This is a genomic window from Deltaproteobacteria bacterium (genome assembly GCA_019310525.1).
Lineage (GTDB): Bacteria > Desulfobacterota > DSM-4660 > Desulfatiglandales > HGW-15 > JAFDEE01.
The window spans coordinates 1-41045 of the sequence record JAFDEE010000018.1 but is presented as its reverse complement, the minus strand read 5'-3'; the positions used below and the strand labels follow the sequence as shown (position 1 = coordinate 41045).

At 55.4% G+C, this 41045-nt stretch carries 40 protein-coding genes and 2 tRNA genes; 6 read left to right on the top strand and 36 right to left on the bottom strand.

Annotated elements, in window-relative coordinates; all coding sequences use genetic code 11:
* On the top strand, positions 1-523 hold a 523-nt coding region (locus tag JRF57_04895; GenBank protein ID MBW2303031.1), incomplete at its 5' end, for a peptide ABC transporter substrate-binding protein.
* 127 nt (positions 524-650) lie between these two features.
* Here JRF57_04895 and JRF57_04890 read toward each other — a convergent pair.
* The 7 genes from JRF57_04890 to def form a co-directional block, all read right to left on the bottom strand.
* Positions 651-743, bottom strand: a tRNA-Ser gene (locus JRF57_04890).
* 102 nt (positions 744-845) lie between these two features.
* A tRNA-Ser gene (locus tag JRF57_04885) sits at positions 846-933 on the bottom strand.
* Between the two features lie 74 nt (positions 934-1007).
* Positions 1008-1664, bottom strand: coding sequence for a ribulose-phosphate 3-epimerase (locus tag JRF57_04880; GenBank protein MBW2303030.1), 657 nt, complete (start codon positions 1662-1664; stop codon positions 1008-1010).
* A gap of 54 nt (positions 1665-1718) precedes the next feature.
* Positions 1719-3080 carry a 16S rRNA (cytosine(967)-C(5))-methyltransferase RsmB gene (gene rsmB, locus JRF57_04875; protein ID MBW2303029.1) on the bottom strand — a complete coding sequence of 454 codons (1362 nt, stop codon included), beginning with the start codon at positions 3078-3080 and terminating at the stop codon, positions 1719-1721.
* Entirely contained in the window at positions 3022-3873 is an 852-nt protein-coding gene (locus JRF57_04870) for a DUF116 domain-containing protein (GenBank protein MBW2303028.1), read from the bottom strand. Before JRF57_04870 ends, rsmB begins: the two co-directional genes overlap by 59 nt.
* Positions 3874-3958: 85 nt before the next feature.
* Positions 3959-4936 carry a methionyl-tRNA formyltransferase gene (locus tag JRF57_04865; GenBank protein ID MBW2303027.1) on the bottom strand — a complete coding sequence of 326 codons (978 nt, stop codon included), beginning with the start codon at positions 4934-4936 and terminating at the stop codon, positions 3959-3961.
* The gene (gene def / locus JRF57_04860) at positions 4929-5477 is read right to left on the bottom strand and encodes a peptide deformylase (protein MBW2303026.1); all 549 of its coding nucleotides are present in this window, start codon (positions 5475-5477) and stop codon (positions 4929-4931) included. Before def ends, JRF57_04865 begins: the two co-directional genes overlap by 8 nt.
* Positions 5478-5649: 172 nt before the next feature.
* Between def and JRF57_04855 the strand changes: the two genes are divergently transcribed.
* The gene (locus tag JRF57_04855) at positions 5650-6243 is read left to right on the top strand and encodes an HD domain-containing protein (protein ID MBW2303025.1); all 594 of its coding nucleotides are present in this window, start codon (positions 5650-5652) and stop codon (positions 6241-6243) included.
* A gap of 28 nt (positions 6244-6271) precedes the next feature.
* Positions 6272-6814: an energy transducer TonB gene (locus JRF57_04850; protein ID MBW2303024.1), complete on the top strand. Its 543-nt coding sequence runs from the start codon at positions 6272-6274 to the stop codon at positions 6812-6814.
* A 66-nt stretch (positions 6815-6880) separates the two neighbouring features.
* On the opposite strand, the gene JRF57_04845 is transcribed toward JRF57_04850, so the two are convergent.
* From JRF57_04845 to JRF57_04800, 10 genes are all read right to left on the bottom strand, one after another.
* The gene (locus tag JRF57_04845) at positions 6881-7402 is read right to left on the bottom strand and encodes a response regulator (GenBank protein ID MBW2303023.1); all 522 of its coding nucleotides are present in this window, start codon (positions 7400-7402) and stop codon (positions 6881-6883) included.
* Between the two features lie 47 nt (positions 7403-7449).
* Positions 7450-9111, bottom strand: a complete 1662-nt coding sequence (locus tag JRF57_04840) for an AMP-binding protein (protein ID MBW2303022.1) — start codon at positions 9109-9111, stop codon at positions 7450-7452.
* A gap of 91 nt (positions 9112-9202) precedes the next feature.
* The gene (locus JRF57_04835) at positions 9203-9949 is read right to left on the bottom strand and encodes an ABC transporter ATP-binding protein (GenBank protein ID MBW2303021.1); all 747 of its coding nucleotides are present in this window, start codon (positions 9947-9949) and stop codon (positions 9203-9205) included.
* Complete coding sequence (locus tag JRF57_04830) at positions 9942-10730, bottom strand: ABC transporter ATP-binding protein (protein MBW2303020.1); 789 nt, start codon at positions 10728-10730, stop codon at positions 9942-9944. The genes JRF57_04835 and JRF57_04830 overlap by 8 nt, the downstream gene beginning before the upstream one ends.
* Positions 10727-11665 carry a branched-chain amino acid ABC transporter permease gene (locus JRF57_04825; protein ID MBW2303019.1) on the bottom strand — a complete coding sequence of 313 codons (939 nt, stop codon included), beginning with the start codon at positions 11663-11665 and terminating at the stop codon, positions 10727-10729. Before JRF57_04825 ends, JRF57_04830 begins: the two co-directional genes overlap by 4 nt.
* 81 nt (positions 11666-11746) lie before the next feature.
* Entirely contained in the window at positions 11747-12613 is an 867-nt protein-coding gene (locus tag JRF57_04820; GenBank protein MBW2303018.1) for a branched-chain amino acid ABC transporter permease, read from the bottom strand.
* Between the two features lie 178 nt (positions 12614-12791).
* The gene (locus JRF57_04815; protein MBW2303017.1) at positions 12792-14060 is read right to left on the bottom strand and encodes an ABC transporter substrate-binding protein; all 1269 of its coding nucleotides are present in this window, start codon (positions 14058-14060) and stop codon (positions 12792-12794) included.
* Between the two features lie 34 nt (positions 14061-14094).
* Complete coding sequence (locus tag JRF57_04810) at positions 14095-14271, bottom strand: hypothetical protein (GenBank protein MBW2303016.1); 177 nt, start codon at positions 14269-14271, stop codon at positions 14095-14097.
* A gap of 382 nt (positions 14272-14653) precedes the next feature.
* Positions 14654-16033: a sigma-54-dependent Fis family transcriptional regulator gene (locus tag JRF57_04805; GenBank protein MBW2303015.1), complete on the bottom strand. Its 1380-nt coding sequence runs from the start codon at positions 16031-16033 to the stop codon at positions 14654-14656.
* A complete protein-coding gene (locus tag JRF57_04800; GenBank protein MBW2303014.1) occupies positions 16011-17561 on the bottom strand; it encodes a PAS domain S-box protein in 1551 nt (516 codons plus the stop codon). Before JRF57_04800 ends, JRF57_04805 begins: the two co-directional genes overlap by 23 nt.
* Positions 17562-17882: 321 nt before the next feature.
* Between JRF57_04800 and JRF57_04795 the strand changes: the two genes are divergently transcribed.
* The gene (locus tag JRF57_04795) at positions 17883-18824 is read left to right on the top strand and encodes a DnaJ domain-containing protein (protein ID MBW2303013.1); all 942 of its coding nucleotides are present in this window, start codon (positions 17883-17885) and stop codon (positions 18822-18824) included.
* The gene (locus JRF57_04790) at positions 18825-19796 is read left to right on the top strand and encodes a tRNA 4-thiouridine(8) synthase ThiI (GenBank protein MBW2303012.1); all 972 of its coding nucleotides are present in this window, start codon (positions 18825-18827) and stop codon (positions 19794-19796) included.
* 37 nt (positions 19797-19833) lie between these two features.
* On the opposite strand, the gene JRF57_04785 is transcribed toward JRF57_04790, so the two are convergent.
* Positions 19834-20670 (bottom strand): hypothetical protein, encoded by an 837-nt coding sequence (locus JRF57_04785; GenBank protein MBW2303011.1) that lies wholly within the window; start codon positions 20668-20670, stop codon positions 19834-19836.
* Between the two features lie 254 nt (positions 20671-20924).
* Between JRF57_04785 and JRF57_04780 the strand changes: the two genes are divergently transcribed.
* Positions 20925-21386 (top strand): SoxR reducing system RseC family protein, encoded by a 462-nt coding sequence (locus JRF57_04780; GenBank protein MBW2303010.1) that lies wholly within the window; start codon positions 20925-20927, stop codon positions 21384-21386.
* Here JRF57_04780 and JRF57_04775 read toward each other — a convergent pair.
* The 18 genes from JRF57_04775 to fdhF all read right to left on the bottom strand — a co-directional run bounded on the left by JRF57_04775 (position 21349) and on the right by fdhF (position 40087).
* The gene (locus JRF57_04775; GenBank protein MBW2303009.1) at positions 21349-23427 is read right to left on the bottom strand and encodes an FAD-dependent oxidoreductase; all 2079 of its coding nucleotides are present in this window, start codon (positions 23425-23427) and stop codon (positions 21349-21351) included. The genes JRF57_04780 and JRF57_04775 overlap by 38 nt on opposite strands.
* A 102-nt stretch (positions 23428-23529) precedes the next feature.
* Positions 23530-24105, bottom strand: coding sequence for an electron transport complex subunit RsxA (rsxA, locus tag JRF57_04770; protein MBW2303008.1), 576 nt, complete (start codon positions 24103-24105; stop codon positions 23530-23532).
* 42 nt (positions 24106-24147) lie between these two features.
* A complete protein-coding gene (locus JRF57_04765; protein ID MBW2303007.1) occupies positions 24148-24762 on the bottom strand; it encodes an electron transport complex subunit E in 615 nt (204 codons plus the stop codon).
* Between the two features lie 22 nt (positions 24763-24784).
* Positions 24785-25369, bottom strand: coding sequence for an RnfABCDGE type electron transport complex subunit G (locus JRF57_04760; GenBank protein MBW2303006.1), 585 nt, complete (start codon positions 25367-25369; stop codon positions 24785-24787).
* The gene (locus JRF57_04755; protein MBW2303005.1) at positions 25362-26330 is read right to left on the bottom strand and encodes an RnfABCDGE type electron transport complex subunit D; all 969 of its coding nucleotides are present in this window, start codon (positions 26328-26330) and stop codon (positions 25362-25364) included. Before JRF57_04755 ends, JRF57_04760 begins: the two co-directional genes overlap by 8 nt.
* Positions 26323-27606, bottom strand: a complete 1284-nt coding sequence (locus JRF57_04750) for a 4Fe-4S dicluster domain-containing protein (protein MBW2303004.1) — start codon at positions 27604-27606, stop codon at positions 26323-26325. The genes JRF57_04755 and JRF57_04750 overlap by 8 nt, the downstream gene beginning before the upstream one ends.
* Positions 27607-27675: 69 nt before the next feature.
* Positions 27676-28050, bottom strand: coding sequence for a cytochrome c3 family protein (locus JRF57_04745; protein MBW2303003.1), 375 nt, complete (start codon positions 28048-28050; stop codon positions 27676-27678).
* 334 nt (positions 28051-28384) lie between these two features.
* Positions 28385-30340 carry a FecR domain-containing protein gene (locus JRF57_04740; protein ID MBW2303002.1) on the bottom strand — a complete coding sequence of 652 codons (1956 nt, stop codon included), beginning with the start codon at positions 30338-30340 and terminating at the stop codon, positions 28385-28387.
* Positions 30341-30452: 112 nt separating this feature from the next.
* Entirely contained in the window at positions 30453-32279 is a 1827-nt protein-coding gene (gene nuoF, locus JRF57_04735; GenBank protein ID MBW2303001.1) for an NADH-quinone oxidoreductase subunit NuoF, read from the bottom strand.
* Between the two features lie 234 nt (positions 32280-32513).
* Positions 32514-32924: a (2Fe-2S) ferredoxin domain-containing protein gene (locus tag JRF57_04730; protein ID MBW2303000.1), complete on the bottom strand. Its 411-nt coding sequence runs from the start codon at positions 32922-32924 to the stop codon at positions 32514-32516.
* 106 nt (positions 32925-33030) lie between these two features.
* Entirely contained in the window at positions 33031-33606 is a 576-nt protein-coding gene (locus JRF57_04725; GenBank protein ID MBW2302999.1) for an ATP-binding protein, read from the bottom strand.
* Positions 33594-34343: a PHP domain-containing protein gene (locus JRF57_04720; GenBank protein ID MBW2302998.1), complete on the bottom strand. Its 750-nt coding sequence runs from the start codon at positions 34341-34343 to the stop codon at positions 33594-33596. The genes JRF57_04725 and JRF57_04720 overlap by 13 nt, the downstream gene beginning before the upstream one ends.
* On the bottom strand, positions 34340-34687 hold the full coding sequence (locus JRF57_04715; GenBank protein ID MBW2302997.1) for a serine kinase: 348 nt from the start codon (positions 34685-34687) through the stop codon (positions 34340-34342). Before JRF57_04715 ends, JRF57_04720 begins: the two co-directional genes overlap by 4 nt.
* Complete coding sequence (locus JRF57_04710; GenBank protein ID MBW2302996.1) at positions 34677-35978, bottom strand: 4Fe-4S dicluster domain-containing protein; 1302 nt, start codon at positions 35976-35978, stop codon at positions 34677-34679. The genes JRF57_04715 and JRF57_04710 overlap by 11 nt, the downstream gene beginning before the upstream one ends.
* Complete coding sequence (locus JRF57_04705) at positions 35956-36405, bottom strand: ATP-binding protein (GenBank protein ID MBW2302995.1); 450 nt, start codon at positions 36403-36405, stop codon at positions 35956-35958. The genes JRF57_04710 and JRF57_04705 overlap by 23 nt, the downstream gene beginning before the upstream one ends.
* 19 nt (positions 36406-36424) lie before the next feature.
* Complete coding sequence (locus tag JRF57_04700) at positions 36425-36784, bottom strand: hypothetical protein (protein MBW2302994.1); 360 nt, start codon at positions 36782-36784, stop codon at positions 36425-36427.
* Between the two features lie 16 nt (positions 36785-36800).
* Positions 36801-37304, bottom strand: coding sequence for an NADH-quinone oxidoreductase subunit NuoE (gene nuoE, locus JRF57_04695; protein ID MBW2302993.1), 504 nt, complete (start codon positions 37302-37304; stop codon positions 36801-36803).
* Positions 37305-37318: 14 nt separating this feature from the next.
* On the bottom strand, positions 37319-40087 hold the full coding sequence (gene fdhF / locus JRF57_04690) for a formate dehydrogenase subunit alpha (protein MBW2302992.1): 2769 nt from the start codon (positions 40085-40087) through the stop codon (positions 37319-37321).
* Positions 40088-41045: the final 958 nt, after the last annotated feature.

Genomic DNA, 41045 nt, shown 5'->3' with positions numbered 1-41045 from the left:
ACTGCTCGCTTCCAAGGGCTACAACGAGAAGAACAAGTTCACCTTCGACCTGTGGTACACCCCGAGTCATTATGGGGATACCGAGGTGGACCTGGCTGCGGTCCTTCAGAAGCAATTTGAGGCCACCGGCGTGATGAAGGTTAACGTGAAGTCCGCGGAATGGGCAACTTACAGGGATCAGTGGCACAACAAGCAGATGCAGTCCTATCTGCTGGGATGGTATCCGGACTATATCGACCCGGATAACTACACGGCAGCATTCGCCGGAACCGCCGGTTCCGCCGGGATGGGGATCTATTTTTCCGATCCCAAGTGGGACAAGATCCTTACCGAAGGCCAGACCGTGCCAGACAAGAAGAAAAGGACCGAGATCTACAAGAAAATTCAAGAAATGTGGACCGTGGATGTCCCAACATGCCCAATCATCCAGGGGAACCTTTATGTGTTCACCCAAAAGAATGTGCATGGAGTCAAGCTTTCACCTACACTAAGGTTCAATTACGATCCCTGGTACAAAGATTAGAGGGGAAAATACTTGAGCCGGGGCCGTTACGCCCCGGCTCAATGTGTCTTTTCCCTGCAAGGCAAGACCTTGAAACCACGTTGGGTGCGGTGAAAAGGCTATCGGCAAGTATGCTGAGATTATTAAATGGCGGAGAGAGAGGGATTCGAACCCTCGGTGCACCTTTCGGCACACACTCGCTTAGCAGGCGAGCGCCTTCAGCCAGCTCGGCCATCTCTCCGCAGGTACCTGGAACCTTTCCAAAGGTCTCAATGGGTCCCCATAATACATCCGAATGGAATTTGCAACAGGTTTTCCCCTTTCCGGTATCTCCATGAATTTTTGGCGGAGGGAGTAGGATTCGAACCCACGGACCCTTTCGGGTCAACGGTTTTCAAGACCGCCGCCTTAAACCACTCGGCCATCCCTCCACAACCTACAAACGGGGAAACCTGCGTATTCCGTTCCAAGAGGAAAATATTCATAACACCAAGAGAGGAAAGAGTCAACCAGCCATCCGCGCCCTCATCTTCCCGATCGTCTCTCCGTAATTCTCGCTCCCGAAAATGGCCGAACCCGCCACGAAAACGTCTGCTCCAGCCTCGGACACAAGATGAATGGTGTCAGGGCCGATTCCACCGTCCACCTCCAACTCTACGTCAAGGCCGCGGCTGTTGATCATCTCTCTCACCCGCTCGATCTTCGGCACAACTGCGGGAATGAAATCCTGTCCCCCGAAACCAGGGTTAACTGTCATCAGGAGGATCATGGCGAGGTCCTCCAGGACGTATTCGATCACTCCGGGAGGGGTGGCCGGATTCAAAGAAACGGCCGGTTCCGCCCCCAGATTCCGAATCAGTTGCAGGGAACGGTGAAGATGATCGACGGCCTCAGCATGCACCGTGATCTTGTCCGCTCCCGCCTCTACGAAATCCTGCACATATCGGTCCGGATCGCTGATCATCAAATGGACGTCTAAAGGTAGGCGGGTGATGCTGCGGGCCGCCCGGACGATCATAGGACCGATGGTGATGTTGGGAACGAAATGACCGTCCATGACATCGATATGTATGTAATCAGCGCCGGCTTCCTCCACCGCTCTTATCTCTTCACCGAGCCTCGTAAAATCCGCCGAAAGAATAGAGGGTGCAATCTTACCCATAGCTTTCTCCTTGAAAAATCACGGCCCCCCGGATTCAGGGGCAAGGGTCTGGTCTCATCTTCTCCTCAGGAAAAGGGCTGCAAAGAATCCGTCCATACCGTGGATATTCGGAAAGGTCCGGAAAAAACCCTGCTCGTCAATGAGCTCTCTGGTCCATTCGGGTCCCTGGTCCCTTAAATTTTCGAGGGTGAAACCTTCCTTTCTCTTTAGAAAATTCCCAACTACCCCTTCGTTTTCTTCCTTGGAAAGGGTACAGGTGACATAGAGCATTCGGCCTCCCGGTCTAAGGAGACCGGCCGCTTCCGAAAGAATCCGTGTCTGTAATGTGGAGAGCCGTAAGATATCGGCCTCTCCCTTGTTCCACTTTCCGTCCGGATGCCTGGAGAGAACACCCAGGCCGGAACAGGGGGCGTCCACCAGGATCCTATCGAACCGATATTGGAACAAATTCGCGATCGCCTGACCCGCATCCGCCTGGACAGTGAAGATGCGACTGAGGCCCAACCTGCGTTTTGCCCCCTGTAGATCGAGAAGCCGTCCGTGGTGGATATCCAGGGCGATCACCCCACCCTGATTCTCCATAAGCTGGGCGAGATGGGTCGCCTTTCCCCCGAGTCCCGCGCATACATCCAGGACCCATTCACCCGGTTTGACCCTGAGAAGATGAGAAGCGATCTGAGCGGCCTGATCCTGGACCTGAAAAAGACCTTTCTTGAAGGCCCTCAACTCCGTCACCCTTCCTCGGAATTCGGGCAACAAGACTCCTTCCGGCGCGTAAGGCGCAGGAACCCCCGAGACCCCTTCCTCGGCCAGGAGCTTGATAAGGGAAGGGCGGTCCGCCTTCAGGGTGTTGGTCCGGAGGGTAAGCGAGGGGATCTGGTTTCCTGCTGAGAGCAATTCTTCCGTAAACCCCTCCCCCCAGGTATCCATCCACCGTTCCACGAGCCAGCGGGGGTAACTGTAATAGACCGAGAGGAAGCCAGCGGGGTCCTCTTGCCGGTCCGGATAGGGCAGGGTCCGCCACGTGCGGCAGACCTGCCGGAGTACACCGTTAACAAAGGGAGCCAGGCGACCAAGGCCCACGGCCTTGGCCTGTTCAACCGCCTCGTTCACGGTGGCGGAATCCGGAACCCTGTCCATGAAAAGGATCTGATATATACCGATCCTTAGTATATTCAGGATTCGGGGATGGATCTTCTTGATGGGATGGTCCGAGACCTGCCCGATGATCCAGTCGAGCCTCATCCGCCATCTCAGCACGCCCTGGACAAGGTGCATCAGGAAGGCTCTATCCCTGGCAGGAAGAGAAGCCTGGCCGAGAAGCCTGTTCTCCACAAGGGATATCGATGTGCTCCGTCTAGGAGGCAGCGCGTCTAAGATCTCCAGAGCCAGGTTCCTCGGTGCTTTCTTCTTCATCTCCCAAAAAGACCTTGAGTCCTTTCTCGACCCTTTCGATATCCACGTCCGTATCGTAACAGGGCCCGTTCGGCCTGTGATTCAAGATTCCATAGACCGGGACGGGATGGGTATCCTGGATGCCGCTGGTGAGATCCCGCTCACAGGCCACAGCGATGATGATGTCCGGCCTCTTTTCGACCACGATCTTCCGAGCCAGGGTTCCGCCTGTGGCCACTGAGATCTCCACATGATACTTATGAGAAAGGCCGAGTAAATCCTTGATCTTACATCTGCCGCATTCCTTGCAATTTTCCACATTCCCCGTGATACGAACGGGACATTCGTGGTACTGCAAGCACTGGGGAAGAAGAAGCAGCAACTTTTCGGGAGATACGCGTTTCGCCTCTGCAAGCACCAACTCGTTGTTAACGGCTATGAAGGCCCTTCGCACTCTGTCCTTTCCTATGCCGACGAGTTTTCCCATCACGAGCAGTAGAGGGAACAGGAAGCGAATCACCACACCCCGGATCCGCCGGTTGAAAAAAAGGTTCCTCCCCCGGATGACCGTGAAGACCAGGGTCAATGCTCCTCCGATCATGTAGAGCACGATGGCTCCAAAAACAATGGCCATGATCAGGGGAAGCTTATCATAGATATTGCTGAAACCGATATAGGGGACCAACCAAAGAGTCACCGCAACGGTCACCAGAGCCACACAGGTGAGGACAAGAAGAAATATAAAAGTCCTCTTTTCCTGCCGCGTGTTATCGCTCCCTCTATCCAACGGATTCACCCCATAGGCGCTACGGATATCGAGTCACGCGGGATTTCGGGTTCTCCGAAAAGCCATAGAGCCATACCCGCCTTTCCCGGGCTTTTCTTTTCAAGCCCTCAATCTACTCCACCCGTCCCAGGACCGTGCCCTCGGGCACGGGAAATCCCCTGAGAAAATCAGCTACAGGCATTCTTCTCTTCCCCGGGGCCTGAACTTCCCGAATCCAGACGGCCCCCCGGCCCGAGTCCACCACCAACCCACCCCGATCCGCCCTTCTCACCCGACCCGGTATCGGATCTCTTACAGATTCAGGAAATACCCGTGATGCAAAAAGCTTGAGAGGTTTCCCCTTCAGGGAAGTCCGGGCACCAGGTCCTGGATCAAGTGCCCGGATACAAGCCGACAGCCTTTCTGCGGGCTCGGTCCAATCCAGCACGCAGATCTCACTGCCGATCTTCGGCGCATAGGAGGCCTTCCCCTCGTCCTGGGGTGTTTCCACCACGGAGTTTTCCGCCATTCGTCTCAGGGAATCCACCAAGAACTCACCGGAAAGGGCGGCCAACCTATCATGAAGATGGCCGGCCGTTTCATCGGGCAGGATAGGCACCTCTCTCTGGAAAAGGATCGGTCCGGTGTCCAGGCCTTCATCCATGCGCATGAGGGTGAGGCCCGTCCTAGGTTCATTGTTCAGGATAACCCATTGTATGGGGGCCGGACCTCGATAAGCAGGAAGGAGGGATCCATGAATGTTGACGACACCGCAGCGCGGAATCTCCAGGAGGTTCCTTTTGAGTATCTGCCCGAAGGCCACTACTACGATCAAATCCGGAGCCAACCCCCGGATTAAGCTACAGAAAGACTCCTCGGAGACCTTCTCCGGCTGGTAGACATTCAGACCATGCCTGAGGGCGAATTCTTTGACCGGCGTAGCGGTAGGTTTCCTTCCCCGCCCCTTGGGGCGGTCAGGCTGCGTGACCACAGCCAGAATATCATGCCCCGCCTTGACCAAGGCCTCAAGGGAGGGTACAGCGAAATCGGGCGTTCCCATGAAAACCAGCCTTGGGCGCAATGGAATTTTTCCGGCCGATTCCTCATCCATGGTCCGCTTTCGCCCTCTTTTTACCCATCTTTTTAAGGCGTTTCTTGTAAAGGGCCCTCTTCAGGCTGCTGATGTGATCGATGAAGAGAATGCCGTCCAAATGATCGATCTCGTGCTGGAGGCACACGGCCTTAAGTCCTTCCGCTTCAATCTCCACGAGGTTTCCCTCCCGGTCCAACCCCCGGACCTTGACCCGTTCACTTCGGGTTACATCGGCTGAATAGTCAAGAATGCTCAGACAGGCTTCTTCAAGGGTAATGGAGCCCTCGGCCTCAATAATTTCGGGGTTTATCAGGATTGATAAATCTCTGGCCTTCTCTTTGGGAGAAACGTCGAAAACGATGACCCGTTTCAGAACTCCGACCTGGTTGGCCGCCAGTCCGATGCCCGGTGCCGCGTACATGGTTTCGGCCATGTCGTCGACGAGCTGCTGGATCTCACCGTCGATTTCATCCACAGGTTCGGCCTTCGCCCGGAGAACCGGGTCAGGATAGGTATGAATCCTCAAGACTTTTGGCACGGTTTTGGCATCTCTCAACATGCGTGGCGCCTCACTATCCCCATCAAGCGGCCGTACAGGCCCGTTCAGTTCTTTGAGGGCCGTGTACACCGGAACACTGCGTTATTTTATATCCGGAGTCACCAGAAATCAAGGATGGGAAAGAGAAAACATCCTTGACTTTTTGCCGCCTTACCCATATTCAAGGGGACCTATGGACGCACTGGTCAATTTCCTTTTCGAAGTGGGCATGCTGAAAAGAACCCCTCGTACGGGCTATCAGTTCCTGGGTTCGGGAGGGGAATCCGTTGCCGAGCATTCCTTCAGGACCGCTGTTATTGGTTATCTCCTCTCCTCCGGTGAAAATGGTGCGGATCCATTGAAAACGGTCCTAATGTGCCTGTTTCATGATCTCCATGAAGCCAGGACGGGAGACCACAATTACGTCAACAAGAGATACGTGGCCGTTGATGAAGAACGGGCGGTGAAGGACCTTGCCCGAGACCTCCCCTTCGGAGAGGAGATAATCACGCTAACCGAGGAATTCAACCATTCCCAAAGCCTTGAGGCCATGATCGCCAGGGACGCGGACCAGCTCGATCTGATCCTGGAACTCAAGCAACAATTGGACCTCGGCAACAAGTATGCCAACGAGTGGCTCTCCTATGCGGTTAAGCGGCTTCAGACGGAGAGCGCAAGGGGTTTGGCCCGAAGCATCCTGAATACGGACAGCGCTGATTGGTGGTTCGACAAGGACACGGACTGGGTGAATGGCCCCTCCAATCATCATGGTGCCCCGGAAGAATAGATTGGATTCCCTATCCGCCCGGAGAGTCATGCACCTCTGCTTGATGGTTTCCTCCGCGGTCCACCTTTTTCTGGTGATAGTCTTCAAAAACGCCTTTCCCTTGTACTGGCCGGACACCGAACTTCGCACTTACAGGGTAGAACTTATCAGGCCCCCTGTGGAAGGCTTGGAAAAGGCCGACCTTTCAGACGGCGAGCTGAAAAAACTTCTCAACCCTCCCCCTGACTCTGATGAAGACACCATATCCCTCAATACCGAGGACGAACGCTACGTCACCTATGCCCGGGTCATCAAAAAGCGTATCCTGCGCCGGTGGCACTATCCTATAGAAGCAAAAGAGAACTTGATCGAAGGCCGCCTACAGCTCCTCTTCAGGCTCAACCGTAACGGCCACCTGATCGGGCTCAGGGTCCTCGAAAGCTCAGGGCATCAAATCCTTGACCGGGAGGCCCAGAGGGCGGTAAAGGCCGCATCCCCCTTCCCCCCCTTTCCTTCCCATGTAAGGGTAAGTCGCCTGAACATCAAAGCGAACTTCGATTACCGCATCGCCTCCCACAGGCCACAAAAATAGGCCCCGTGTTCAGGGACCTTTATATGGGTTCCCTTCCCCCCGAGGCCTGGAAATCAGAGGCGGAATCTACTTTTTCAGGATGACGGGTTTTGATTCATAAGTGCCCGACATCACCTTTTTCCAGAATTCCTTCTCGTCCCTCTGCCATTCCTTCCCGAATTTCAAGTTGAAGAAATCGCCCAACCTCTCGAAGAGGCGCTTCCAAACGGCACCATGGGAAAGGGTGAGAACTTCTTCCAGGAAAGGGACGATTTCCGCCAGTTTTTCCTTTGGAATATAAGCCCTCGCTCCCATTTCCACTGATTTCTTCAGGGTCTCCGCAGCAAGGGCGTGAGAGGTGAGCATGACGGTGGGAATTCCCAAATGAACAGATGCATTGAGGAGATCAAAACCCCGGACTCCCATGATATCCAGGATCACGAGATCGTAGGACCAGGATCTCAGGAGATGGTATGCGGTCTCGTAGTCCGTCGCCCGGTCAAAGACGAGTCCCTCAAAATCCTCCAACTGCTCCTGTAAGGTGTCCAAGACATCGGGTTCGTCATCAACCGCCAGGAGACGTTTATTGTCCAGCGGACTCTGTCTCATTTCCGAAACCTCCCATCCATTTCAAGGATCTTCTCGCCTCCACTCCTTCAGCGGGATCCTGAAGTCTTGACTTTCTCCTTTTCAAGGCGCCTTCGTTCTTCGTCCCGGATCTCACGGCGCAGGAGCTTGCCCACCTTGGACTTGGGCAGCATGTCTCTGAACTCGATATAACTGGGCACCTTATATGAAGCAAGGTGTTCCCGGCACCACCGGATCAACTCCGCCCCCCCCACGCCACGGGCATCCTCCTTGAGTACCACGATCGCCTTGATGCGTTCCCCCACCTTTTGATCAGGCACGCCAACAACGCAGGCCCCGATGACGGTGGGATGATCCTGGAGCACGGCTTCCACTTCCGAGGCAGAAACCCGATAGGCCTTATGCTTGATGATGTCCGCCGAGCGTTCCACATAGATCAGTTCACCTTCCTCGTCCTGTTTGACGAAATCCCCCATCCGGTAATAGGTCTTCCCTTCGATCTCCACATAAGAGCGCCGGGTCTCCTCCGGCTTTTTCCAGTAAGTCTTCAGGGTATAGGGAGAAGTCACCAGGAGTTCACCGCTGCTGCCCCTGGGGACCCTTTCCAGGGTATCGGGGTCCACCACGATACATTCCCGGCTCCTCAGGGGCAGGCCGATGGCCGCCGGCTTGGGTTCCCGGTCGATGCGGCTGTAGCTCACATGCCCCGCCTCAGTGGAACCGTAAACCTGGCAGATGGGGACACCGGTATGCTCCTTCCATCTTCTGAAGACCTCCACCGGAAGCATGTCCCCGCCGCAATAGCAATAAGTCAGGGAATCCAGGTTGTATTGAGCCAGACGGTCGTTTTCCAGGATCATGCGGTAGAGGGCCGGAACCCCGAGCATCCATCGGACACTATAGCGCTGAATGCTCTCGAGAATGGCATCCACCTGTGGCACTGGCATCAAGAGGGTCCGGTTTCCCTTGTTGAGCCCCAAGGCCATGAAAAGCCCCAAGGCCATGATGTGAAAAAGGGGATTTACCGCGATATAGACATCCTCCCCTTCCTTGAGATGATCTCCCGCTACTTCTTCGATCACGTCCTTTACGTAGGAAGTCATGCCGATGTGATTGCCGGGCACTCCCTTGGGAAATCCCGTCGTTCCCCCTGTGTAAAGGATATATGAAAGGTCGTTCCATGGATCAATCTCCACCTTTTCCCGCAAAGGAGGATGCTTCAAAAGGGACATAAAGGAGTAAACTCCATCGGCCTTGTCCACCTTGCCGTGGGGAACCTTGTCAAAGCATTTCCCCAAGGCCCGCTTATAAAAAGGAAGGGGGTCGGCCAGGTTGGTCACGATGGCCCGCTTGAGCCCCGTCGTGGGAAAGACTTCCTTGACATAGCAAAAGTTGGTATCCAGACAGACGACGGTCTCTACTTCGGCATCCTTGACCATGTACTCGATCTCAAAGGAGGTATAGATGGGGGAGACTGGAACGAGGACGGCCCCGAGCTTCTGGATCCCCAGGTAGGCGATCACCCATTGGACGCAGTTGGCAAGGTAAAGCATGACACGATCGCCCTTTCGCACGCCCATTTCCGCCAGTCCCCCCGCGAACCGCTCGCTCAGGTTCCGGAGGCGGGCGAAGGAGAAATCCTCACCAAGATATGTGACCGCGGGTCTTGCCGGATATTGTTCGCTCATCCGGTCAAAACGTGAAAAGGTGGATTCCTTTTCGAGTTCCATTAAAGTCTCCTGCATGGTTCCCTCTTCAACCGTTTTCTCCGTTTTCCGGTCCAAGGCGGAAGCCGATTGCTCCCATGTTGAACTCACCATACTAAACCCCAAAATAGGCGGACCGCACATCCGGGTTGTTCATCAAATCCTCCCGGGACCCTTCCATCACCGCAGATCCGTTTTCCAGAATAAAGGCATAGTCTACTATAGGCAGGACCGGTCTTGCATACTGCTCGGTCACGATAATCGATATTCCCTTTTCGTTCCGGATCTCCCGAGTGGCCTTCACGAGGATCGACTGGATCAGGGGACTGAGTCCCATGAGGGGTTCATCCAGGAGGAGAAGTCTGGGTTGGGCCATGAGGGCCCTGCCGATGGCCAGCATCTGCTGCTCTCCGCCGCTCAGAAAACCACCGAGCCTCTTCTTGAGCTTCACCAGGGCCGGGAACAAGTGGAACACATAGTCCAGCGTATCCCCGGCCTGGGATGGACTGGCAAGGTATCCCCCGATTCTCAGGTTCTCCAGGACACTGCTCTCAGTGAAGATTCTTCGTCGCTCCGGGCAGAGGATCAATCCACGCCTGGCCCTCTGACTTGGTTTCAGGTCGGTGATATCCTCGCCCCTGAAGGTAAGGCGGCCCATCACCGTGATCCGTTCCCCCCCCGCCATCTCCTCCTTTTTACGGATATCCTCGATGATACCGGACAGAGTATACATGAGTGTGGACTTCCCGGCGCTGTTGGCCCCGAAGATTCCCACGATCTGGTTCTCCCCGCAGCCCACAGACACATTGTTCAGGGCCAGCATATTCTCATAAAAGACCATCAGCTCCCTTGCTTCAAGCATAGGTCATGACCTCCTCCACTTCCTCGGATCCAAAATAGGCCTCCTTCACCCGCTCATCTCCCATGACCTCTTCCGGGGTCCCCTCCATGAGTTTCTCGCCGAAATTAAGGACCAGGATCCGGTTGGCCACCCGGAATAGCTCCCTGAGCCGGTGTTCGATCATGATCAGGGTGATGCCGTCCATCTGGAGGCGTTCGATCAAGGGAACCATGCTGGCGATTTCGCTCATACTCAAGCCGGAAAAAACCTCATCGCAAAGAATGATCTCCGGCTTCAAAGCCAGGCACCTGGCCAACTCCAGCCGCTTGAGATATCCCGTCGGAAGGGTTGCCGCCATCTTGTAAGGCACGTGGGAATCCCGTTCAAAACCGATCTCTTCCAGGATGTCGATCCCAACGGTATCCCGGTCACCTAGTTTCCCTCCGCCTCTCCATCCTCCCGTTCTCCTGGCGCGCGGCGAGTATAGGGGAATAACCAGATTTTTATAGGCCGGAAGGCTGTAATAGGGCCGCATGATCTGAAAAGTCCGGGTGATGCCCATATCCGCGATCTTGTGGGCCGGTTTACCGGTGATGTTCCTGCCCTTGAACCGCACCCGGCCTGAAGTCATCTTGACAAACCCCGTGATGCAGTTGACGAGGGTGGTCTTCCCGGACCCGTTCGGTCCGATGATTCCCAGGATGTCACCGGGGAAGAGGTCGAAACTGACATTGTTCAAGGCCAGGATTCCCCCAAAGGTCTTGGTGACACCCCGCACCTCCAGCATCGGTTCACGATTCATACCTTGACCCACCTTTCAAACTGATGGTACTTGCGCTGCCCGAAGACCATGAGCCCCTCACTCCTGAAGACAATGAAGCCCATGAGAATCAGGGCATAGAAAACGATCCGCAAGGTCCCGAAGGCCCGGAGCAGTTCCGAGATGGGTACCAGAATAAAACATCCCAAAACAGGACCTACCAGGGTTCCTCCCCCGCCGATCACTGTGGCCGCGATGGGAAGTATGGAAAAATCCAGGGCGAACAACGAGATGCCCGACCACATGTAGATATGCACTAGGCAGGCCCCAGCCATGCATCCCATGGCCGAGGCGATGAAAACGCCCATGGCCTTGTAACGGGTCAGGCTCATCCCGGAGGCCCGGACCGCCTGATCGTTATCCTTGACGGCCCGAAAGACCAATCCCAGGTCCAGATTGACCAAACGCCTCAGGCCGAAAAGGCATCCCAAAACGATGAGAATCACGGCATATTGCTCGAACCAGCGGTTGGCGAAGCTCTCTATTCCCATGATCCCGTCCGTTCCGCCGAAGATGTCCAGGGCCTCGATGATACGGGCCATGGCAAGGGGGAACATAAGGCTTATGATGGCGAAGTAGACTCCCCGAAGAGGAAGACAGGGAAGCAGGAGAATTGTACAGACGACACCTCCTGCAAGGGTTGCAAGGGGAATGGCCCAAAGGGGGGAAAGTCCATATTGCGTATTGAGGATGGCGGAAAGGTACCCTCCAACGCCGATAAAGAAGGCCCCGCCCAGGGAAACCAGGCCCAGGAAGTGGGCCAGGAAATCGAAACTGAGAGCCAGGAGCGCATAGATGCAAACAATGGAAACAACCCTTTGCCAGTACATGCCCGGCATGACCAAGGGGAGCATCAGCATCCCCAAAATCAGCACCGCCCTGGGCAGAATGAGGTAGGACAATTCTTTCCAGGACATCAGGGCATAGATTCCATCTGTTCGGACCTTGATGCCCCGATCCAGCCTTTCCTTTCGCTTCCCGGTTTGAGTCGCCACGTTTTATACCCTTTCTTCCAGTTCCTTCTGCTTCCCGAAAAGGCCCGAAGGCCGGAGAACAAGAGTCAATATGATGGCAAGGAGCGCCACCACCATCTGGTAGTGAGAACCAAGATAGACCACGGTCAGGATCTGGGCGAACCCGATCAGGAACGCGGCCAAAACAGCCCCCATCCAGCTCCCCAGGCCGCCCACGATACAGACGGCAATGGCGAGAACCAACACGTTGTAACCCGCTTCCACCACTATATTACCTAAGGGGAGAAGAAGCACGGCCGACAGCCCGGCCAGCATGGACCCGAAGGTCATGGCCACAATAGCCATAAGATCCGAATCGATCCCGAGCATGAGGGCGGCCCTTTCATCCTGGGCCATTCCCCGAAGGGCCAGGCCGACCCGGGTGAAGTGTGTGAACATCCAGAGGAAGCCCACTACGGCCGCACCTATCACCACCACAAGGATCCGATGGAGGTCCACGGGCACATCTCCGATGGTGATGCTTCCCTCCAGGAAAACGGGCAGGGTGTATGTCAGGCCCTTGAATCCCCACCAGCGAAAGCCCTCAAGGATGGCGAGGCCGATGGCGTAGGATGCTATGATCTCGGAAATGGCCATTCCCCGGACCCGGATCAGGATGAAGCGATAGATGAGCCCCCCGATGACCCCGGTGATCACCATGGCGAGCAGGATACTCAGCGGGTAGTTCAGGCCCAATTTATTGAGGAAGCTCCATGTGATGAATCCGCAGATGACGTAAAGGGCGCCGTGGGCGAAATTGGGCACCCGGCTGATCCCGTACACCAGGGCGAATCCCAGGGCCATCAAGGCCAGGGCTGTACTGTTGATGATGCCGTAGATGATGATCTCCATGATAGGATCTGTTCCTCATTCAGATGCAGGAAGGATGCAAGTTGATGGACAGGCGGCAGGGAGGAAGGCATTGCTCCCGAAGCAGATAACCCTTCCCACAGGGTTGATGGCGCCCTGAACTCCTCTCCTCGCCGCCTTATTCTCTTCTCACATTCCGATGGTCGATTTCCGAAAGGACTTACTGCTTCATCCAAGGCGGCAGCTTGATCTCACCCATGGCGATGCTCTTTGGGAAGACGACTACACGCTCTCCGGCCTGCCACTGGAGAATGGAACCCACCGCCCCCTCCTTGGGATCCATGCTCGGGATGACCTGATGGCTCTTGGGGTCGAAGCGGATTCTGCCGTAAGCCCCCATCATATCCGTCTGCTCCAGGGCCTTTACGACCTTTTCGGGATCAAGAGATCCGGCCTTCTCAATGGCTTCCTTCAAGACGTACACCGCCATGTAACTGCTTGAGCTTCCCAGTCCCTCGGGCTGGATGCCCCATCTCTTGGTATAGGCGTTGTAAAATTTCATGGTCCAGGGGGTAGCGTTGCTGGGAGCGTTTCCTGCGTTGACCACGTTACAAAGAGTATACTCCCCTTTCCCTTCCGTGGCCTTCCAGAAGCCCGGCTGCTCCGCTGCCGCCAGGGTAGAGCCGAAGGGAAGGGCCGGGATGCGCATCTCATACCATTGCTTCAGCAGGATGGAACTCTCCGGCATGTCCATCCAGATGTTCAGGATTTGGGCACCGGCCTTTTTGGCCTTCAGCAGCCCCATGGAGAAATCGGATGTTCCGGTCGGGTAGACTGCTGTTCCCAGGACCTTCCATCCCTGCTTTTCGGCGACCTTGCCCAGGACCTTTCCCCCGCCCCGGGCATGGGCCACGTCCTGAACCATGATGAATACTTTGTCGAGGCCGAATTTTTTCCGAATCTCATTAAAGCAGGTCATGATTTCCTTGACCAACTGCTTGGCCTCGCCGTGAATCCTGAAGCAATATTTGTATTTATCGTAGTTCTTTGCAACCATGGCATGGTACTTCGGGGTCAACACACCCGTCGTCACTATGGAGATCTTTTTGTATTTGGAAAGCAGTCCCATGGCTGCAAGAGCCGCCTCTGAGCGGACAGGGCCTCCGAGAAGGAAATCGGCCTTCTTCTCCAGGATCAGCTTTTCCACGGCCATCAGGGCCTCGCTGACCGGAACACCCGGTTCAAGGTCGCGGGTGTCGATGACCTCCACCTTGAACGGCCGCTTCTGGCCTCCGACATTCACGCCTCCCCGGGAATTGATCTCCTCCACGGCGAGTGTTATCCCGCGCTCCGCGTCCCAGCCGTACACAAAGGCCGTGGAAAGCGGGCACCCGATGGTGATGGGTTCCGCCGCCGAGGCCTGGCCGAACAGAAAACACAGAGTCAGCGCAGACAGTAAAACCGACAAAACAACACCTCTTCTCGTCATGTCCCTCCCTCCTTGTCTTCTCAAAAGGTTTTCTCTAACTGGAAGACCGTCTCCTTTTCGGGTCCTCGAGTCCGTATTGACGGATCTTCCGCTTCACCTGCGGAAGGGGTATCTGGAGGAGCCGCGCCGCCATCTCAAGGTTCCAGGAGGTCTTGTCGAGAACCTCCAGGAGGTGTTCTTTTTCCCGCTCTCTCAGGGTCTTGATCTCCATTCCGGATCCCCCGAAGCTGCCTCTACTCTAGTACAGCAAGGGGCATGCCATCCCGGCCGGGTATTCCCCATCCTCTTTCATCCCTAATATCCCTCGAAAATTCGACCAGATAGGGAGGGCAGTCTGATGAGAACATGGGAGGTCCCCTTTTCAATCAGAAAAATATTTTTAGGGCCAGAAAGAATCTTTCACCTTTACCTGAAACCTACCCGGGGAAGAGGGGATGATTTCGTGACTCGGCAAAAAACCCTCTGAGACGCCGTGTGATAGATAACGAAGTTAAACAACAAATGATGGAAGTCCTTTCGGTGGCGGCGTAGACCATGGACTTCATTTGACCGATGGGATAAGGAAAATAAGTGGCGATCTGGTGAGGTACCGCTTAGGAGGTCATGTTCCCCTTCAGGGGAGACGAGGAAACCAGGGGTGGTTCAATCCCGTATTTTCGAATCTTACTCCTTAGGGTGGGGAGAGAGATGCCCAAGGCACGAGCCGCCCGGGTCCGGTTCCATCCCATGCGGCGGAGGGTGTTCTCGATGTGCTCCTTCTCCACGTTGAGCAAAGAGAAGGAAGCAAGCCCACTGGCCGGAAGATTGTGATTCAACTGCAAAATCCGTTCAATTTCCTCCACCAGGATGACTTTGCCATGGGCCTTCACCACGGCCTCAACAAGAACGTTCTCGAGTTCCCGCACGTTACCGTTCCAGGGGTGTCTCATAAGCCTTTCAACCGTACCCTTCTGAAGCTTACAGACTCCCGTTCCCAGCTCCTTGCCGATCTTCTGGAGAAAGTGGTCGGCGAGTGCCGGGATATCCTCGAGTCGATCCCTCAAGGGCGGGACTTGAATGGTTACAACGCGCAAGCGGAAAAACAGGTCTTCTCGAAAGTCCCCCCGCCGGACCCGTTCGGCCAGGTCTTTGTTGGTTGCGGCGATGATACGGCACTTCGAGCGCAGGGCCTGTTGACCTCCGATACGCATGTACTCTTTTCGCTGAAGAAACCCGAGGAACTTCCCCTGGAGGTAAGGAGGGAGTTCCCCGACTTCGTCCAGAAACAGGGTGCCGGATCCAGCCAGTTCAATTTTGCCCTTCTTCAAGCGATTCGCACCCGTAAAGGCCCCTGACTCATGGCCGAAGAGTTCGCTTTCAAGCAAGGTCTCGACAGCGGCCGCGCAATCAAGGGTGACGAAGGGTTGGTCGGCGAAGGAACTGTTCTTATGGATAGCCCGGGCGATCAGTTCCTTGCCTGTTCCCGTTTCCCCCTGGATGAGAACTGTGGCCCTGTTTCGGCAAAGGAGACCGATCATTTTGAAGATCTCCCGCATCTTCTCGCTCTTGCCGATGATCACTTCGTCGTCCGCTGCTCTTTCACCTCCAGGTGACGGGGTCTTGCGATCAACCTCCAGGAGATGAAGGGCCCGATTGACGGACTTCTCGATCTCGTCCACGTCCAGGGGCTTGTGGATATAATCGTAGGCCCCGCCCTTCATGGCCTGTACCGTCGTCTCCATGTCATGAAACGCCGTCATCATGATTACCTTTGCGGGAGCGCCTTTTCCCTGGAGCCTGTTTAGTACTTCAATCCCGTCCATGTCCGGAAGCCGGATATCCAGGATGACCACATCAGGCACGACCCTGGAGAAAATTTCAATTCCATCCCCTCCGCATGAGGCCTTGTAGACCTCATGGCCTTTCTCCGAAAGGAACATTTCGAGGGATTCCAGGATGGAATCCTCATCATCAACAAGAAGTACTTTTGCCATACCCTGATCCTTCGGGGAGAAAAACCCTGAATGAGGCACCATGGGGATTACGGTTCACGACCGTCACCTCCCCTCCATGACTTTCCATGATCCGCTTCACGTTACTGAGGCCCAGACCGGTTCCCCGGCTCTTGGTGGTAAAAAAGGGCTTGAATATCTCCGGCAGGCAACTGCTCGATATCCCGGGTCCCTCGTCCTCGATGAACAACTCGACACCCGAAGGTTTTCTCTCCGGGCGGTACCGGGTTGTAACAAATATTCTCCCTCCTTCGGGAGAGGCTTCAATCGCATTGAGGAGCAGGTTGATGAGGGCCTGTCCCAGCTTTTCCCCGTCACACGAGATCTCGGGCAAGTCCGGATCATGCCTGACGATGGGGATGAGTCCATTTTCACCGAATTTCGTTTCGAGCAGTTCCACGCATGAGTTCAAGACGTCATTGACCTTGCAAGGGACTAAGTGTAGCTCCAGGGGCTTGGCGAAATCCAGCAACTCCGTGAGGGTGCGTTCCAGGCGCATCACTTCTCTCGCCGAGATATCGATGCGCCGCTGATCGTTGCCCTTGAGTTTGGCGTTCCTCTTGATTATTTGAAGGTTCATCTTGACGGCGGAAAGGGGATTGCGGATTTCGTGGGAAAGGGAGGTCGTGATCTCTCCGATATAGGCCATTTTCTCCGCCTCCCGCATTCTCATCTCCATCTCCACCCTTCGGCTGATATCCCTGCAGAGCCCCAGGTTTGAGATCTTACCTTCGTAATGGGTTAATTTCGCTGTAATTTCCGTTGGGAAACTCTTTCCATCCTTGTTCCTGCGAAGGTACTCGAAAACACTTGGGGCCGATCCCTCATGAAAACTCTTCCGGTAGATGGAAACCACTTTTTCCACATCCCTGGGATCCACAAACTCATGGTATTTTCTCCCCAGCACCTCTTCCAGGGAATACCCGTGCATTCTGCAATAAGCCTTGTTGGCAAAAACGATCACCTCGTCCTGGATGACGAAGTATCCATCGTTGATCTCTTCCACCAGGGTCTTGTATCTCAGCTCGGACTCCCGGAGCTGGGCCGTCCTGGCCCTGACCTCTTCTTCCAGGCGCCGATTGTGTTCCAGGATCTTTTTCTCATGCATTTCCTGGAAAAAATCACTGAACCGGTGAATGGTATGGGCCAGGCATTTATTAATGCGGACGACCAGGTCGCAGTATTCCTCCATCATGAAGCTTTCCCGGGCAAGCATGGGGATCACTATATCTCGATAACACTCGAAGGCCTTCTGGACGTCGGATAAAAGAAACCCCGCCCCCAGACGCATTCGGGTGATTTTTTCGATGAATCGGTCGATGGGGCCGTAATCCCCGTGGTTGATAACCCGATCATTGGCCTCCAGGGCCTCTGAGACCGTTCCTATGAGTTCTTCCCTCGGCCGAAGGGCGTACTGATCCCCCATCTCCGTTTGGAGTCTGTTGACCCATTCAAGGATGATCTTCTCACGATTGCGTTGATGAAAATCAGAGAGGCTGAAACCCACCATCCGAGCCTCCCGGCCACACGTTAAACGGTTCAGGATGGTTACCCGGGACAAGGTTTCCTGCCCTCAAGGCGCGAACCTGGACAAGATTTCGAAGACTTGGACTTTTCCCTCCCTTTCCCTGGACAGAGAGGACCCAAAAGGAATGGAACGAGGTTACTATACGGGGATTGGAATAACCCGTCAAGTTTCCGCACCTTACCCTTTCTTTGATGCCCCATGATCAAGGAAGCCCTCACTGGTTTCCGCCTTGACTTCCTTTCAGAAGTGCTTAGAATTAATGTCGATTTCAGAAAACCAATCCAAAGAGGGGAAATTCGGCCTATGGGGGGAAAGGACTATTACAAGATATTGGGCGTATCAAGGTCGGCCTCTCAAGATGAAATCAAGAAGGCCTATCGAAAGCTCGCCCTGAAATACCACCCTGACCGAAACAAGGACAAAAAGGATGCCGAAGAAAGGTTCAAGGAAATCAGCGAGGCCTATGCCGTCTTGAGTGACCCTGAGAAAAAGAAACAATATGACATGTTCGGGGCCGATGGTTTCCAGCAGCGCTTCACGCAAGAGGATATTTTCAGTGATTTCGATTTTTCCAGCATCTTCAGGGAATTCGGTTTCGGAGGCGGTGGAAGGGCCCAAAGCATCTTCAGCCATATTTTCGGTGGAGGAGGACAGAACGCCTTCAGGGAAAGCGGCCGTTTCGGAACCGGCTTCGGTGGTTTCGAAAGTCACCACCGTCCCATAAAGGGACAGGATGTCAATTACGAGTTGACCATTACGCTGGAAGAAGCGGCCACCACAACCCAAAAGACAATCCCCTCCCAGCCGGGCTCCCCCATTGACAGGCTCTCGGTAAAGATCCCGGCAGGAATCTCGACGGGGAAAAAACTCAGGTTGAGAGGGCAAGGGCAACCCGGGTTGTATGGTGGGCCCAGGGGCGACGTTTATATACACATCAAGGTCCTGGATCACCCCCTCTTTAAACGGGAGGGTGATGATCTCATCATAACCAGGGAGATCAAGTTTTCAGAGGCCGTCCTTGGAACCGAGATCGAGGTACCTACGATAGACGGGAAAACTTTGAGACTCAAAATTCCCCCGGGCACCCAGAGCAGGGCAAGGTTCAGGCTCAAGGGGTACGGAATGCCACATATGAAAGGGACCGGAAGGGGTGACGCCTATGTTGAGATTTCAATCGCCGTTCCAAGAAAACTCGACAGAAAGCAACGGGCCCTGATCCGGGAACTGGCGGAGGCTGGATTATAAATGAAAGCCCTGTGTGTGTTTTCAGGCGGCCTGGACAGCATGCTTGCTTCCTCGATAGTACGAGCCCAAGGGATCATGGTCCAGGCCCTTTTTTTTGAAACACCTTTCTTCTCTCCGGAACGTGCGAAAAAATCTGCCGCGGAAATCCGACTCCCCCTCAAAGTAGTCGACATTACGGAACGCCATCTGGAGATCGTGCGAAACCCCAAGCACGGGTATGGTGAAAACATGAACCCTTGCATCGACTGCCATGCCCTGATGATTCGTTGCGCGGGCGAACTCCTGGAAGGGGAAGGGGCTAATTTCATTATTACGGGTGAAGTCCTCGGCCAAAGGCCTATGTCCCAAAATCGCAAGGCCCTTGACATCGTGGAGGCCGAAAGTGAATGCGGCGGTATTCTGCTTCGCCCGCTTTCGGCCAAACGCTTGCCCATGACAACTCCGGAAAGGGAAGGATGGGTGGACCGGGAGCGACTTCTGAACCTCTCGGGTCGATCCAGGAAACCACAGATGGCCCTGGCCGAGAAATTCGGCATCAAGGACTACCCTTCACCAGCCGGGGGGTGTCTTCTGACGGACAAGGGGTTTTCGAATCGTCTCAAAGATCTTTTCACCGACTCGGATGAAGTCGATGTCCGGGAAATCGAACTCCTTAAAGTCGGACGACACTTTAGAGTTTCCCCAGGAATAAAATTCATCGTTGGCAGGAACCAACGGGAGAACCAGGCCATCCAGAACCTGGCCACCCCTGGGGACCTGATTCTGAAATCAACATCCTGCCCAGGCCCCACGGTCCTGGCCCCGGGTGATCTCCCCGGGGAAGCCGTAACCCTTGCGGCATCTCTTGCGGCCTCATACAGTGATGTCGATGAAGGAGGAGAAGCAGAAATCAGGATTGAGGGAAGGGGAAAAAACAGTGTGGTTTCAGCAAGGGCACGGAAGAAAGAGGAGTTCAAAAACTACCTGATTTAACCCACCTTGTGGGACCTGTTCCCTTGAAAACGGATAATCACAGCCTTAACAGGCGACGGATGAAAGGTTTTTTGCGTAGGATTTCGAGCCGTTCACGGTTTTCCCTTATGCGGGACTCAAGTGAAATGATTTCAGCTTCCACGTCCCGGATCCTTTTTTCCAACTCAAGTATTCTGACCTCCAGCTCCATTGCCTTGACCTTGGCTTCCCGGGTCATCTCACCGGAGCTGAGGGTATCGATCCGTTGATCAAGGGATTCTTTTTCCCGGGCCGTCTCATCAATAACTCCGCGAAGGACCTGGATCCTTTTCTCGTCCTTTGAGATCCGATCCTTAAGGCTGCCGGGCCTTTCCATGGTCAGGTATAGCGCCATGAACACGCAAACAACCAGGAGGGCGGTGACGGCCGCGAGTTTTAGAAACAGGGAGAGCCATGATCCGGCGGCTCGAAGCGAACTAAAGACATTTTTCAGCGATTCTCCCCGTGAATAGGTCGGGGCCACACCTTCCACCCGGTCCTGAATGGTTTGAACCGCTTCTTTCAGGGATCTGAGATCCGCTTCCAACTCTCGACCTACATCACCAACGGTACACCGGGCCAGGATCTCCCGGTCAGGGTCCTGCATCCTCCTTGCGGTATCTTGAATTCTCTGAAGAAAATCTTCGGTGGGAACCTTATCGGTGAATTTCCCGGGAAACCGCTTTTCCAATGAAGCAATCGCCCTGCGAAGATCTTCGGCCCGGGCCTCGAGTTTCCGGCCCAATTCGGGCAGGAAACGCTCCTCACAAAGGTAAGCGTTTCCCACGCTCAGCAGGAGCACTTGATCCCACATCTCCTTGAGGATCGTCATGGCATCGGGGATATGGTTATCCATCTCGCAATCAACCTGTCAGTTCCAGGTTCAGACCTTTTTCAATGGTCTTCCATGGATTGGAATATATCATACCGGTTTCCCCCTCTCCACCACTTTCGATTTTATAAATGGCTGAGAAGCGCTTTAACTGGCCTGGTTTCCCCACATGTGATATGCTTTTTTACAATCAATGGTGAATCCGGTTCGGAATGGCTTTTGAGTTAAAGGATTCTCTCCCATTTCAACAGAGGGACGATAAATGGAAGGGGGTTGGCATGGAAAAGGAACGCGGCCGGGTCGAACAGGCTGATGAGCGAAACATTTTCGTCAGGATTCAACAGAGCTCTCACTGTGCGACTTGTCAATCCCGGGATCAATGCCACACGTTAGAAAACAGGGAGATGCAGGTCAAAGTTCCAAACACCCTTCAGGCAAAAGAGGGAGACCTGGTGGAAATTGCCGTGCCCACCAGGGCCCTGCTCAAACTTTCCCTCATCGTCTATCTCGGCCCCATCTTGATGCTGCTTGCCGGTGCCTTTCTGGGAAATTACTGGGCACAGACCGCTTCCAGGGACGTCACCCTGCCTTCTGTTATCGGGGGCCTTTCGGCCATGGGGATCAGTTTCCTCGGATTGAAATGGATGGATCGAAGGATTCGGGGAAAGATGGAATACTCTCCCCGGCTTTTGAGGATCGTGACTAGTGCGGATTCCCGCCCACCCGACGGTAACAGATGAGTCCACATTGGAGGCAGCGTTCAGCCTCCCGCCTGGCTTGTTCTTCAGAGTAACCGAGAGCGATCTCCGCTGATGGATCCGCGATCTGCTCTTCCTTGGGCAGTTCAGGCATGGGCTCCCTGGGGGTCTCCTTCACCGGTTCCAGGCTCTCTATGTTGAGGACAGGAGTGAATCTCCGGAGCATATTGTCCGGCGCTTCCACGGCCTCCCCATTCAAGTACTTATGTAGGGAGCCTGCGGATCTTCTACCCATTCCGATGGCCTCCACCACCGCCTTGTAATCCACGGAGGCCTCACCGGGCCGAAAGATTCCGATATCTTCCATGGCGAAGGGGCTCGCATAAGGGACCACGGTTTCCCAGGAAACGGGCCCTTCGGGCCGGGAAGCACTTTCTTCTTCGGTCCGCCGGGGAACGTAGATCAACTCAGGAAAACGGCCGGCCCCGGTGAGTAAGGTATCCACCGGGATCAATTCATTCATGTCTTCTTTCTCTTCACCCTGTGCGTGGGTGCTGGTGATTTCCACCTGCTTCAAGGCTGGGCCTTCCCCCATCATCCGAGTGAGTGCGGCCTCAAAAAAGAACCGAATCCCTTCCTCCCTCTCCAATTTTTCCAGCTCCACCCGGTCCAGAGGCCACTCATCCCTTCCCTTCCGGGATACGATGTTGACCACCTTTGCGCCCGCCTGGAGAGAATGCCTGGCAGCCTCCAGCGCCGCCTTTCCTCCCCCCACGATCATCACGTTTTCCCCCACACCGGGATCCCTTCCAGCCCTTACGTCCAGCAGGAAATCCAATAGGAACCGCACACCGGGCAGGGCCTTGGTGGACGGGGCCGCCTCCCTTTCCTTGACACTCATCTGGGTATCCCATCCGCCGATGGCCACGAGGACGGCTTCATAACCTTCTTTGAAAAGCGAATCGATTGTGAAATCCCGACCCAGTTTCCTGTTGGTGTACGCCTGTACGCCCGCATCCAGAATTCCGTTGATCTCGTATTCCAGGATATCCCGCGGTAAGCGGTTCTCCGGAATCCCTGAGTGTAGCAAGCCCCCGAGCCTCGAGGTGGCCTCATACACCGAGGCATCGTGACCAAGTCGGTTCAAGAAGTAGGCCGCGGTAAGTCCCTCTGCACCACCACCCACGACGGCGATCTTTCGCCCTGTTTCCGGGGCCCTGGGAATCTGGACCCGTTCGCCGGACTTCATCTCATAATCCGCGGCGAAGCGTTTGAGATGATTGATGGCCACAGGCTCATCCACCAGGTTCCGCCTGCATTCATATTCGCAGGGGTGCACGCAGATCCGGCCGCAAACCGCGGGGAAGGGATTGGTCTCCTTGATGACTCGAATCGCTTCCAGGTAACGCCCCTCCCTGATCTCCCGGATGTAGGAAGGAATATCGATTCCCGCGGGGCACGCCCTCTGGCAGGGCGCCGTGCAATCGTCGGTGGTGTATTCTTTCTGCATCCTCCGCGTATAGGAGGAAAGGGTGATGATATGCTTCGGGCAGACCCTCTCACAGGTCCCGCATCCGGTGCATTTCTCCGGATCCACAACGGGCAGATGATCCGGCCCCATGGAAAGGGCACCAAAGGGGCAGGCGCGTACACAGGTCCCCATTCCCAGGCATCCGATGGGACATACCTTTGACCCGCCCTTCAGCAACGCCATGGCGCGGCAGTCCGGGATTCCGTCGTACAGGTACTTCAGATCCGCATCCTCATAACCGTATCGGCACCCCGGCCTCGCGATATCGGGCTCCCGGGCTTCCAATTTCACACCCATGATTTCAGCGATTTCGGCGGCGATCTCGGGTCCTCCTGCCACACAAGAGGATGCGGAGGCCCTTCCTTCAACAATAGCCACAGCATTGGCGCTGCAACCCGGGTAACCGCAACCACCGCAATTGGCGCCCGGCAGGGCCTCCTCTACGGCTTCGATCTTGGGATCCACGTAAACATAGAATATCTTTGACGCCAGGGCCAAACCCACGCCCACCACGGCGCCGACCGCTCCCATGATGAGAATCCCGCCAAGTATCATCGAGTGCCTCCTGTTTCGAGTCTGATAAAAGGGCCTTTCAGCTTCCGGCCTCCCGCCGTAAAGGACGGGCGGCAACAATCCCTTTTAAACATGGATGGACTAGACCATCCCCTTGAAGGCGAAAAACGCGAGGGACATCAAGCCGGCGCCAACCAGGCCGATGGAAGTATCCTGGAGGGGTTTGGGAACCCTGGCCAATAGGATGCGTTCCCTGACACCGGCGAACAGGACCAGGGCAAGCCCGAACCCGACGGCGTAACTGAATGAGGCGACAAGGGCCTGGAGGAAGCTGTACTCCTCCTTGATGTTGATGAGGCACACGCCCATCACCGCGCAATTGGTAGTAATCAGAGGAAGGAAGATTCCCAGGCCGGCATAAAGGGCCGGTATGCTCTTCTTCAGGAACATCTCTACGAATTGAACCAGGGAGGCGATGACCAGGATAAAAGCCAGGGTCCGGAGGAATTCGAACCCAAAGGGTCGAAGAAGGAGATGCTCCGTGACCCAGGTGATGGTCCCCGCCATCACCAGCACGAAGATGACGGCCATAGCCATTCCTACGGCCGTTTCCATCTTTTTCGATACACCCAGGAAGGGGCAGTTCCCAAGGTACTGCATCAAAAGGATGTTGTTGACAAAAATACAACTAATGCCCAATAACAGGTAATCGCCCATCGAATGTCTCCTTACCTTGTATGAGAAAGAGTAATAACTCCCTTACTTCTTGCCCAGCATATTCATGATGCACAGCATCAATCCCAGACAGACAAAAGCCCCGGGGGCCTCAACCAGGAAAGAGAAAGGCTGATAGGAAGCCCCGAATATATCGGTGAAGGACGCAATCCCGAAAGGCAGGGTCAGGCTCCCTTTCCCGAGCACCTCCCGGAACAGGGAAAGGGCGGTAAGGGAAAGGGTGAAACCGATCCCGATCCCCAGGCCGTCCGCCAGTGAGGCCACAACGCCGTTCTTGGAGGCGAAGGCCTCGGCCCGTCCCAGGAGGATGCAGTTCACGACTATGAGGGGAATGAAGATACCCAGTTGCAGAAACAGTGGATAGGCGAAGGCCTGCATGAGGAGTTCCACCACGGTCACGAAGGTTGCTATGACGACGATGTAGCAGGCGATCCTCACCCTCTTGGGCACGACACTCCTTAAAAGAGAAATCAATATATTGGAGCAGACGAGTACGAAGGTAGTGGCCACTCCCATACCAAAACCGTTTTCCACGCTCTTGGTGACGGCCAGGGTTGGGCAAAGCCCGAGAACCAGTCGAAACGGGGGAATCTCAGCCCACAACCCCTTTGTAAATTCCTGTACGACGCTCTTTGCCATAGTCCCTTGTCTCCCTCGATCTCTATGCTTTTAATTTCTCGACGATCTGGTCCTTCAAACGTGTATAAATCTCGCCCAGCTTGACCATGGCGCCGCAAACCCCCCTCGAGGACACCGTGGCGCCGCTGATGGCATCCACCTGTCCGCCGTCCGCCTTGACCTTGAAAGGTTCCTTGATGGACATACCCTTGAACTGTGCTGTAAAGGCTTCTTCGGTCTTTATCCTGGCCCCGAGGCCCGGGGTTTCGCTGTGGGTGGTGATCCCCACCCCGACGATTTTATCGGTCTCCACATTGACGGCGACGATCACTCCGATGTCTCCTCCGAACCCCTTTCCAAAGGCCTCAAAGGCTACGACATTACGCTTTCCATTAAACTTACCCACGAAAAAGTCCCTCTGAACTTCTCCGTCGGCGATCTTGAATCGATCTGCGAGATAGTCGTTCTCACACCCTTTCAGGATTTTAGCAAGAGTCGGGCCCTTTACGAACTTCAACTGCTGCATCTCGATGCGGTCCTTGGTCGCTCCCCTCAGGGCCGCCAGACCGCCCCCGGAAACAATGCTGAATAGGACGATCACAACGAAGAGTTTTATCATTTCACGCATGTTCGATCTCCCTTCCCATGGCTTTGGGTCTGATCCTGTCGAGCAACGGGTTGGCCAGATTCACGAGTAACACCGCGAAGACCACACCATCCACGAAGAAGCCGATATTGCGTATAAGCACGGTCAGGACCCCGGCCATCGCCCCGTAAAGCAGCATGGGTACGAAGTTGACCGGGGAGGAAGATTCCTCCGGCAACAGGAAGAAGGTCGCAATCAGGGTATACCCCGTCAGGACATGAAACAGGGGACCTGCATACTTCTCGGGATTTGCACCGTGGAAAATCGAAGCGGTGATAACAAGTCCCAGGAGAAAGGACAAGGATATTTCCCAACGGACAAAGCCTCTCAAGATCAAGTAGACGCCCCCCAGGATAAGTCCGAGGGCGAAGGCGGTGCCGATTCCTCCCACCTGCTGACCGAGGAAGAGATCCGAGAAATTGTAGTTATCCACCACGGAGGGTCCAAGGTATTTCAAAGCAGTCAGGGGATGCTCCACAGTGAATCCAAAATCATAGTTCACCAGAGCTGCATTGAAATCCAGGCGGTCGTGCCAGGAAAGCATCAAGATGGCGACGGCCACCAGGACCGGGTTACAGGGATTGCACCCCATTCCGCCCCAGATCTGCTTTCCGATCACAATCGCCACAAAGGTTCCCACGACGACCATCCACCAGGGAGTCGTGGCGGGAAGGAGCATGGCGAACACCATTCCTATCAAGGCGGCGTTTCCATCACCGATGGTTACGGGTCGGCTCATGGCCTTGTTCATGAGGAGTTCCCACAGCATGGCGCAGGAAACGGAAAAAAGGACGACCCTGAAGGCCGGGATTCCGTATTGAGCGATGCCGAGGATCACCGCGGGCAGACAGGCCAGCATTATATGAAGATGTCTTTCCCGCAGGCTGCTTCCATCATGCCAATGGGGTGCGTATGAACCGACGAACAGCTTCTGGCTAGCCATTGGATTCCTCCGCTCCTTTCATCCTGTCGTATTCGTATTTCCCGAGCATGATATACTGAAAGATAGGGATTCGCGCGATACAGACGAAACTGCACAATCCGCATTCTATGCAGGAAAAGAGGTCATAGCGATCAGCGGCTTCCTCGAAGAGACCGCTCTGAAGCAACCGAATAAGCATGTTGACCGGAATCTTGGCCGGGCAGATTCTCACACACTCTCCGCAATTAACGCAATGGTTGTCCACATAAGGGAGGAGTTCCGCCTTGTCCTGGACCATTACGGCATCCGTGTCCGCCGAGACCGGGAGGTCTTCTGAGAAGACCGTCGGACCTCTCATGGGGCCCCCGAAGACGATCCGATCCCCGTGGTTCGCCTCGATACCCATAGGTCCGAGGATTTCTCCCACCGGCGTGCCCATACGCACCTTGATCATCTGGGTCGTCTTGTCCTTCCGGATCACCGTGATCACCTTGTCAAGTTGTGGAGTCCGGTCCCTGAAGACCCTCCCCAGGGCGGCGACCGCCTCAACGTTGAGGTATCCGACGCCCGCCTCTTCGAAACGCTTCCCTGCAGGGACCGCTTTTCCCATGACCTTCCTGACTATCATCCCCGGCAGGTTATTGGGGTAAACCGGATCAACTGTCTGGCCTTCCGCTCCTGAGCGAGCCGTCAAGGAAAGGAGGTCAGGGGGGGCGACCAAGACATACCGGCCGGCAGGCCGAATCTCCTTCAGGACTTCGATTCCCTCCTTGACGTCCTTGGCCTGATGTTTCAGGACATAGCGGCTGGTCTCCACCATCAGATCCTGTTCCATGGCGCTGATGATGACCGTATCGTAAGAATGCCCGGGATTCAGAAAGTTCCTGAAATCAGCGGCCCCGGGAAGGATGCCCAGGAAAGGCAGGATACTCTCCCGGCCTGATTCTCCTGCTGCAGCGCTGAATTCCTCATCCCACTGATCCTCCTCGGCCACCTCCACCGTGATCGACTGGTATACCTGGCCGAGGTGTCCGGCCTGTCGGCCAAGGGCCGTGACCGTCCCGGTCACCGGAGAAACGAGATAAAACCCGTCCTTGTCAACCCCGATCTTCTGCCCCGTTCGCACGGTGTCACCGGATTTCACGGTGAGTTCCACCTCACCGGTCTTTTCCGGGTCCAACAACAGTACCGCCTTTTTCGGCAGGGGAAGAGATTCGATCAATGTCCTCTTTTCTCCTGCTGTTACCGGCAAGGTCATTTTGGGTTTGATCAGACCGAAAAATGATCTTTTGATCATCTCAACAACCTCCTCATGAAGAAAGGGAACGTATGCGCTCCTTCTTGGACAGGATACCGGAAATTTCTTTTAGAGCATGTGGCACTCATTGCAATCCACCGGTCCGCCCCCTTCCTCCTTGTGGCAACCGATGCACTGGGTATGTAAGGCATCCGACCTCTTCATCGGGTCCTCGCTGTCGGGCTCATGACACTCTCCACAGGCGGCCGGAAGGTCCCCCTCCTCTTCAAGGTCGTGATGGCAATCCATACATTCGATCCCATATCCTTCGTCAGAGGTATGGACCTTGTGGCTGAAGAGAACCTTTCCGCCCGTGCTCTTGAACATGATCCGTACGGGCTGTTCGGGAGCCTTTTCAGGAAAGGCGGCATAACATACCACTCCGATCACGAAAAAGATGCCTGCAATCCAATAAGCAACAATCTGTTCTTTTCTGACTCCCATCTCCTGTTTCCTCATCATTCATGTACTAAATGGATTTTAGCCTCCGCAGCCTTTCACCTAGACCTCAAAAAACATGCCCTCTTTCGCCCAAGCTCCGCGTTCCCTTCGAATGAATCGGGGGCCCCTTCAGCCGGGGTCCCGAAGAATCCCTTTCCCGGAAAAGCCACAGGAGCAAGCGCTCCAACCTTTTGATATAATCGGCTTTCGGGCGTTTCAGGGCCAAAATCACCCTTGACTTCTGCTCGCTCCGGAATTTCGGTCCGATTCTTTAACACACTCTCCGGGTTTTGACAAGGGATTAAGCGGTTCGGCCTGTCAGTTCCCCTGAACCCATTCACCTCTTGCCATGGAACTCACCCACGGCCCAGTAATCGGACCCATCATGGGCGTGCCACATACCCCCTATTCCCTCGGCCTTTTTCCCGAAAAAGGTCCCGCCCCCACCGGTCTGAGTCGAAGAAACAGAATGGCCGCTGCCGGGACCGATGGTTCCTGAAAAGTTCTCAAGGTCAAAGGTTCCGTCGCTTTCAATGGTCCCGCTCCCGTCGCTCAGGTTCACATTGACCACCGGTGCAGTGCCGCCGCTCGCATCGAGTTCGAAGTTGGATACGGCCCGGAACTGAAAATTGACATCACAACTAAAGGTCCCTGTTACCACCGTCGGAGGCGAGAAACTCGCCGAACTGTCCCCGAAAACCCCTTTGACTTCGCCCGTATACTTGTAGCTCGCCCCTTGTCCCTGCAAGTAATCGATATAATCCGGATGGGTCTGTTTTCCCTCGATGTGCCAGATCTTGGCCCCGGCTGCAAAGTACTGTAATCCTGATCCCTCTCCCAATAAACCCTTGTCTGTTGCGGATGAATCCTCCCACCATCCCCACTCCAGGTATTCGTTCCCCTCCGCGTCATAGTAACGCCCACCCAGGTGGTAATCGAAATCATGAGGGGAGGTCAAAGCCAGATTGCCCCCTGTGCCCCAGTCAAAGGTGTTCACGTGGATCCTGGAACCGGAGGCATCCGTCTCATCGGCTACCAGCTTATAAGCGGAATTGTTTTCGTGCCTGTCTTCGTATGCCGTAAAGGAATCCGCTCCCCCGGAAGACCGAAAATAGTTGGGCTCACTGGAATGGTATAAGGGGCCCTTGTCCGTCCCGGTCCATAACTGGCCTGCGGCATTTGCCAGGAGCAGGGCGATACCGCCCACCTCCCTGATGATTTTTCCATTGGAAATATCCTGTTCGGCCTCTGTCTCGGTTGCTACCTCCTGTTGGGTGGTTTCGGCCTGTTTACCGGCAAATTCAGAGAAATCCTCAGGTGTCGTGGCCCCACCGCTATCCATGGCTGCTACGCCCCCCTCGGAAGATTCATCCTTCCCTTCACCCTCACCTTCCTGCTGGCCGCCCTTACCGGCCTCGGCTTCGCCCTCCTTCTTACCTTCACCCTCACCGCCCGAAACGCCTTCCCCTTCCGGGGCCACCTCGGTCTCGGCCTCAAAGGCCCTGATATACTCCGGCGGCGTGGGAACTACGAGTCCTGTGTCCCCCTTGAACATCTCGCCGGGATGAACGATCCTTCCGTTTACATCCAGGATGCCGTCCTCCGAAAAACAGTCTGTATAACTCTTTATCCCGCCCTCCTCGGAACCGGCCTGGGCCAAATAGAGGTCCGCATTGTCCCTGCGGTCTGCTATCCTGATCCCTGCCCCATCGGCCCGCCGCTCTTCAACCCAGTAAACATGAATCCCGAACTTGGTCCCCCTGACCCCCACGATGGCCGTAGGAGTCTTCACCCTGAACCGGGTGTCCCTGTACCTGAAAAGGCGAAGGGCATAAAACATGGCCTTACCCTTCAACATACTGAAAAAAGACCGTTTTCCCTCCATCTCCTGCTCCCGGTAAAGCTCTACGCTGAAACGGGTGTCGGGGGCCATGGCCACCACGTCATCACCGGAAAAAGAGATCCGGCACCGGGAATCAGGTAGGGTTATGATGGTGTCCTTTTCATGTATCAGGTCTCCAGCCGCACCAAAGTAAGCCTTCTTCGATGGTTCATGGACCACCACTACGGTCCCGCTCATGCGTTGAATACGCCCCACCGCTTTCAGGTCCCCGGGCACGTAGAAGTCTTTGATCTCAAGCGTCCTCAATGATTCCGGGAGTCGATGGGCAGGGACGGCCTTTCCCCGCCGGACCTGTCCATTGGCCTCAGAGGGCATCCACGCCGAGGCAACCGCCGATAAAGCCAGACATGCGATGAAAAGGCAGCAGAACCGCTCTATGCGAATCAACACACCCTTCCTCCGGGTTCAATGAAGACCTGTCCCGGGATCAGGGGCGCTTTGCCCCCGGGGGACAGGGAAAAGGCTTCAGCCGTCCCGCAAAGACTTCCGGGAATCATCCCCCCTAAGCCGCCCGGGCCACCTTGCTCCCCGAGCTCTTTTTTATGGCGTCGAAGGGGCATCCACTGAAGCACACCCCGCAATGGATACACTTTTCCTCATGGATCACAAAGGGCTCGGGTGGTTTCTTGGAGCCCGTTATAGCCTCTGCCGGGCAATTCTTCTTGCAAAGACCGCAGGACTTACATGCCTCCGTGTCAATGGAATAGGTGATCAAAGCCTGGCACACAAGGGCGGGACAACGCCCCTCGAGGATATGGGCCTCGTATTCCTCCCTGAAATATCGGATCGTGGAGAGCACCGGGTTGGGAGCCGTCTGTCCAAGTCCGCAGAGTGCGGAATCCTTGACGAACCGGCTCAACTCCTCCAACCGTTCGATATCCTCGATTTCCCCCTTCCCTTCGGTGATCCTCTCCAGGATTTCCAGCATCCTCTTGGTGCCCTCCCTGCAGGGAGTGCACTTCCCGCAAGATTCTTCCTTGCAGAAATCGATGAAGAAACGGGCCATATCGACCATGCAGGTCTCCTCATCCATGACGATCATGCCGCCCGAACCCATGATGGCCCCTACCTTGGAAATCGCCTCGTAGTCAGTGGGCGTATCCAGGAGATGTTCGGGCACGCATCCGCCCGAGGGGCCACCCAGCTGTACCGCCTTAAACTTTTTGCCGTCGGGGATCCCCCCCCCGATCTCGAAAATGATGTCCCTGAGGGTGATCCCCATGGGCACTTCTACCAGGCCGATATTAATCACGTCCCCGCTGAGGGCGAACACCTTGGTCCCCTTGCTCCCCTCCGTTCCGACACTTGCATACCAGTCTCCACCCTTCAGGATGATCTGGGGCACGTTGGCAAGGGTCTCCACGTTGTTCAGCACACTCGGTCTTTTCCACAGCCCCTGCTGGGCCGGGAAAGGCGGCCTGGGTCTCGGCATGCCCCTCTTTCCCTCGATGGAATGCATGAGGGCCGTCTCCTCGCCGCAGACAAAGGCCCCGGCCCCCTGGTAAACCTCCAGGTCGAAATCAAAACCGCTTCCCAGGATATCTTTTCCCAGGAGGCCGTACTCCCTTGCCTGCGAGATGGCGATGTCAAGACGCCGAAGGGCGAGAGGGTATTCCGCACGACAGTAAATGTATCCATAGTGGGCACCGATGGTCTTGGCCCCGATGATCATGCCCTCCAGCACGGCATGGGGATCCGCCTCCAGTACGCTTCGATCCATAAAGGCACCGGGGTCTCCTTCGTCGGCGTTGCAAAGCATGTATTTGACTTCTCCGGGAGAGGCCTTGGCGAACTTCCACTTGAGATAGGTGGGGAATCCGGCCCCGCCGCGCCCCCTCAACCCGGATTTTTCCAGCTCGGCGATGATCTCATCGGGCGTCATCTCCAGGAGGGCCTTTGCGGTGCCGAGATACCCGTCCCGGGCGATGTATTCATCTATCTTTTCAGGATCAATGGCCCCCTTGTTTCTCAAGACCCTCAAGACCTGGCGTGAAAAGAAGGGGATTTCGTTCATGCCCGGTATGGTCTCGGAAGAGGCCGGCTCCACGTAGAAAAGTCTCTCCACGGGACGGCCCTTTAGGAAGTGTTCCTCCACGAGGTAAGGGATATCCTTGGGAGTGAGCTTCTGGTAAAAGATGCCTTCCGGTTGGACTACCATAACGGGTCCCTGGGCGCAGAAGCCGTTACAGCCGGTTTCAATCACCCGTACTTCCTTTTCCAGGCCCTGCTTTGCGATTTCTTTCAGCAGAGCTTCCTTGACTGCCTGGCTCCCGGTGGCGTGACACGCCGTTCCCCCGCAAAGGAGGAGGTGGGTTCGGTAAGTGCTCATAGGATTCTCCTTAGTCCGTGCCTTGAATTGCCATGATACCTAAAACCACGTCCGGCCCATCGGTCCTTTTTGCTCTCGCCGATCACCGTTTTTCCCTTTTGAATTCTCCAACCCTTCGAGATAAGTGAGTTTTTTACAACAATACGCCCTCCCGGCCGCTGAGTTTTCGAGTCAATGCCCGAGAGAGTCGCCGGTTAACCCTTACCTGAAAAACCCCGTTTCCCGATTTCCTTCCTACGTCTCCTGTTCAGCAGACCCCTCCTCAGGGGATTCTTCTTTCATCCTGGCCAACGCGAAGTCGGTCTGAACTTCCCCCAGCAATACATGTCGTTTGAAGACCTGCCGCATCTTATTAGCGTCCATCCCTTGATAAACCACAGGGTCGTGTCCTTGCACCTCCACCGTCACGTTGGGCTCGCTGCTGCACATCCCCATGCACCCCGAGGTGACCACCCGGATATCCTGCCGGTCCGTCTCCGCCATTTCCTGCAATAGGGCGTCCATCACCTCCCTTGCTCCGGCGGCGATCCCGCAAGTCCCCATGTGAACCGTGATCTTCACCGTGGCGCCGCCCTCCCGCAGGGCCGTATCCTTTTTAACCTGCTCTTTGATTCTCTTGAGGTCCTCGATGGTCAGTTTGGCCATGACGTCTCCTCCCCACTATCAACCGTTCTTGCCGTATTTTCCCTGCATCCTGAACCCGGGTCCTCTCCCACGACCGCTGAAAGGCGGCAGGGATGCTGCCCCGGGCTCAGTCCTCGATCCCTTCTCCCCCTTTTTCTTGCAGCCCTCTTATCTCCTCGACTCCCCCTTCGATCATATCGGAAATAAACTTCAGGATCCGGGCATTATTCAGGGGGACCCCATCCAGAGTTTCCCTGATCTCCCTCGTATCCAGGACGAACCGCCTTCCATCGATTTCATGGGTGTAAAGGAAATCCACCTCCGGGCTTCCCATCATCAGGGTGGTCAGGGCCCCGGTGAGATCCCCCATGGGGGCCAGATCAATATGGTCCATTTGAAACGTGGCCTCCACGGTCGTACCCTCACCGGGCCTGGAATCGATCTTGAACTCTCCCCCGCACCGTTTGCTGGCCTCCCGGAATAACGAGAGCCCGAGTCCCACCCTGCGGGCGGTCCGGGTGGTGAAAAAGGGATCGGTCACTTTGTCCAGGATCTCCCTGGGAATACCGCGTCCGTTGTCCTGTATGGTAATCCGAAGTCGATTCTTCCTTCGATCTTCCTGAATATTCAACCGGATCAGGCCCGCCCCGGCATTGATGCCGTTCTCAATAATATCCATGATATGAAGGGCTAGTTCCCGCAAGGCCCCTCCACAATGCCCCTCCCTTGCTCCTGTTTCAAGGCCATCCGAATCTCCTCGATCCCGGGGTGATCAAGGAGGAATTCCGTGCAGACCCCGCCGATATCCTTAAGGAAGTGGGCGTCCGAGAATGTCACCAAGGGGTAATCCGCAGCCCCTGGAATATCCTTTCGTGCCTTTTCCAGGTCCGTCCTGGGCGAAACCTCGAGTGCGTCAAATTCCAGCCCAGGTGATATGAAGCCCAGTTGGCTTACGACACTATAGCTGGGCCGGTCCACATGGGAGGCGATGCAAAGTCCTCCCAGGCGATGGACTTTATTAATGATGTCAACCAACCGGATTCCCGTTGCCCCGATCAACAGCCGGTCATTAAATCCTTCAACCTCGTCGAACTCGTTGGCCACCACCTGCTCGCCGAAAAGTTCGGGGCGATTGGTTCCCTGCAGGTGGTTATAAACGAACGTCTGCATTTCCAGAACCTGTGCTTCCCGGTCAAATAAGGCCAAAGAATGAACCTCCTCGTAAGAGTTGACCTCCATCCCGGGAAGGACCCACAGGCCCCGTTCCTTCCCCGCCCGGATGACGGCCCCCACATTTTCGGCCGTATTATGATCACAAAGGGCGATCAGGTCCAGTCCCTTCTGAAGACTCGCCTCCACTATCCCCCTGGGGCTCATGTCCAGATCCCCACAGGGGGAGAGGCAGGAATGGATATGGAGGTCCGCCTTGAAACGTCTCACCCGATATTTCCGCTGATCCCGGCCTTGTAAAGGAGCCCGGCCATCTCGTAAGCCCCCCGGGAAGTCACGAAAATGGGGATCCCTTCTTCCTCGGCCTTCGCCTTGGTCTCTTCATCCGGAGGGCGCCCGTTGACCAGGATGACGGCCGCCATCTCCCTGAGGACAGCCACCGCAACGATGTTCTGGTGGGATTGAACCGTGAGCCACACCGCCCCGCGTGGGGCATTGGCCATTACATCGCTGAGCAGGTCCCCGCAGTACCCGGCCTCGATCTCCCGATCCAACCCCTTTTCCCCTGCCGCTGTTTCCAATTCAAAAAGCCTGATGAGTTCTCTAGCCTTCATGTACGATCTTCACCTTTCTGTCCCTGCTTTTGTGGATGGGGCAGTCGTCCAAATCGGCTTCCCCGTCCACCACATCCTCCGCAAAGGTACGACAATCGGGACTTCCACAGATCCCGCATTCCTTCTTGGGAAGCAGACGGTAAACTTCTTCCACCCGCTCCTGTCTCTGAATGGCCTCGGAGATTGAGAGAGTCCCGGATCGATGCGGGGGGATATCGGTTTTGCGGTCCGCCAAAAACCAGCCTTCCCGGTAGGCCTTCCGGGCCTGGGAATAGTCCACTTTTTTCCGGACCCCGTAAGTTCGGACCAGTTTTTGCAGAACGTGCTTGGCCTCGTACTTGTCCACCGCCGTCATTGGTCCCCCGATGCACCCCTCTGAACATGCCCGAAACTCCACGTACTCGATATTTCCGAGGAGGCCCATTTCGATCATTTCCAGGTACTTGATGGTTTCCGGCATACCAGAGACCGCGAGGTACTTCCCGCTGTCCAGGCCGGCGATCTCCCCACCGGACATCCCCCACCAGATCCCGACACCCCCTGATCTGTGGATCATGATGTTACTGTTGTCTTTCCCAATAAATTTCTTGATCTCCTCGTATACCTCGTTGATCCCGAGGGCCCCGTCCAGATAAGAAGAGTTCAAAAACAGGGGTTCCTTAATGGAGATCATCTTCGCCGAGCAGGGAGAGAGGTGATAGATGCCGAATTCCTCGGTCTTGAAGACGGACTCGCAATAAAGACGGCGTCTCACTTCCCGGGCGGCGATCTCCCGCGGCGGGATGAGAGGCAAAATATTCTTGAAGAGCTGAGGAAAACGATAGGCGATCAGCCGGTTAACCACCGGGCAGATCGGTGAAATCAAGGGCCATCCTTCCTCTTCCGTTTCCCGCCTTTCCCGGATGTAAAATTCGGTGGCCACGTTGAACAATTCGTTTACATAGGCCTGATCGTAAACATGTCTGAAAACCTTCCGGAGGGCCAGGAGGATGTCGTTGGGTGTGACCTCTTCCCCGAACTGGGTGTAAAGGACCGGTGAAGAGCTGAGAATGGTGTAAGGCTTCATCCTGGCGGCGTCCTGTACGGTCGTGATCGCCTTGACAGCCCCCCTCGGGCAGGCGCGGATACATTCCCCGCAGTCGATACAGACGCCCCGGATCCGTGCCTTTCCGTTCCTTACCCGGATGGCCTTGGTGGGGCAGGCCTTCATGCAAAGAACGCATCCATTGCACAGCTTGTCATCGATCTGGACATAGTGTGTCGGCAGGTTATTTTCCCGTCCCTTGCCCATCGCCCCTGCTCAACAGGAAGCACATTTTCAGATACGTGCCCCCGCCTTTTTGGGAACGGATTTCAACGGTATCAGCGCTTTTCTTGATATTGGGCAGACCCATGCCCGCGCCGAATCCCATTTCCCTGTATTCCTTGGAAGCAGTACTGTACCCCTCCTGGAAGGCCAATTCGATATTTTCAATCCCCGGCCCGTCGTCCTTCACTTCGATGAGGATGACGGAAGGATCCACGTTCAGGGTTAAAGTCCCATCCCCACCGTGCATGACCACGTTCATCTCCGATTCATAGGCACAGATGGAAACGCGCCTGATCAGAGCGGGTTCGAAACCGATGGTCTTAAGCAAACCTTGGATCTGAATGGAGACTTCACCCGCCCTGATGAAATCCCGGGCCTTGATGGGGAAGGTCTTTGTCAACTGGGGCATGGCGAATGAAGGAGGCACCCTACTTCGGGGATTTGTCTTCCACGCCCCGAAGCCCGTGCCTGAAAAGCCTCCCACAGGCCGTAAACATGGTAAAGGGGGTCGAAAGAAGCGGTAAATCGTGCTGCCGCGCCTGCTCGATCATTTCCTGGTCCGGGGTCTTATTCCTGACCAGCACTAAAGCTGCCACCCCGGCGATCACGGAGGTTCGGATGGTCTGAATGTTGTTGAGGCCCGACAACAGGAGCACCCCGCTGGTGGGACCCCTGAGAAGATCGCTCATCAGGTCGGTTCCAGCCCCCTTTTCAATGGTCATATCCAGCTTGTCTTCGCCGACCACCACGGTGGCTTTAAGGATATCTCTGATCTCAGACAGCTTCACTTCGACCCCTATTTCTCTACTGGTAGCGTTCCAGGATTTTCCCGATCTTCTCCGGCCTGACCCCTCCGTGGGTGTCTTCGTCGATCACCACGGCCGGTGCCAATCCACAGGCCCCGAGGCAACGGACAGCCTGGAGAGTGAACCTGCGGTCATCACTCGTTTGACCCACCTCGAGACCGAAATCCTCCTTGAGCCTCTGCATGATCCTCTTGGTTCCCCTGACGTAGCAGGCGGTGCCCATGCAAACCTTGATGGTGTGCCGCCCTTTCGGCACCATGGAAAAGAAGGAATAGAAGGTGACGACCCCAAAGACCGTGCTGCCGGGGATATTGAGGCTCTCTGCAATGTACTCCTGGAGTTCAAGGGGGAGATAACCCACGACTCCCTGGCATTCCTCGAGGACCGGAATCAGGCTCCCCGGTTTGCCCCGGTTTCGTTCCAGGATCTCATCCACTTTCTCCATCACTTCAGGGGTCAGGTCCGGATTGATTGCGGAAAGGATCTCGGCTTTGTATCCCATGGGTCTTTCTCCTCCTAGGCCTTCTCGATCCTGACGGCGCAAACCTTGAACTCCGGTATACCCGCGATGGGATCGAGGGCGTTGTTCGTCAGCCTGTTGGCGGCGGCCTTCACGTAGTGGAAGGGGATGAACACGGTGCCGGGCACGGCCCTCTCCGAAACAAGGGTCTTGACCTCGATCTGTCCCCGCCTCGACCCGATCCTTACGAGATCACCACTCTTCAGCCCATAAGTCTCGGCATCCGCTCGGGCGATCTCCACGAAACATTCGGGAGCGAGTACGTTCAGATCGTCCGTTTTCATGGTCATGGTCCCCGTGTGGTACTGGAAAAGCACGCGTCCGGTGGTGAGGTACAGGGGGTATTCCTCGTCCGGGACCTCGGCGGGAGGTTTAAAATCGATTGCATGAAACACGCCGAGCCCGCAGGTAAACTGATCCACGTGGAGGCAAGGTGTCCCGGGATGGTCGGTCGCCGGGCAGGGCCAATGGATGCCGTCCTTCTCAAGCCTCCCGAAATCGATGCCGCAATAGGAAGGGGTCACCCGTCCAATCTCCTCCATGATCTCGGCGGCGCTCCCGTACGTCATCTCATAGCCCATCCGGGTGGCCAGCCCGCTGATGATCCGCCAGTCTTCCAGGGCCTCTCCCGGGCTTTCAACGGCCTTTCTGACGCGCTGAACCTTGCGTTCCGTGTTGGTGAAAGTTCCCTCCTTCTCTGCGAAGGAAGCGGACGGCAACACCACGTCGGCCACCCGGGCCGTCTCGGTCAGGAAAATATCCTGGACAACCAAAAAATCCAGTTTTTTCAACCCGGCTTCGGCATGGTTCAGGTCAGCGTCCGAGACCATGGGGTTCTCCCCTATGATGTACATGGCCTTGAGGTTTCCCTCATGGGCCTCCTGCATCATACGGGTAACGGTCAAGCCCGGTTCGGCAGGCAGTTCCCCGACCCCCCAGGCCTCCGCCATCCGCTTGCGCACGGCCTCGTCCGCTACCTTCTGGTAGCCCGTGTAGACATTGGGCAATCCGCCCATGTCGCAGGCCCCCTGGACGTTGTTCTGCCCCCGCAGGGGATTGACACCGCCGCCTTCCACCCCCACGTTTCCACAAAGCATGGCCAAATTGGCCAGGGACTTGACGTTGTCCGTGCCGGTGATGTGCTGTGTAATCCCCATGGCATAGAGAATGGAGGCGGCTCGGGCGGAACCATACATCCGCGCCGCTTCGATGAGATCCTCCTTCGGGATGCCTGTGATCTCCTCCACGTACTGAGGAGTGTATTTCTCCACCGTCTTTTTCAAGTCCTCGAAACCCACCGTTCTTGTCTTGACATAGTCCTCCGGATAGAGTCCTTCCTTCAGGATGACATGCATCATCCCGTTGATCCAGGCCACGTCCGTTCCAAGGTTGGGCCGGAGCCACTTGGCGGCAAAACGCGTGATGTTGATCTTTCGCGGATCCACGACGATCAGCTTGGCCCCTTTATGGACAACAGCCCGCTTAACGTATGAGGAGAGGACGGGATGGTTTTCGGTGGTATTGGAGCCAGTAATGAGGATAACCTCGGCCTTCTCAATGTCCTCGATAGGATTAGTCATTGCTCCGCTTCCAAAGGCGGCGGCCAGACCGGCCACCGTGGAGCTGTGTCAGAGCCTGGCACAGTGATCGACGTTATTGGTCCCCAGCACCGCCCGGGCGAACTTCTGCACCACGTAATTTTCTTCATTGGTGATCCTGGCCGAGGTGAGCACGCCGATGGCGTCGGGACCCGAGGCCGTCTTGATTTCTCCAAGGCGACGGGCCACCAGATCCAGGGCCTCTTCCCAGCTCGCCTCACGGAATTCGCCGTTCTCCTTGATCAGGGGTCTGGTGAGCCGTTCAGGATCATGGATGAAATCGTAACCGAAACGGCCCTTCACACAAAGGCTCCCATGATTGGGGCCAACGTCCTCCACACCCGTGACCCGAACGACCCGGCCGTCTCTTACATGCAGATAAATCTGGCACCCAACACCGCAATAGGAGCACGTTGTACGAACCTTTCGTTCCGCGCCCGCCCTGGTACCCAGTTCCAGGTCCTTCTTGCTCACCAACGCCCCGACAGGGCAAACCTGGATACATTCCCCACAGAAAACGCAATCCGAATCCTTCAGGGGTCTGTCTCCTTTGGCAACGATCTTTCCTTCAGTGCCCCGGTATCCGTAGCTGATGGCGTTGTTGACCTGAACCTCGTTACAGGCCTGCACGCATCGACCGCAAAGCACGCAACGGGAAAAATCCCGGATAATGAAGGGATTGACGTTTTCGATGGGATACTTGGTTTCCGAAGGCGTGAAACTGTTACACCGAACCTGGTACTGAACGGCCAGTTCCTGGAGCCTGCAATCCCCGTACGCGGGACACAGGGTTTCGTGTTCGGGGACAGCCAGGGAGTCCAGTTGGAAATCCGTCCATGACTCGATATCCAGGTCCTGAACCAGGCAATTGTGATTTCCCGAGGCCAGGAGCAGCTCGATATTCAGACGGCGTTCCTCAATCACCCTTTTCGATTCCGTTTTCACCTTCATTTCGGGTTCAGCAGGGGTTGCACAGGCGGCCATGAGGGAACGGGCCCCTTCCACTTCCACCACACAGATGCGGCACGCCCCGGTCGGAGTACACCCCTTCAGGTAACACAGGGTCGGGATATGGATCCCGTTTCGCTCCGCAACCTGTAAAATCGTTTCACCGTCTTTAAAACCGTACGCTTGACCATCGATGTAGATTGTCTTCTCTCCGTCCATCTCTCCGTACCTGATTCAATTCAGAATGGTTCTCATTACCCGAATCGGTCCCTGGTCCGACCGGCAGTAACTCCTATCCTTTGTTAGGGGGCGAGGGGTCAAGTGAAAATCATCTTTCCTTAAATCCCGATTTCTCACTCGAACCCTGGGCCCCTTGAATCCTTGACCCCTACTCAAAAAAACGATCGAACTAGTGTCCATCCATAAATGGCCAATTTTCGCAATCTCTGCGTCAGGCTCAAACCGGGGACCCGCCCGTTGGGTGGGGTGTCCAAGCGAAGCGCGGACAAATTTTAATCCTCGAAATACTTCAATGTATTCCTGCGGTTAAAATTTTCGCCTTCCTTGACCTTGCATAAATTTTCTCATTTATGGATGGACACGAACTAAAGTCTGCGCCTGAGAGGGAGAGATTTTCTCCCATTCCCAAATTGTGACATTAAAATTTGTCCGCACCATAGCGGCTCCATACCCCTCGGGCGGATCCCCGGTTTGAGTGTGAGGCTGGAATTGTATAAAATCATGCGTTTTGCAAAGGTTTCGCGCCGAGGATGCTTTATACTCAAGGTTGGCGGTTGGTTCCTGCAAGAAGGTCCTCGTACGCCCCTCCCGGCGAGAAATACCGGTTGGGCAGGGTAATTTCGTACTACGGGAATAAACATGAGTGCAGTTAAGCGAAGAGGCGCGGTAAATATAGCAGAAAAAAAAATTTTTTCAAAAATATTTTTTCCGGGCCTTTGAGAAACACCCATTGTAACTCCAGCTCAAGATGGTCAGTCAGTTACAGTTGAAATTCTCGAGTGCCAAGGCCTGATGTTTTCGGTCTTTTTCTGCCTGGAAGGAGGAATCAGGCTGGGGCCGATGGCCCCTTTTCTAAGAGACCTTTGAAAAACGTTCAATTTTGTTCAAAGGCAATACGAAAAATTCAACCACAAAGACACATTAGAGGGGCATGGGG

What these genes read in the sequence shown, in the direction of transcription:
- JRF57_04880 (MBW2303030.1), bottom strand. Translation starts at nt 1,664, where the DNA reads ATGGGTAAGATTGCACCCTCTATTCTTTCGGCGGATTTTACGAGGCTC.
- rsmB (MBW2303029.1), bottom strand. Translation starts at nt 3,080, where the DNA reads ATGAAGAAGAAAGCACCGAGGAACCTGGCTCTGGAGATCTTAGACGCG.
- JRF57_04865 (MBW2303027.1), bottom strand. Translation starts at nt 4,936, where the DNA reads ATGGATGAGGAATCGGCCGGAAAAATTCCATTGCGCCCAAGGCTGGTT.
- def (MBW2303026.1), bottom strand. Translation starts at nt 5,477, where the DNA reads ATGTTGAGAGATGCCAAAACCGTGCCAAAAGTCTTGAGGATTCATACC.
- JRF57_04855 (MBW2303025.1), top strand. Translation starts at nt 5,650, where the DNA reads ATGGACGCACTGGTCAATTTCCTTTTCGAAGTGGGCATGCTGAAAAGA.
- JRF57_04850 (MBW2303024.1), top strand. Translation starts at nt 6,272, where the DNA reads ATGCACCTCTGCTTGATGGTTTCCTCCGCGGTCCACCTTTTTCTGGTG.
- JRF57_04845 (MBW2303023.1), bottom strand. Translation starts at nt 7,402, where the DNA reads ATGAGACAGAGTCCGCTGGACAATAAACGTCTCCTGGCGGTTGATGAC.
- JRF57_04840 (MBW2303022.1), bottom strand. Translation starts at nt 9,111, where the DNA reads ATGGAACTCGAAAAGGAATCCACCTTTTCACGTTTTGACCGGATGAGC.
- JRF57_04835 (MBW2303021.1), bottom strand. Translation starts at nt 9,949, where the DNA reads ATGCTTGAAGCAAGGGAGCTGATGGTCTTTTATGAGAATATGCTGGCC.
- JRF57_04830 (MBW2303020.1), bottom strand. Translation starts at nt 10,730, where the DNA reads ATGAATCGTGAACCGATGCTGGAGGTGCGGGGTGTCACCAAGACCTTT.
- JRF57_04825 (MBW2303019.1), bottom strand. Translation starts at nt 11,665, where the DNA reads ATGTCCTGGAAAGAATTGTCCTACCTCATTCTGCCCAGGGCGGTGCTG.
- JRF57_04820 (MBW2303018.1), bottom strand. Translation starts at nt 12,613, where the DNA reads ATGGAGATCATCATCTACGGCATCATCAACAGTACAGCCCTGGCCTTG.
- JRF57_04815 (MBW2303017.1), bottom strand. Translation starts at nt 14,060, where the DNA reads ATGACGAGAAGAGGTGTTGTTTTGTCGGTTTTACTGTCTGCGCTGACT.
- JRF57_04810 (MBW2303016.1), bottom strand. Translation starts at nt 14,271, where the DNA reads ATGGAGATCAAGACCCTGAGAGAGCGGGAAAAAGAACACCTCCTGGAG.
- JRF57_04805 (MBW2303015.1), bottom strand. Translation starts at nt 16,033, where the DNA reads ATGGCAAAAGTACTTCTTGTTGATGATGAGGATTCCATCCTGGAATCC.
- JRF57_04800 (MBW2303014.1), bottom strand. Translation starts at nt 17,561, where the DNA reads ATGGTGGGTTTCAGCCTCTCTGATTTTCATCAACGCAATCGTGAGAAG.
- JRF57_04795 (MBW2303013.1), top strand. Translation starts at nt 17,883, where the DNA reads ATGGGGGGAAAGGACTATTACAAGATATTGGGCGTATCAAGGTCGGCC.
- JRF57_04790 (MBW2303012.1), top strand. Translation starts at nt 18,825, where the DNA reads ATGAAAGCCCTGTGTGTGTTTTCAGGCGGCCTGGACAGCATGCTTGCT.
- JRF57_04785 (MBW2303011.1), bottom strand. Translation starts at nt 20,670, where the DNA reads ATGGATAACCATATCCCCGATGCCATGACGATCCTCAAGGAGATGTGG.
- JRF57_04780 (MBW2303010.1), top strand. Translation starts at nt 20,925, where the DNA reads ATGGAAAAGGAACGCGGCCGGGTCGAACAGGCTGATGAGCGAAACATT.
- rsxA (MBW2303008.1), bottom strand. Translation starts at nt 24,105, where the DNA reads ATGGGCGATTACCTGTTATTGGGCATTAGTTGTATTTTTGTCAACAAC.
- JRF57_04765 (MBW2303007.1), bottom strand. Translation starts at nt 24,762, where the DNA reads ATGGCAAAGAGCGTCGTACAGGAATTTACAAAGGGGTTGTGGGCTGAG.
- JRF57_04760 (MBW2303006.1), bottom strand. Translation starts at nt 25,369, where the DNA reads ATGCGTGAAATGATAAAACTCTTCGTTGTGATCGTCCTATTCAGCATT.
- JRF57_04755 (MBW2303005.1), bottom strand. Translation starts at nt 26,330, where the DNA reads ATGGCTAGCCAGAAGCTGTTCGTCGGTTCATACGCACCCCATTGGCAT.
- JRF57_04750 (MBW2303004.1), bottom strand. Translation starts at nt 27,606, where the DNA reads ATGATCAAAAGATCATTTTTCGGTCTGATCAAACCCAAAATGACCTTG.
- JRF57_04745 (MBW2303003.1), bottom strand. Translation starts at nt 28,050, where the DNA reads ATGGGAGTCAGAAAAGAACAGATTGTTGCTTATTGGATTGCAGGCATC.
- nuoF (MBW2303001.1), bottom strand. Translation starts at nt 32,279, where the DNA reads ATGAGCACTTACCGAACCCACCTCCTCCTTTGCGGGGGAACGGCGTGT.
- JRF57_04730 (MBW2303000.1), bottom strand. Translation starts at nt 32,924, where the DNA reads ATGGCCAAACTGACCATCGAGGACCTCAAGAGAATCAAAGAGCAGGTT.
- JRF57_04715 (MBW2302997.1), bottom strand. Translation starts at nt 34,687, where the DNA reads ATGAAGGCTAGAGAACTCATCAGGCTTTTTGAATTGGAAACAGCGGCA.
- JRF57_04710 (MBW2302996.1), bottom strand. Translation starts at nt 35,978, where the DNA reads ATGGGCAAGGGACGGGAAAATAACCTGCCGACACACTATGTCCAGATC.
- JRF57_04705 (MBW2302995.1), bottom strand. Translation starts at nt 36,405, where the DNA reads ATGCCCCAGTTGACAAAGACCTTCCCCATCAAGGCCCGGGATTTCATC.
- nuoE (MBW2302993.1), bottom strand. Translation starts at nt 37,304, where the DNA reads ATGGGATACAAAGCCGAGATCCTTTCCGCAATCAATCCGGACCTGACC.